This window comes from Novosphingobium sp. BL-S-21, from assembly GCF_055521655.1.
This window is the reverse complement of record NZ_CM145495.1, coordinates 954,216-1,011,886: the sequence shown is the minus strand read 5'-3', so window position 1 is coordinate 1,011,886 and position 57,671 is coordinate 954,216. Positions and strand designations below refer to the sequence as shown.

Below are 57,671 nucleotides of genomic sequence, written 5' to 3'. Positions count from 1 at the left end.
CCTGCTCTTCGGCGGTGTCTACAGCCCGTCCTGGGCGCGCGGCGGCATTGCCCGCAATCTCAGCCTCGAAGTCAATTACTACGACATCAAGGTGAGCAACGCGATTTCGGCCATCAACCCGCAAGTCACCCTGTCGCGCTGCGCCGAACTGGGCGATCCCAGCGCCTGCGCCAATGTGGTGCGCACGCCCAGCGGCATCATCTCGCGCGTGGTCGGCCTGCTCCAGAACATCGGCAGCATTCGCACGCAGGGTATCGACGTCAGCCTGAACTACACCTCGCCGGATACCGGCGCGGGCACGTTCGGCCTGTCGTTCAACGCCAACCGACTGCTCAAGTATACCGAGACGTTCCCCACGGCGGACGGTTCGGCCACGATCAGCTACAAGGGCACTACGCGCGGTTTCCCGGATCAGTCCTATCCCAAGTTCAAGGGCACCGGCATCCTCTCGTGGTCCATCGCCGGCATCGATGCCTCCTTCACCGGCCGCTACATCGACAGCGTGACCGAGAGCGACGGCCACAAGATGAACAGCCGGTTCTACGGCGACGTCCAGCTTGGCTATACGCCCAGCTTCATGGACAGCGCCTTCACCTTCACGCTGGGCGTGGTCAACGTGTTCAACACCGATCCGCCGCCGTGCAACACTTGCACGGGCCCGAACTACGATCCCACCACCTATGACGTGCCCGGCCAGTTCGGCTACTTGCGCATTTCGGTGAAGATGTAAGCACGGATCCGGGCGCCGGTGCCAGATGCACCGGCGCTTGGTGCCTATTGCCCGCGAAGCGACATTGCAGCAGCGGAAACTGACCCCCGGCCCTGATGCGCTGGCCGCAAAATGCAAGCCGCTCCCACTTCAGCCCGCGGGATGGCGCCCGTGCATCTCGGCGGTCACCACGGCCGCCGCCGCGCATAACCGCTGCGCGCAGACTTCGATCTTGCGCCGATCGAGGTCGGTCGGCAGCCCCGTCACCACCAGCTGGAATGCCACCGTTGCCTCCGGCGAGAACACCGGGGCAGCTATGTAGCTGACGCCTGCCCCCTCCGCCCGCGCGAGGTCGACCAGCTGGATCTCGTCCGCCGAGAGCTGCCCGATCAGTTCGTGCACCCGCGTCCAATAGGCATCGTCGCGGACCTGATCGCTGGCCGTCACCAAGACCTGGCGACTGGCTGCGGCGCCCGGGCCATTCGCGCAGACGGCATAACCGCGCTCACGGATCAGCGGCAACGCATCGCACAAATGATCGAGCACGGAAGCCGCCATGAAAGGCCGAGCCTTGCCAATGTAGCCGTCGATCAGCGTCTGGTCGCCCCAGGCGACGTGGCACAGCCCGACCGGAGGCATGAGCGGGCGCCGTTCTCCCACGCGCGTGAGCCCAAGGTGGGATTGCGGCCTGCCTTCCTTGACCAGCACCACGATCTCTTCGTCCGCAAGGCAATTCGCGCTGCATTGCATATCCAGCTCGGCCGCGAGCCGCGCCAACTCTCGCCGCGCGATCTCGATGCCCTGGTGGCCGGCAATGGCGGCCTGGCCGATGGCGACGAGCGATAGGCCGAGCGAATAGGTGCGGTGCTTCTCATGGCGCGAGAGAAACTGCCCAGCGGCCATCGTCGTCAGCAGGCGATGCGCCGATCCATTGCTGAGCCCGACGTGCCGGGCGATCTCTGCCAGGGTGAAACGCTCGGTCGGATGGGCACCCAGGAATTTGAGGACATCCATGACGCGCGTGGTGGGATTCGACGGATCGGACAATGAGACGGCTCCAACCATCGCCAAGGCGGCGTTGACTTGGGTGACACCCTGACACATCATTCCAGCATTATCCAGTGTCGTTCCAATATTGGAATAACGGGAGATGTCCATGAGCAAGGTTTCCGAGAACGTCGCTTTTGCCCAGAGCGCCGTCGGGGCGGAATATCCGTCGATCCCGGCCATGCGTCAGCGCGAACTCGACATCGCGGGCAAAGTGGTGGTCATAACCGGCGCCAGCCGGGGGATGGGTAAGCAAGCGGCGCTCGACTTCGCGCGGCGCGGCGCCAGGGTCGTGCTCGCCGCAAGGACCGTTAAAACGGATGCCTCGCTGCCCGGCACGATCGGCGAGACGCTTGCGGCCATCGAGGCCGCCGGCGGCGAGGCTATCGCGGTCGCGACGGACCTTGCCGAAGAGGCCGATCTGCGCGCGCTGATCGATGCGGCCATGGCGCGCTTCGGCGGCGTCGACATATTGGTCAACAATGCCGCTGCCACCACCGGCGACATCTGGGGCAAGCCCTTTCTCGACCTCACGCGCGAGGAATGGCTCTACCAGTTCGCAGTCAACGTCCACGCCCCCTTCACGCTGACGCAGCTGGTGGTTCCCATCATGGAAGCCCGCGGCGGCGGACGCATCATCAACTTGTCCACGGGCAGCGGCGAAGTCTTTCGTCAGCCGGAAGAGCTGCCCAAGCTCGGCGCCGTCGGCGGCTTCAGCCTGGCCGTGCCGGGATACTATTCCAGCAAGCGCGCGCTCGACCGCTTCGGCAACGCCATGGCGCCCGAGCTGCACGCCCGCAACATCGCCATTATCGGCCTTCATCCGGGCCTTGTCGCCACCGAACTGGTCGCCATTCGCGTCAAGGAGCGCGGGCTGGATGACAGCGTGGCCGTGCCCATGACGGTGCCTGCGCGCATGATGGTCTACTTCGCGGCCTGCGAAAATCCATGGGAATATACTGGTCGCCTGTTCTGGGCAGAGCGTGAACTGGAAGGACTGGGCATCCCGCTCGCCTGAACAGCCTGAGAAAACGGGCCTAGGCAATATGCCCCAGAACGAACTTCACGCGCTCAGCAATCGATGACAGGGGCAGCGTGACAAGAGCATAGCCCAGCGCCGAGTAGGTCTCCATCATGACATGAAAGGTCGCCTCGGCCTCGGCCAGCGTCTGCTTGCGTTCCTCGTCCTGCCGGAAAATCGCGGGCCATGGCGGGGCCACGAAGACTTTGGGGGCATATCGCCGCAGTTCGGCCGCGCGCATTGCGGGCGCCGGAACGGGCAAGCCGCAAAGTCTCAGGTAGCCGATCACGTCGGGGATGCCGCGATCGAAGAGCACGGTGCCGGGACTGGCTGCAGCTTCACGGTGCGAGCGCATTTCCCAGTTGAGCATCAATGCCGCGAAAGCCGCACGATCCGCCCAGGGGAGAGCTTCGCCGCCGATATCGACCTGGTCCTGGATAATGGCTCTGCCCGCCTCCGGCATGTGCCGGAACCCCTCGGCGGCCAGGGCCTGGATCAGGCTGGTCTTGCCCGAGCCAGGACCGCCGGTGATGACATGGAGATGATCGGTCATGTGTTCGATGTTCCGTTCGAGATCGGATAGGGGGATAGCGCAAGCGGCGGTCTGCCGACACCGCCGCGGCCCTCAGAATGATCCCCCGCTGTTCGAAATCCGGCCTTGCGCAAGGCGTTGCTCCCCCTGCTGGCTCCGTCCTAGAACTCCCCCCTTCGATGTTTGCTGATGGACCGCTGCCCATGACGATCTTCACCGGCCTCTCCGCCTTTCCGCTCACCCCTGCCGACGAAAACGGTATCGTCGATACCGATGCTCTGGGCTTGCTGGTGGACCGGCTGGCGAGTGCGGGCGTCGATTCCATCGGCGTGCTGGGCAGCACAGGCACTTACGCCTATCTCGACCGCGACCAGAGAAACCGCGCCGCCGTCGCAGCGGTGGAAGCAGCCGGCGGCCGCGTGCCTGTCGTAGTCGGCGTGGGCGCCTTGCGCACCTCCTGGACCTGCGAACTGGCCGCCGCGGCCGAACGGGCCGGAGCGAGCGGGCTACTGCTGGCGCCCATGTCCTATGCCAAGCTGACCGAACGGGAAGTGGCGGATCATTTCAAGGCCGCCGCGGGCAGCACCGCCCTGCCGCTTTGCATCTACAACAATCCAGGCACGACCAATTTCAACTTCTCCCACGGGCTGATCGCCGCGCTGTCTCACGTCGACGGGATCGCCGCCGTGAAAATGCCGCCACTGGAAAGCGGGGACTACGCAGGCGAGATCGCCGAGCTTCGCGCCTCGGCGCCGGAGGATTTTCGGATCGGCTACAGCGGAGACTGGTGCGCCGCGCCGGCTTTCCTGGCTGGTGCGGATGCCTGGCACAGCGTGATTGCCGGCATCCTCCCCGCCCCCGCGCTTCGACTGGCGCGGGCCGCCCGCAATGGCGACCAGGCCGAAACCGCCCGCCTGCAAGCGGCCTTCGCGCCGATGTGGTCCCTGTTCCAGCAGCATGGCAGCCTGAGGCTCATCTACGGGATAGCCGAAATGCTGGGACTTCCGGCGGGCAGGCAGCCGCTCCCCTTGCAGGCCTTCACCGGCGCAAACCGCGTCGATGGACTGGAAGAGGCCATGGAGCGCATGACTTCGATCTGAGGCCCAGCCTCGACAGCCGATGCCGAGGCAGGCTCCCGCTCACGTCCGAATGTGGTTCCACACGCTGGAAATGACCACGGACCCCTCCCCTACCGAGGATGCGACGCGCTTCACCGATCTCGCCCGAACGTCGCCTACCGCAAATATGCCCGGACAGGAGGTGGCGTAAGGCGAGCTTCCGCCAACGCTCTCGCCCGTCTGCACGAAACCGCAGTTGTCGAGAGTGATGAGGTCCGCCAGCCACTCCGTGTTCGGCGCGGCGCCGACCATGATGAACAGCGCGCAAGCGGGATGCTCGCGGGTGCCCTGCGCGTCGCGGATGGTCACGGATTCCAGCTTCCCATCCCCGTGAACCGCCACGACTTCGCACTGGTAGTCGATCGAGACAGCGGGGTCGGCCTGGAGCCGACTGGACAGGTAGTTGGACATGGATGCCGCCAGCGTGCCGCCCCGCACCACCACGTTCACATGGGCCGAGGACCGGCTGAGGAACATCGCCGCCTGCCCCGCCGAGTTGCCGCCGCCGATCACCACGGTCGGTGCATTCCGGCAGAAACGCGCCTCGTTCTCGGTGGCGGCGTAGTAGACGCCCTTGCCCTCCAGTTCCGCCAGGCCATCGATGGGCAAGCGGCGGTACTGGACACCCGTGGCGACGACGACGGCTCCGGCCCGCACCCGCTGGCCGTTGTCGAACGTGGCGCAGAACTGCTTGTCCTCCAGCCGGTCCAGCTTCACGACACGCCGCGGCATGGCGAAGCGCGTCCCGAACTTCATCGCCTGAACCTCGCCGCGCCACACGAGATCGGCGCCGGAAATGCCGGTGGGAAAGCCCATGTAGTTCTCGATGCGACTGGAGGTTCCGGCCTGACCGCCGATGGCCGTATCTTCCACCACCAGTGCCCGCAGGCCTTCGGCTCCGGCATAGACACCGGCCGCAACGCCGGCAGGCCCGCCGCCGACGATGACGACATCGAATTCCTCGTCGTCCACCAGTTCCCGATTGAGGCCCAGCAGGCGCGCCACTTTGTCCGGCGTGGGGTCCGCCACGACATTGTTGCGCCCGAAAATGACGGCGGGGGTGTCGTCCGAAACGGAGCAGCTTGTGGCGACGAGCCGGGCATCCTCGCTGCCCAGCGCGTAGCTGGTGTAAGGAAAGCGATTGCGGCTGGCGAATTCGGCGATCCGGCGGATAGACGCGTCTTCGTCCTCCCCGATGAGTACCAGCATCCCGTCACCGGCATCGAGCTGCCGCCGCCGCCGCGCGGCGAGCACGGTGATGATGATGTCGGACATTTCCGGAATTTCCGACATCAGCCGCAACATCACCGGCCTCGGCACCTCGATGACCTTCGTGTCGCTGACCGTCCGCATCGGCAGGGACCAGCTGCCGCCGTCCAGGAAGGACATCTCCCCCATGAACTGTGTCGGCCCGAGCGTCGATGGAACGTGCCGCTCCCGGGTGAACGGGTTCACGACCTCAATCTCCCCTTCCTCGACATAGACGAACCGGTCGACCGGATCGCCCGTATCGACGATGAGCGTGCCCGCGGCATATTCCACCTCGGATCCGGCATCGCGAAGGGCGGCGACGTGAGAGGCTGCCAGGGGCACCCGCTGCATCTCGCGAAGATCTCTGCCTATGGTTTCCAGGACGTGTCTCCAGCTTCACGGATCGGGCGTGCTCGCTAGTCCCTGACATGCGGCTTCCCGCAATCCTTGGCAACCTTCGGGCGACGATCCGATCCCTGGCCATGCCGGCCGCCGCCCACGCGGCTCTCATGACCGCCTCGGGCGACCGGACGCCTTGCACAGCAGGCGGGGCCGACTAAGTTGGCCCGGACGTGCCGCGCTGTAGAGCGCCCTGCCAGCTTCGGCCCCCTCGGCCGCCAACCGGAGAAGATCATGGACCTCACTGGACGCGAACTGAGATCGACGATCGAGGACGGCAGGCTCACCCTGTCGCTTGAGGACGTTCGCATCGACGAGCCGGCCGACGACGAGATCGTCGTGCGCGTGGAGGCCGCACCGATCAATCCGAGCGATCTCGGCCTGCTCCTCGGCCCGGCGGATGTCTCCACCATGGAAAAGCTCGAAGGCGATCGCCCGCGTCTGCGTTTCGCCATTCCGGAGAGCCGCATGTCCGCCGTATCCGGCCGGCTTGGCCAGTCGATGTCCGTCGGCAACGAAGGGGCCGGCATCGTCGTCGCAGCGGGCGGCGGCGCGGCGGCGCTGAAGGGCAAGCGGGTCGGCATGATCGGCGGCGGCATGTTCGCCGACTATCGCCGCATCAAGGCCAGCGACGTGATCCCCCTGCCCGATGGCGCGACTTCGGCCCAGGGCGCCTCGATGTTCGTCAACCCGCTGACGGCCCTGGGCTTCGTCGAAACGGCTAGGCGCGAAGGGCACAAGGCCATCGTTCATACCGCAGCGGCCTCTAACCTGGGGCAGATGCTGCAGAAGATCTGCCTCGACGACGGCATCCCCTTGGTCAATATCGTCCGCTCCGAGCAGCAGGCCGACATTCTGCGCAAGATCGGCGCCAAGCACATCGTCAACAGCCAGGACGAGGACTTCGGCGCCCGGCTGGCCGAGGCCGTCGAGCAGACCGGCGCCACCGTCGCTTTCGATGCCATCGGCGGCGGCACGCTTCCCGGCACGATCCTCCAGGCCATGGAACGGGCTTCGTTGAAGCGGATGACGGAATACAGCCGTTACGGCTCCATGGAGTTCAAGCAGCTCTATATCTACGGCGCCCTGGACCCCTCCCCCACGGTGCTGAACCGCCTTGCCTTCGGGTTCCAGTGGGGCCTCTCGGGCTGGCTGCTCTTCCCCTTCCTCCAGAAAGCCGGCCCCGAAGTGGCGATGAAGCTGCGCAGCCGCGTGGTGGCGGAACTCGATACGACGTTCGCCAGCCATTATTCCCGCGTCATCGGCCTGGCCCAGGCGCTCGATCCCGACGTGCTGCGCGTCTACGAGCGCAAGGCGACGGGCGAGAAGTTCCTGATCGATCCGAGCCTCGGCTGAAGCCTGTCGGCATGGCGGTCAGCGGGCGCCGAACAGCGGCAAGGCCGCTTCCTCTTCCTCGGGCTTGTCGAAGTTCGACACGGTAACGCCCACCAGACGTATGCCCTTGTCGGTCGGGAGGACGGAGCGGATCAGCGCGAGGCTCGCCTCGCGCAAGTCCTCATTGCGGCGGACGACGCCGGGCTGGGTGCGGCTGCGCGTGATGAGCTGGAAATCGCCGTACTTGACCTTGACCGTCACCGTGCGCCCGAAGGCCTGCGCCCGCTCGCACCAGGCCCAGACATCGTCAGCCTGACCGAGCACACCGGCCTCGATCTCGGCGTCGAGCGTGAGATCCCGGTCGAACGTGGTTTCCGAGCCGGAGGACTTGCGCTCACGATCCGGATTGACCGGCCGCTCGTCTATGCCCCGCGCGATGCGGAAGTACCATTCGGCCGAGCTTCCGAAATGCCGCTGCAGGAATTCCAGCGACTTGCCGCGCAAGTCTGCGCCCGTTTCGATGCCCAGCCGCTCCATCTTGGCCGCCGTGACCGGCCCCACGCCGTGGAAGCGCTTCACTGGCAGCGTCTCCACCCAGTCTGCCCCCATGTCTGGCGTCACGGCGAACTGCCCGTTCGGCTTGCGTTGGTCCGACGCCAGCTTGGCGAGAAACTTGTTGTAGGAAATGCCCGCCGAAGCGGTCAGGCCGGTTTCCTCCAGGATGCGCGCGCGGATCTCCTTTGCGGTCTTCCACGCGGTGGGAAGGCCGCGGCGATTGGCGGTGACATCGAGATAAGCCTCATCGAGCGAGAGCGGCTGGACGAGATCGGTATAGTCAGAAAAGATCGCGTGGATCTGCCGCGACACGGCCTTGTAGACGTCGAACCGCGGCGGCACGAACAGCAGGTCCGGGCAGCGGCGCAGCGCCGTGACCGATGGCAGCGCAGAGCGCACGCCGAACTTGCGCGCCTCATAACTGGCCGCCGCCACCACGCCCCGCGCAGCAGCATGGCCGACCGCCACGGGCTTTCCCCGCAGTGCAGGATCGTCCCGCTGCTCGACCGACGCAAAGAATGCGTCCATGTCGACGTGAATGATCTTCCTGTCCGCAGCATCCGGCATATGGGCGGCCTAGCACTGCGCGAACAAAATGTGAACACATGACGTGCGTGGACTGTTCGATCCGTCGGATTTCCGGCACGGCTGCCTTTTCGGCGGCAAGCGAAAGGCGCAGGCAATACCTATCTCGCGGACTATCTCGGGAACATCGATGCCCCGTTGGAGCCGACCATGACGATCCTTGACGCGCGCGCCATTACACGCACGATCGACTGCCGGTTCGATGCGGCCTATGCCTTCGCATCCCCGCCTGAAAACTTTCCGGAATGGGCCTCCGGCATGTCATCCTCGCTGCACCGGGACGGCGAGCGCTGGCTGGCCGAAACGCCCGCGGGCACGGCCACCGTGCGGTTCAGCCCGCCCAATGCTTTCGGCGTGCTCGATCACTGGGTATCCCTGCCCGGCAAGCCGGAAATCTACATACCCCTGCGCCTCGTCGCCAATGGCGAGGGGACCGAAGTTGTCTTCCTCCTGTTTCGTCAGCCCGGCATGTCCGACGAGGACTTCTTTGCGGACGCCGCCACGGTGACGAAGGATCTCGAGGCGCTCAAACGCCTGCTGGAGGCGGAAAGCGCCGAATGACGAGATCGACCGGAACGGTGATAATGTAACGCATCCGGCCAGGCAGGGGACGACAAGGATGACATCGAAAGATCAAGCGGTGAGCGAGAACCAGGCACTGCCCGTCATCGTCACTGAGCGGCTGACCTTGCGCGGGCGGACGCCTGACGATGCCGAAGCCCTGTTCCCGGCGATGTCCGATCCGGGGATCATGACATGGTGGTCCCGAGCGCCTTTTGCCGACCCGCGCGAACTGCGCGAGGATTTCGGGTTGGAGAAAGCCGGATCGTGGCGAACCTGGGCGATCCTGGAAACTGGAAGCCGCCATGCCATCGGCTTCGTCTCGGCCGGGAGCAAACGGCAAGGTGTCAGCGAGGTCGGCTATCTCCTCTCGCGGGAGGCGCAGGGCCGCGGGATCGGCCGCGAGGCCGTCGCCGCAGTGATCGGACAGCTTTTCGCGGAGGGCCAGCGGCGCGTTTTCGCCGATACCGACCCCGACAATCGCGGTTCGATTGCTCTGCTGGAAAGCCTGGGCTTCCGGCTGGAAGGTCATCTGCGCGGCGAATGGCACACTCACATCGGCATTCGCGATTCGCTGATCTTTGGCCTGCTCGCCTCGGAATGGGGCGGCTGAACGGAGCGGATAGCCCAGCCCTATCCGTTCAGCAGCTGATCGCCGATCGATGCGTCGAAATGGGCGGTCATGGCCGCAGCCGCCGCGTCCGGATCACGGTCGGCAATGGTCTGGGCGATGCGGCGGTGGAGACTGAGGATCGCCGCCTTCTCTTCCTCGGTCCGCCGGGTATCCCAGGCGCGCGGCACGGCGAACTCCATCTGCGGCTCGAAAGAGCGGACGATCTGGCTGAACAGGAAATTGCCCGAGGCGGCCGCGATCACCTGGTGGAAGGCAGTATCGAAGGCCGTGATCTGTGCCATGTTGCCATCGGCGCGGGCCATGGATTCCGAGAGAGCGAGGATCTGCTCGGCCTGAAGGTCGCTGCGTTTCTCGGCCGCCAGCGCGGCGATGCGGACTTCGACGGTGCGGCGCACGTCCCATACTTCGGCCACGCTGATCTGCGATGTCGCCACGGCATGGTCCAGCGAGGTGCCGATCACCGAGCCGTCGATCGCACCGACGCGGGGACGTCGGCCATTGCCCACGTCGATCAGGCGCAGGGCAGCCAGTGCCCCGAAAGCCTCGCGCATGACGGCGCGACTGACACCGAGATCGGCAGCGAACTGCCCCTCACCCGGCAGGGTATCGCCCACCTTGAGGTCGTTCGAACGAATATGGCCGCGCACGGCTTGAACAGCCTGCTCCACCAGCGAGCCGCCGCCCTCCGCCATTCGCCCTTCCAGCGTCCTTGTCGTCACGCGGCCAGTCTCCCTGCGCGGTAGTAAGTGGGCGCCTGCCCGAACTTGCGGGCGAAGGCGCGGGTGAAACTGGCATTGTTGAGATAGCCGCAGCGATAGCCGATGGAAGAGACCGGCAGATCGGTGGACAGCAGCATCTGTCCCGCCCGGCGCAGCCGTTGATCGGCAAGGGCGTCGGCCACGCTGCAATCGAACATCTCGCGGAAACCGCGGGTGAGCTTGGCGCGGTTGAGACCCGCTGCGCGGGCGATCATGTCGAGCGTCAACTTTTCCGCCCAGCGTTCCTCGATGATGCGGCGCGCGGCCAGAAGCCGGCGGGTATCGGCGCTGGAAATCACGCGGTCCTGGCTGACGGGCACGAGATCGCCCTGCCCCTGAGCGCGCAGGATATCGCAAAGCAGTTCGATGCTCTTGGCCAGACGATAAGGCGTGCGCGCCATTTCCGGCAGGTCGCAATCGCGAATGGCCAGGGCTATGGCCCGCAAGTCTGCCGGGAGGTGATGGAGCGCACCGTCGGCGGGCAGCGAGGCCGCGCCCAGGATCCGCTCGCAAGCGGCGCGTGCTACCAGCAGGATCACCCGCTCCTGCCGCTCGGCGTCCAGAGACGGGCAATCGGGGGCCGCCACGTAGCGCAAGGTCGCTGCTATGCCCGCAGAGCCAAACGTGACCACGAAAGCGACCGGCGCGGCTGGGGGCGATAGCGCATCGAGCGGCAGCACGGGGCCTGCTCCAACCAGACTGACCATTTCCGGCGACACTTCGATCGCAGCCATTGGGGATTCGTTTTCCATCGCCCCTCCTCTCCTCCTGGCAGGATAACCTATCTGACAGCTTCTGCAAGAGCTATCAGATAGGTTCCAAAGTCGCGGAAAGCGGCGCCCGGCGCATGGCCTGGAGGAACGCCAGGACCGAGACGGCGCCTACGATAGCGCCGACAATCGCCAGCCCCTGCCCCAGATGCGCCTCGCCGCCGAGCAGGCCGCTGACCCAGGCCACCAGCGAAGGTGCCACGCCGAAGCCGACCAGCCCGGCCAGCGCGATGAAGGCGCCGATGGACAATCCGCGCAGTTCGTTAGGGATCAGCACGGTGAGAGCCACCGAAGTTATCAGCCCGGTGACCGTACCGCAGAACATCAGCAGGCCTACCGCAGCGGCGAACAGCGGCACGCTCGGGGCAATGGGAAACAGTGCCGCCGGTACGCCTGCCGCGGCCGCCAGAACCGCGCCGATCAGCAAACCGCCCCGGCGCCCGGTCTTCTGGCCAAGATCCGCCGCAAGCCCGCCGAGGATCGATCCCACCAGCCCGGCCGAAAAGATCAGCGCGCCCATCCATCCGGCGAAGGCCTCAGGCGCCAGGCCATAGCTGCGCGACAGGACCGGCGAGGCCCAGATGCTGGCGGCCGCATCGGCCATGACCACGCTCACTTGCCCGATGAACAGCGGGATCAGGAACGCCCGCCTGGCCCAGAGTTCGTGGACGACGACCGCGAACGGCGCATGGATGCTCGCCTCCACTTCGTGGCGCTCGGGTTCCCGCAAGGCAAGCAGCGGCAGGATCAGGCACACGCTGATCGCGGCCAGCAGGACATGGGTTCCGCGCCATGGGGAAAGGCCGTGCATGAAGGGAAGCGGCGCGTGGATCATGGCGCCCAGCAGCCATCCCGCCAGCGCGAAAGCGCCTGCCTGGCCCAGGCACTTGCCCAGGGTCACGACCAGCATCGCCCGCCCCCGCTGCTCGGGCGCGCAGAGGTCGGCGGTCAGCGAGAGCGCGGCCGTCAGCGCGCCAGTCGTGCCGATGCCCGCCATCATCCGCGCCAGGAACAGCACCGGCAGGTTCTGCGCGAAAGCGGTCAAGAGCGTGCCCACGGTCCAGACCAGCCCCAGCAGAAGCAGCAGTCGAACCCGGTTGCGGCGGTCGACGAGAATGCCGATCGGGATCGAGAAGACCACCAGCGGTACCGCTGCCGAAACGCCCTGGACAAGGCCCAAGGCATAGTCGCTCAGCCCCATTTCCGCCTTGGCGCCTTCCTGCACCATGCTGAAAGAACCCATCATCGTGAAGCCGCCGGCCATGGCGAGCGCCAGGATCAGCAGCGGCATCAGCCGGTGGCGGAAGGAGGGAACCGAACGCGGCGCTTCGAGAGTGAGGCTGGTCATGTCTTGCGATCCCGAAAGGTCACCCGGCCGCCTGGGGGGTACCAAAGGCGACCGGGCGGTTCCGCCCGACCCGGCGGAACCTGGCTCAGGCGTTTTCACTCGGAAAACGCGAAAATCTTGCCCGGATTGAACAGGTCCTGCGGATCGAGCGCCCGCTTGATGAGACGCATCATCTCCACCGCCTCGCCCAGTTCGGCAACGAGCCAGTCCTGCTTGCCAAGGCCGATGCCGTGCTCCCCGGTGCAGGTGCCGTCCATCGCCAGCGCGCGCTCTACCAGGCGGGCGTTAATCGCCTCCACTTCCTCCATCTCCGCGGGAGCATCGGGGTCCATCGAGAAGACGACATGGAAATTGCCGTCGCCCACATGCCCCAGGATCGTGCCCGGAACGCTGGATCCTTCCAGGTCGCGCTTGGTCTCGGTTATGCATTCGGCAAGGCGGCTGATCGGCACGCAGACGTCGGTCGCCCAGCCCACGGCCCCGGGGCGCAAATTGACGGCCGCGTAATAGGCCTCGTGCCTTGCCTTCCAGAGCTTCGAGCGCTCTTCCGGCAGGTTAGACCAGCGGAAGGCGCTGCCACCGTTCATGTCGGCGATCTCGCGCACGGTTTCCACCTGCTCCTCGACATAGCGGCTTGAGCCGTGGAATTCGAAGAACAGCGTGGTCAGTTCCGGGTAGTCGAGCTTCGACCAGCGGTTGACCGCCTTCATCTGCAAATCGTCCAGGATCTCGACACGCGCCAGCGGCACGCCGAGCTGGATCGACTGCACCACGGTATCCACCGCGCCTTCCAGCGTCTCGAAACTGCATACGGCCGAGGAAATCGCTTCGGGAATGGCGTGAAGGCGCAAGGTCACTTCGGTGATGATGCCCAAGGTGCCTTCGCTGCCGATCATCAAGCGAGTGAGATCGTAGCCCGCCGCCGACTTGCGCGCCCGGCGTGAGGTGCGGATGTCGCGGCCGTCCGGCGTAACGACCCGCAGCGACAGGATCGCCTCACGCATGGTGCCATATCGCACGGCGTTGGTGCCCGATGCCCGCGTTGCCGCCATGCCGCCGATGGTGGCATTGGCGCCCGGATCGATGGGAAAGAACAGCCCCTGGTCGCGCAAGTGTTCGTTGAGCTGCTCGCGCCGAACGCCGGCCTGGACGGTACAGTCGAAATCCTCGGCATTGACTGCAAGGATCGCATCCATCTGGCTGAGATCGACGGTGACGCCGCCCCTTACCGGCAGGGCATTGCCCTCGATGGACGTGCCCGCGCCATAGGCCACGATAGGCACGCCGGCCGCCACGCAGAGCCTTACCAGTTCGACCACGTCCTCGGTCGAACGGGCGAAGACCACGGCGTCCGGCAGCGCGGGCTCGAAATGGGCCTCGCTCTGGCCATGCTGGCTGCGGATCGCCTCGCCTGTCGCCAGACGTTCCCCGAAGACTGAGTGAAGGCTATCAAGGAAGCCCTCCGGCAGGGGCTTGCGGGGCGGTTGGGGGGGAGACGCGCCCATCGGATCAGAACCGGAAGCTTGCGCGCACGCCGTAGCGTCGCAGGTCGCCGATGATGCCCAGGTCCGATGCCGGCAGGCCCGCCAGCGCCAGAGTGGTCTTTTCGATGTAGGAGTCGAAATACTTCTTGTTGAACAAGTTGTTGCCGAACACGGAAAGCTCGATCCCGTTTTCCATCCGATAGGTGATGGAGCCATTGAACAGGACGTAGCTTTTCAGGATCGTGGGCGTCGTCTGGTTCAGGCTGGCGGCGGAGCGGCTGCCTTTGCCATTGACGCTGGCATTGAAGGTCAGGCTGTCCGCGCCGATCGGCACGACGTAATCGCTGGAGAGGTTGAACATCCAGTCCGGCTGGAAGGTCAGCCGGTCGGTCGCCAGCGTACGGCCGGTAACCTCGGTATATTGCGAGGAGTCGGTCAGGCGCGCATGCATGTAGGTGGCGCCGCCCGAGAGCGTCCATTGCTCCACCGGCCGATAGCTGAACTCCAGTTCCGCGCCGTAGCTTTCGACATCGCCCGAATTGAGATCGACGGTGACAAGGCCGCCGGTCGAGGACGGAGCGATGGAATTGAGGCCAATGTAGTCGCTGTAATCGTTGTAGAAGAGATCGCCCGAAAGGGTGAAGCTGCGGTCGGCCGAAAAGTACTTGGTGCCCACTTCGTAAGTCCAGGCGGAGTCGCCCTTGTACTTGCGGACGGGCGCGGTCACCGCATTGAACCCGCCGCCGCGATAGCCGCGTGCGACCGAGGCGTACGTCATCAGTTCGGGCGTCCAGTGGCGCGTGACCGAAAGGCGCGGTTCGACCTGGTCGGACTTGAGGCCGACACTGCCCGCGGCGCCCGCGTTGATCGCGCCGCTCGCCGAGCGGTCCTCATGGTCGTAACGCAGACCCAGCGCCACTTCCCAGTCGGGATTGGGCTTCCAGAACACCGTACCGAACGCGGCATACGTGTCGGCCTTGGTCCGGTTGCTGTTGTTGTTGGTGAGATTGAAGGGAACGATCAGCGTCGCCTGGTTGGAGCGCGTATCCTCGCGGCTGTAGAACAGGCCAAACAGGGTGGAGAGCTGGTCGCTGAGCTTGGTGTCGAAGCGCAGCTCCACCGTCTTGGTGCGCAGGCTGTCGCTGGAGGCCTGGCGCACGATGTTGAGCGGGCCGAAGTCACCGTCGGTATCGGGCGCGCTGCTGTTGCGCGCGTCGTAGGCGGCCTGGAGCGTCACGGTGGTGGCGATGGCCTCGATCGGCGTCTCGACCTTGGCATTGACGCCGCGATACTTGTAGGTCGTGGTACCCAAGGTGTTGAACTGGTTGCTGCGCGAATAGTCGGTAGGGCCGGTGACGCGGGCGTAGGGGACATTGGTGCCCTTCACCCAGTCGTAGTAGCCGTTGACCACCAGCGTCAGGTCTTCGGTGGGCGTCGCGCGGATCGTGGCGCTGACCGAGTCCGTATTGAACTTGTTCGACTTGCCGCCGATCGTGGTGTTGTTGATGAACCCGTCCTGCTGGCGGTGCGAGGCACCGACGCGAACCGCCAGCTTGTCCGTAACGATCGGCGCCGAGACCGAGCCTGAAACCAGCCACGAATCGTCCGGCCCGGCATAGCTGGCCTGTCCGCGCGCCTCGAACTCGTTGCCGGGCTGGCGGGTGATGACATTGATCGCGCCGCCCAGCGTGTTCTTGCCGTAAAGCGTGCCTTGCGGGCCGCGCAGCACTTCGATCCGCTCGACGTCGAGCAGCGGATTGTTGAGGTAAGCGGTATTGGGGCGGTAGATGCCGTCCACGAACAGCCCGACACCAGGCTGGACCGACTGGACAAGCGTTACGCCGACGCCGCGGATCGAAACGAAGGCGCGGCCGGCACCGTCGCTGCTGATATTGAGACCGGGCGTCAGCACCGCTGCCTCGCGCACGGAGTTGATGTTGCGCTTGGCCAGCGTGTCTCCCGAGACGGCCGTGACCGCGACGGGTACGTCGAGCAGGGTCTCGGTGCGCTTGCGTGCGGTGACGACGATTTCGGGAGCGGCGCTATCGGCCGAAGCGGCCGGTGCGCGCTCCTGCTGCGCGATAGCCGGCGATGCGGCCAGAGCTAGACACGATGCGCCGACAGACAGGCAAACCCTGAGATTCATAGATCCTCCCTCGCTACCGCCTGCCGAGGTCCATGCCTGGCAAGTCGGCCAATTCAACCTATAAGACAGGTCTAACCTATCTGAAAGGTCCTTGGGGAGTCATTTCGAGTTTGCCGATCGGCGCAATGTGTTGACCGATCGGCATCGGCGGGGAGACGGTGGGCGCCTGCAGGCCTGTTTTCCCGCATGAAAAATGCCGATAAAACAAGTCATCCTGAAACGGATCCAGGATGACGTCGTGAGTGGAAGATGGCTGGTGCTCTTACGGCTACCAGCAGGTGTAGCCCCCATCGGCCAGCACGATGCTGCCGGTCATCAGGCTGGCCGCATCGGAAGCGAGGAAAGCGACGACAGAGGCGACTTCCTCCACTTCACCGAGACGGGCCATCGGCGTGGAGTCGATCCAGCGGCGATACATCTCGCCCTGCTTGTCGGCGAACTCGTTGAGCGGCGTGCGGATGTATGTGGGCGCCACGGCATTCACCCTGACGCCCCGGTCCGCCCACTCGGCGGCAAGGCTGCGCGTGAGCTGATGGACGGCCGCCTTCGAGGCGTTGTAATAGCTCTGACCCTGCGGCCGATTGACGATGAAGCCGCTCATCGACCCGACATTGACCACGCTGCCACGCCCGGCCGCGAGCATGTGCCGGCCGAAAGCGCGGGCGCACCAGAAGGTGCCGTTGAGATTGACATCGATGACGTTGAGCCAGTGCTCGTCCTCGACCGTTTCGGCCGCCGTCTCGCTGCGCGCAATGCCGGCATTGTTCACCAGGATATCGATCGCACCCAGTTCATCGGCGACCTGGGTCACCCGGGCGGAGTGAGTCACGTCCATGACACGGCCCTCGCAGACATAGCCCTTTTCCCGCATGGTCCCGCGGGCGCTCTCGATGGCGGCCTCGGACAAGTCGGCGATCACCACCTCGGCGCCCATCTCGGCCAGCGCCTCGACGCAGGCGAGCCCTATGCCGCTGGCGCCCCCGGTGACGAGCGCGCGGCGCCCGTCCAGTTTCAAGCGTTCAAGATACATGGCAAGTCCTCAGGGAAGGAAGGGGGCGATCGGGAACGGCGGTTCCTCGACAGCTTCGCCGCGTTCCAGCTGGAACACGGCGCGATGCTCTCGGGTGAATTCGCGCCAAGGCAGGCTGCCGTCGCGGGCGAAATCCACCCAGATGCGGTGGACGCGGTTTGCCAGTTCCTGCGGAGGATTTTCCCCGCAAAGACCGTCGGGACCGGTCGTCGTGGCCAGGGAGTCGAACACGAAGGGCAGTTCCATGGCGTGGGCGGCGCCCAACCCGCCGAACAGCGGGGAGCGCCACTCGAACTCGTACATATGCGTTCGGCCCTGGTGTTCCTCGGCAAATCGGCGCGCCGGCCAGCGGAAGACCAGATCGTTCGCCGCATCTGTGAAGGCATGGCCCGGCTTCACCCCGCGGCGGCCCATGCCGTAAGCCTTGAGCAGCTTGCGCGCATGCGGATGGACGCGGTGGAACACGTACGTTGCCAGGAGCCTGCCGATCTTCTCACGCAGCCCGCTCGGCACGAAGTAGAGGTTCATCTCCTCGGCATTGGTACCGATCAGCAGGTCTATTTCCGCGCCGGTGCCGGCCTTCAGCGCATCGAGCGGTTTCAACGGCAGGACATCGTCGCCATGGACCGGAACGAAGCGGCTGATGCCGAACACCGGTTCGTGCCCTTCGGCGTCGCGCAAGTCGAGCCGGGTGGTGGGCAGGCTGACTTTCTCCACCGCGTCCAGCAACGTCTCGCCGGGCTCGACACTGCGATAGCCTTCCGCATCCGGGGAAATGCGCAGGAGCTTGGCCAGCTTGCGGACGAGCCGCTGCGCCACCGCGATGTCGCGGGTCATGCGGCCGTGCCCGCTCTGAACGATGGCCCGGCGGAAAAGGCCCTTGGCGAGCGGCGAGGCCACAAGATCGGCGATCGCCATGGCGCCCGCGGATTCCCCGAAGACCGTGACATTGCCCGGATCGCCGCCGAACGAGACGGCATTGCACCGCACCCATTCGAGCGCGAAAAGCATGTCGCGCAGACCGAGATTGGTGGGCACGCCCGGAATGGGCAGGAAACCATCGACACCCAGGCGGTAGTTAATCGAAATGAAGACGATACCGTCCCGCGCGAAGCTGCTGCCGTCCTGGACCGGCGCGTCCTTGCTGCCGATCACGAAGCCGCCGCCATGGATGAACACCATGACCGGTATTCTCCGGCCGTCCTCGGCCTGGCCATCGCCGGGCGCGAATACGTCCAGCGTCAGGTATTCATCGCCGTGCCGCCAGCCCTCGCCGACAAGCGCCGCAGCGTCGAGGCCAGGCACCCCCTTGACGCGCTGCGGGGCGTTCGGTCCGGGTTGGAGAGCGTCACGCACTCCGTCCCATGGCGCCGGATCGCGCGGGATTGCAAACCGGGCCGCGCCGACCGGTGCCGCCGCATAAGGCACGCCCCTGAACCGCGCGACGCCTCCGTCCACGATGCCGCGTATCGCTCCCGCTGTTGTCCGGACGATCACCCTTGCCTTCTCCCTGCCATTTCTCGGCTTTTCAACGCGAGAATAGCGGCTTGGGGGCCTCCTCCCACCTGCTTTTACTATGCAGATCGGCGCAATTCGATTGCCTTCCGGCCGAGGAACGCCGCCGGGCGGTCAGAAATAGATGTCGATGTAGTCGGTCAACGCGTCGCACCATTCGAATTCCCGCAGCCGGTAATAGCTGCGGTTCTGAGTGATGGCGAAGTGCCAAGACTTGTCCTGCGAGCATGAGCGGCCGGGATCCGGCGTGTTCGTAATGCTGATGCGGCCCTGGAAGGTGAAGTAATCGGCGCCGATCTCGGTTATCGTGCCGTCCAGCACCAGCCTGCCCGGCCCGCCCGCTTCCGCCTGAGTGCCATGCAGCTTCCACACATCGCCCTCGCGCCGGACATCGGCGCTGCCGCGTCGATCCCAGTCGATCCATTGCAGGGTCAAACCCTTGTTCGCCAGAAGCCGTGCCGCCCCTCGCTGGTCGAGGATGCGGGTCGCCTCGCCCTGGCTGACGGCGCGCGGCGGCGCCTCGTCCGCCTGCGCTGCGGGACCGCTGGCCGCCAGCAGGATGAGCGGCATGAGAATGTGCAGTGCAGTGGCTTTCATCGCCTTGGTTGCCTTCTTCGCTGCCGGATGTGGTCGATCGCCGGGCAGGATAGGCGGGGTTCGCCGCTCTTTCCAGTGGCTTGCGGGAAATACCGGGTCGAGGCCGGCTCCTCCCGGCGGCTATGCGGGGACCTGTTCAATCTGACAGTCACGCTCAGAAAATCAGCCATTAGTCTCGTGCGCAAAGCAGCGCCCGCATCGAACGAGTCTCGGCAGGACCGGGTTGAGGCAGGGCCGCTCGCCAAAAAAATCGACACGGGAAAATCGAAGCAAAAGGGAGACAAAGGATGGGCGAAGTCCCCGAATGGGACCTGGAAGCTGACGTCGTGGTGCTCGGATCCGGCGGCGCGGCCATGACGGCGGCGATCTCCGCACACGATTTTGGCGCGAAGGATGTCGTCATCCTGGAGAAGACCGGAATGGTCGGCGGCACCACGGCCATGTCCGGAGGCATGCTCTGGATCCCGGGCAACCATCACCAGGTCGAGGCCGGTATCGCGGAATCCGACGAAGACGTGGTGGCCTACCTCGATGCCCTGGCTCCGGGCGCGCTCGATCCCGATACGCTGGGCGCCTTCATGGAATGCGGGCCGGAAATGATCCGCTATCTGGCAGACAGGACGCCGGTGCGCTTCCATGCCTACGCCGATTTTCCCGACTATCAGCCCTATATGCCAGGCGCGAAACCCGAAGGCGGGCGCTCGCTGGACAACGATGCCTTTTCCTTCGAAAGACTCGGCAAATGGGCAACGCGGGTCAATCCCACGAAGATGGCCTATCCCGTCCGCGGCAGCCTCATGGAAGCGATCAACGGGACGCTGGATGAAGCCACACTCGCGGAGCGCGAGGCGGGCGACTACCGGGGGCTGGGCCAAGCGCTGGCCGGATCGCTGTTCCGGGCCGTGCTGGACCGCGACATTCCCGTCCAGTTCGAAAAGCGCGCCCGCAAACTGGTGAAGGACGGCGACCGCGTGGTCGGCGTCGTGGCGGAAGACGCCAATGGCCGCGATTTCCGCGTGCGCGCGCGCCGCGGGGTGGTGATCGCCACCGGCGGTTTCGAATGGAACGAGACACTGGTGAAGACCTTCCTGCGCGGTCCGCTGACCGGCCCGGTCAGCGTCCCGGAAAACGAGGGCGACGGCCTGCTCATGGCGATCGAGGCCGGCGCGCAGCTTGGCAACATGCAGCATGCCTTCTGGCAGCAAAGCGTGCTCGAATTCGAGCCGCAGCACCGCGCGGCCAAGCCAAACTACCTGCTCGGCTCCGACGAACGCGCCCGTCCCGGCGCCATCCTCGTCAACCGCGCCGGCAAGCGCTTCGTCAACGAGGCCGCCAATTACAACGCCATGGGCAAGGCACTGCACGCCTTCGATGCAGGCACTCACGCCTATGCCAACCTGCCTTACTGGCTGATCGTCGACCAGCGCTACCGCGAAAAGTACCAGACCTTCAACACGCCGCCGGGCGGCCCTACCCCGTCGTTCATGATGAAGGCTGACACGCTGGAGGAACTGGCGGAACAGGCAGGCATCGATGCCAAGGGGCTGACTGCCACCGTTGCTCGTTTCAACGACATGGTGCGCAAGGGGCACGACGACGACTTCAACCGCGGAGACAACACTTACGACAATTTCTATATGTGGGGCGATGCCGAATTCGACCCGCCTTACCGGACGCTGGGCGTGATCGATCGGGGGCCCTATTATGCCGTCAAGATGGAGTCCGGTGCGCTCGGGACTGCCGGCGGCCCCAAGACCAATGCCGATGCCCAGGTACTGGACTGGAGCGGCCATCCGATCCCCGGCCTCTACGCTGCAGGCAATGCCATGGCGGCCGTGCTGGGCGAGGCCTATGGCGGTGCGGGCGGGACTTTGGGACCGGGGATGACTTTCGGCTATATCGCCGGGCGCCATCTCGGCACGTATATTCCCAATCACTGACGCGGGACGGACGGACCGGCGCAACCTTTCCCAGCGCCGGTTCCCTCAGCGAAAGCGCTGGAACAGGCGCTCGCTGCCCAGTGCCGCCTGGGCATGTTCGGCCATGCCGCGCTCCGCGGCCGGCGCATCCCCCAGTCTGATCGCGGCAATTACCGCCAGGTGATCGCGGTGCGCCGAATGGAGGTGGGCGAATTCGTCGGCCGGCTCGTTTTCCAGCGCGAGCGCAACAGCCGAAGCGAACGGCAAATGGTCGTTCCGCTCCAGCGCCTGGCCGATCGAAGGGTTGCCGCTGGCCTCCACCAGCAGGTTGTGGAATGCCAGATTGTAGTCGTGGAAACGATCGACATCGCCCTGGGCTAGAGTGCCTTTCGCGAAGATCGCCTCTCCCTCGGCAAGGCAGGCCGCAAAGCGTGCGTCTTCGGCCGGGGTCAGTCCGCGCACCGCGAGCCGCCGCGCCGCCAGGCCCTCCAGCACGCCGCGAACCTCGATCGCGCCGTGAATGTCGGCCGCGGAAATGGAGCGCGCCGCATAGCCACGCGCCCCGAGTTTTTCGACCAGCCCCTCGGCCTCCAGCGCGCGCAGCGCCGTGCGCACCGGCATGCGCGAGACGCCGAGGGCCTCTGCGGTGGCGATCTCGGCGATCCGCTCGCCGGGACGAAAACTGCCTTCCGCGATCATCCGCCGCAACGAGATGATGACGTGCTGGCCGGGCTTCAACCGGCGACCGCCTTGCGCTTGGGCATTCCGTTCATCGTCCATGGCCTGCTTTCGTCGGCACGAGGCGAACTGTCAAACCCCGCCGGCTTCCTCCCGCGCCGGCTCGGCGGGCAGATCGCCCGCGCTCGCCGCCCCGTTCGGCTCCGGGTTCTCGGCGGCGATGGCCCGGTCGATCATCATGCGCGATCGCACGCCGCCGGCATCGATGTTGAGCTTCAGCAAGCGCCGTTCCGGCCAGCGCAGCAGGTTCGCCTGCTGTTGCTCCAGCATGTCGAGGTCTTCCGAGAAGATCTTGCCCTGGCCTTCGCGAATGGTGTCCGTAAGCGCTGCATCATCGACGGCAAAGCGGCGCGCCATGCCCCAGAAGTAGTGATGGCTGGTCTCGGTTTCGGGCGTGATGAAATCCACGACGATGCTGGAGGCCTTGGCCGCTTCCGGCGCGTCGTAGCCGCCCTGGCCCTCAAGCGCCACGCCCACTTCGATCATGACATGGCTGGGCAGCGAGAAGCGGCAGACCTGCCAGCGGTCGACCGTGGCATCCTCGCTGAGCCCGGCGCCGCGCAGCGCCATGCGCCAGAACGGCGGGGCCTTGATCCCTTCCATGAACCGGCTGGTGACCACTTCATTCTCGTCGGCCCGCGTGCGGACCGGCGCCTCGTCGATTTCCTTCTGGCCGATGCTGGCGGCATGGACATACGTCTCGTGCGTCAGGTCCATCAGATTGTCGATCATCAGGCGGTAGTCGCAGGCGATGTGGTAATAGCCGCCGCCATAAGCCCAATCGTCGCTTTCCGCCCATTCCAGTTGGTGCAGCCGCGCAGGATCGGCGGCCTCGGGATCGCCCGGCCAGACCCAGATGAAGCCGAAACGCTCTATCACGGCGAAACGGCGGCCGGCCGGGAAACCACCGACCTTCTGGCCGGGCATTTCCGCAGCCTTGCCAAGGCAGTCCATCACCAGCCCGTGATAGCCGCAGACCAGCCGCCCCTCGCGCATGAAACCGAGCGAAAGCGGTGCACCCCGGTGAGGGCAGAAATCTTCCAGCGCCGTGGGGACGCCATCCGGCCCGCGAAAGAACACCATGCGCTCTCCGCAGATCGTTCGGCCGAGCGGGCGGTCTTCGATCTCATCGGGTGTGCAGGCGACGTACCACGCGTCTTTCGGCCAAATCCGGCCCTGCCCTGCTTGCATTGCGCTGCCCATACATCCGCTCCTGTGAATCGTTATTGGATCCAATAATGGATTTATTGGATCCAATGTCAAGGAACGGATCGCGGCAGGCGCGGGAAGATTTTCAGAACTTCATGGAAAAGGGATCACGCCGGTCGCCCGAAAAATCGATGAACACGTTCCTGGTCTGCTGGAATTCCTGGATCCCCGCCTCGCCTCTCACCCGGCCGAAACCGGAGTCCTTCATTCCGCCGAAGGGCGCCTGCGGCGCGGCCACGCGGTAGGTATTCACCCATAGCACGCCAGACTGCACGGCACGCATCATGCGCAGGCAGCGATTGATGTCCTGCGACCAGACCCCGCTCGCCAGCCCATAGGGCGTATCATTGGCGATGGAGACGGCTTCCTCCTCCTCGTCGAAGGGGATGATCGACAGCACCGGGCCGAAGATTTCCTCGGCGGCCACCTTCATGTCGTTGCGCACGTCGGCAAAGATGGTGGGCTCGATGAAGAAGCCCTTCTCCAGCCCCGGCCCCTCGGCCCGGCCGCCGCCGGCGACAAGGCGGGCGCCGTCGCCCCTGGCCGCTGCGATGAAGGAGAGGATCTTGTCGAACTGCGGCTCGTTGGCCGCCGTGCCCATCTCTGTTTCGGGCAAACGCGGGTCACCCATGCGGATCTGCGCCGCCCGCGCGGCAAGGCCTTCGACCATGCGCTCGTAAATGCCGCGCTGCACCAGGAGACGCGATCCGGCGATGCAGGTCTGCCCGGTCGCGCCGAAAATGCCCGCGAGCGCGCCGATCAGGGCGCGGTCGAAATCGGCATCGTCGAACACAATGTTGGGGCTTTTGCCGCCCAGTTCCATCGTCACCGGCTTGAGGTTCCCGCCCGCCACCGCCGCGATCTTGCGGCCGACGCCCGGACTGCCGGTGAAGCTCACCTTGTCGACCAGCCTGCTGCCCGTCAGCGCCGCGCCCACTTCGCCCGCGCCGGTAACGACCTGCACCACGCCTGCCGGAAAGCCTGCCTTCTCGCACAGCTTCATCATTTCCAGCGTGGTGGTGGAGGCATGTTCGCTGGGCTTGAGGATCACGCAGTTACCCGCGGCCAGGGCGGCCGGCAGCGTGTTCGTCAGGATCGCCACGGGAGAGTTCCACGCCGTCACGCAGGCCACGACACCGTAAGGCACGCGTATGGCGAAATCGAGCGTGTCCTTCTGGTCCAGCGGAACGACATCGCCGTGCATCTTGTCGGCCCAGCCCGCATAGTACCGGAAGATCCGCGCGGCATAGCCCATCTGGTTGTGGGTCTCGCGAATGACCTTGCCGTTGTCGGTGGTTTCCAGCAACGCCATCCGGTCGGCATCGGCGTCGAGCAGGTCCGCCACGCGGTTGAGCAGCTTCGCCCGTTCGCCCGGCGTGGTCTTGCTCCAGACGCTATCGAAAGCCCGCCGCGCCGCGGCAATGGCGGCCTCGACGTCCTCGGCCGTGGCGACGGCGATATGGGCGTGGATCGACTGGTCGTAGGGATTGATGGCGGGTAGCGTGCCTCCATCGGCAGCCGCGCGCCACTGGCCGTCGATATGGAGCTGGTACGTCTCGGTCATCGTCTTCTCCCGGTCAGGCGGTGCGCACGGTGGCGATCATGTTCTTCGCCTCGCCCTGCTGGGTCCAGAATTCGCCGCCCTGGTCCGTCACGTTGCCGCAGACGTGCAGGGGAATGCCGTCGAAGGCGGGTTGCTGCCCGCGGAAATCGAAGCCGGTGACGGGCCGGCCAAGTCCCTTGCCCGCCAGTCGGATCAGGAGCGCCGCCTGCAGCGGACCGTGGACGACCAGCGCGGGATAGCTTTCCTCGCCCATCGCATAGGGCCGGTCGTAGTGGATACGGTGGCCGTTCATGGTGAGCGCGGAATAACGGAACAGCAGCACCGGATCTGGCGCGACCGTTTCGGCCCAGGCCGCATCCGGCACGGGCACCGCGACCGGCAGCGGCAGGAGGCCGGGCGCGGGATCGCGGTAGACCAGATCCTGCTCCTCGCTGACGGCGATGCCGCCTCCGGCATCCAGTTCGTGGCGGACGGTGACGAAGACGAGCGTGCCGCTTTTCCCGACCTTTTCAGTGACGGCCGTGATCGTCGAAGTACGCGTGACGGTTTCGCCCAGGTGAAGCGGCTGGAGGAACGTCAGGCGTCCCCCCGCCCACATCCGGCGCGGCAGCGGCACGGGCGGCAGGAAGCCCCCCTTGGCCGGATGGCCGTCCGTGCCCAGTGCGGCCGGCGGCTTCACGTCCCAGAAGTGCAGCCAGTGATCGAGCAAGGGCAGCGCATCGCCCGCCGTCAGTGCGCCCGCGCCGCCCAGCGCCACGTCGAGCGCATTGCTGCGGGCGGGATCGAGCACATCGGTCGCGGTCTGGCTGCGGCCAACCCAGTCTTCGTAGACGCTCAAGCGGTAACTCCCATGCGTTGGTGCAGCAGCGGCAGGCCAGGGCGCGGCCAATCGACCGCGATCAGCAGGCCGCGGCCGGAAACGGTGATCCAGGCGGTCTTCATGGCGGGGCCGCCGAAGCAGATATTGGTGCAGTAGGGCTCCGGCCCCTGCCAATATTCCAGTTTCTCCCCTTCGGGTGAAAATACGCTGATGCCGCCGGTCACCAGTGTCGCGACGCAGATGTTGCCATTGGCCTCCAGCGCCATGGAATCGAAGCGCTGATAGCCGGTCGCCTGGCCGTGCAGGATCCCGCCATTGGGGGAAGGCCATGCCTGTTTCGACACTTCGCCGCGCCCGGAGATCGGCCAGCGCCAGAGGCGGCCGGTCTCGGTCTCCGAAACATAGAGCGTGCGCTCGTCGGGCGAGAGCCCGGCGCCGTTGGGCGTCACCATCGGGAATATCGCCTGCCAGATCCACGAACCGTCCGCCGCCGCGTGATAGACGGCGCCGCTATCCATGACGCGGCCGTAAGTCTTGCCGTGGTCGGTGAACCACATGTCGCCATTCGCGTCGAAGACGATGTCGTTGGGGCCGTTGATCGGCACGCCGTCGCAATGGGTGTAGAGCGTCGTGACCTCGCCGGTCTCCAGATCGACCCGCTGGATCGATCCCCCCGCATAATCGTGCGCGCGGCCGTGGGGCCGCATATAGCCACGGGTGTCGAAGATATCCTCGGTCAGCCAGTGAAAGCCGCCGTTGTTGGCGACGTAGCAGGCGCCGTCCGGGCCGATCGCCGCGCCGTTGGGACCGCCGCCCAGCTCGGCCACGACCTGCTTGCGCGCATCCGGCCAGACCCGGATCAACCGCCCGCCCTTGATCTCGACGACCAGCACCGAGCCGTCGTCCATTGCGATGGGGCCTTCGGGGAACAACAGTCCCTCCGTGACCACGCGGTAGTCCAGCTTGCGTTCCTGCATCGGGCTCTCTCCCATCCGGCCGCCGCTATCTGCGGTCGACCACCTCGATCACGCCGGGGAAGTAACTCTCCCCAAGGCCCTGGTCGATTGCCGCCTGGTAGTATTCGGCGGCCAGGCGCGGCAGCCGGGGCTCGACGCCCATCTCCTCGGCCAGTTCGATCGTGTAGCCCAGGTCCTTGAGCGTATAGGCCATCGGAAAGGCCTTTGCCGGAAAGGCCCGCGGGACCATCGCCTTGAGCCCGTGGTTTCGCAGCGCGAAGCTGTCTCCCGAACCGAGCGAGACCGCCTCCACCAGTTTGGCGGGCGCTACTCCCGCCCGCTCTGCCACCACGAACATTTCCGCCAATGCGGCCACTTGCTCGAACAACAGGGTATTGTTGATGAGCTTGACCACCTGCCCGCAGCCCACCGCGCCGCAATGCGTGACGTCGGAGCCCATGTAGCGCAGCAGCGGCTCGATCCGCGCGAAAAGTTCCGGATCGGCGCCAACCATGATGGAGAGCGTACCGTCGATGGCCGCCTGCCGCGTGCGCGCCACCGGCGCGTCCGCGAAAGCGATGCCCTTTGCAGCCAGCAAGTCCGCAACGTCGCGCGCTTCGGCCACGGCCGTGGTGGACAGGTCTATCACCACCGTCCCGGGCGCGGCATGGGCCGCGATTTCCGCGCAGACCGCCCGCACCTGCTTGCCACCGGGGAGCGAGAGGAACACGACCGAGGCCGCGCGCGCCACTTCCGCCACCGAAGCGGCGCCCCGCGCGCCGCCATCGACTTGCGCCCGCAGCGCCTCGGCATTCATGTCGAAGGCATGGAGCGGCGCGCCGTGCTTCTTCACCGCATTCGCGCACATACCGCTGCCCATGACGCCAAGGCCGATGAAGCCCAGGCTTGCTGTCTCGCTCATGTCCATCCTCATCCCGCGATCAGTGGATCACTTCGGCCGCCTCGAGCGCGAGACGCTCGGCCCGCCCCATGCCCAGGATCTCGCCGTAAACGTAGTCTTCGTGCTCCCCCAGCCGAGGGGTTCCGCGCAGGATACCGATGTCCTCCCCCTTGGAAAGGCGCAAGGGCACGCCGACTGCCGCGCGCAGCGTACCATCCGGCTCCGCCACCGAAACGATCGCTCCGCGCTGCCGCAAGTGCGCGTCCGCGGCGATTTCGGGCGTGGTCCAGGAGGCATGGGCGGCAACGCCGGCGTGCTGAAGCTGCTCGGCCGCCGCGTTCGCCTCGACACCGGCGCTCCAGTGCGAGACCATTGTGTCCAGCGTTTCGCGGTGCCGAATGCGCGAGGCGCCGTCCGCAAAGCGGGGGTCCGCAGCAAGGTCCGGTCGTTTCATCACCCCGCAAAGCGCAGCCCAGGCCGCATCGTCCTCCACGGCAACTGCCAGCCAGCGGTCCTCGCCGGCAGCGGGATAGACGCCGTGCGGCGCCATGCGGGGATGGGCATTGCCGATCCGCGCCGTTGCGCCGCCTGCCGCCGCCAGCAGGAGCAGATCGCCGACCAGCGAAGCGGCGACTTCGCGTGCGGCAACGTCGACGTGAACGCCCTGCCCGCTCGCGCGGCGGCGATGCAGCGCTGCCATCAGCGCGACTGCCGCATTCATGCCGACCGTATGGTCCATAACGTGGCGGATCTCCACCGGGGGCCCATCCGCGTAACCCGTCAGTTCGCCAAGGCCGCCCCAGGCGCCGAACAGCGGCGCATAACCCGCAAAGTGCGAATCCGGGCCGCTCTGCCCCGAGGACGAGACCGACAGCATCACGATATCCTCGCGCACCGCGCAAAGGTCGGCATAGCCAAGCCCGAGCCGGTCCATCACGCCGGGGCGAAAGCTCTCGGAGGCGACATCACTGGCCGCGACGATGCGCTTGGCCAGGGCGACGCCCTCGGCCTTCTTGAGGTTGATGCGGACGGACAGCTTGTTCGAAGCCACCTGGTCGAACGTCGCCGGCCCTTCGCGGCCGTAGACCGGGTGCGGCTTGCGAAAAGCGTCGAGGCGCATGGCGCTCTCGATCTTGATGACTTCGGCGCCAAGCTGCGAAAGCAGGTGCGTGCAGAAGGGACCGGCATTGTGCACGGTGAAGTCGGCGATGCGGATGCCCTGCAGCGGCCTCATGGCGTCACTTCCAGCATCTCGGCCAAAGCAGGCGGCCCGCTTCGCAGCGAAAGCGCCGCGCCGCCAAAATGGAACGGCGAAACAAGGACATCGAGCAGGCCCGCGCCTCCCATGTCAATCGACTGGAACAGGCCGCGATGCGCTTCCTGTTCGCCCGAGAGGATTTCCGCGGGCGACTTGTAGCGCGCCAGGGGCACGCCGAGCTTCTGTCCCTCGGCGACGATGTCGTCCACGCGCCGCACGCTGGCCCATTCGCGGATATGCCGGTTGATCTCCGGCCCGCGGCGCCCGCGCTCGATACTGCTCGCCAGGGCAGGGTCCGTCGCCCAATCGGGGCTGCCGAGCAGCCGCACCAGGCCATCCCACTGCCGTTGCTCAAGGGTCAACAGTTCGAGGTGACCATCGGCGCAGGGGATCACCCCGCCGTAGCGGAAGCTGCGCTCCACCCGGTGCTCCACCGAACCGTCGCCAAGGCGTTGGATGGCGAAAGCGCCCACCGCCAGCATCGCGTCCTGGCTGGATATATCGACGGCCTGCCCGCCCGCCTCCGGCCGCGCCCAAAGCGCCGAAAGCGCGCCGAGAGCCGCGGCGATGCCGCCCTGCATCTCCCCGAAGTGACCGCCGATCTTGAGCGGCGCACGGCCGGGAAACATTTCGACCGCAAGCCCGTTCGGCAGCAGGTTGCCCTCGCCGCCCGCGTGCTGGACGATCAGGTCGGCGCCCTTCCAGCCAGCCTTGTCGCCTTGCGCGCCGAAGGGCAGCACCGAGACATGCAGCAGGCGGGGAAACCGCGCAGCAATGCCCGCCTCGTCGAGAGCCACCGCCGCGCGCTCGCCCGGCGGCGTATCGTCGAAGAAGATGTCCGCTTCGGCCAGGTGCCGGTCCAGAGCCTCGCGTCCCGATGAAGACGCAAGATCGATCACCGCGCTGTCCATGCCCGCCGCCAGATAGGCGAAGAGCGCGCTCACCTCGGTCTCTTCGCCGGATGGTCCGGGGAGGAAGGGTGGCTCCCGGCGCAGCGGCGATCCGCCCGCCGGTTCCACCAGCAGGACGCGCGCGCCCATGGTTGCCAGCAGCCGTGCGGCATAGGCCGACGCCACGCCCTGGGCGATGGCGACGATCCTTATGCCTGCCAGCGGCGCCTGATCTTCCTGCCCCGCCATTGCCCGTGCCTCAGCGCACGACCGGCAGTTCGAGATCGAGACCCGAACCGTCTACGAAGACCTTGGTATTGGGATCGAGCGATGGCAGCACCACCGTCGCCAGGCCAGGCGTGGTCAGTTCGCCGCGCTGGTTCTCGCCCTTGATCTCGATATCGACCAGGGCATAGCCGTCCTTGATATATTTGCGCGTCACGGTGCCGCGTGCCCAGGTGCAGTCGCCCATCGTATTGAAGCGGCTCATGCGCGTCTTGATGCGCTTGAGGAAGCCGGCGTCGCCCATCCAGTTGGTGACCATCGACGCCATCCAGGACGAACGCTGCGGGCCGTAATCGTAGACGCCGGGGACGCCCACTTCCTTGGCAGTGGACTCGCGGTGGTGGCCGATGCCGGTATATTCGATGCCGCCGCCCGCCTCGGGATTGCGGAAGAAGTGGCCGGGATGCTTCACCGCGTTCTTGAAGATCACGCCGTGGGTGTGGCCGCGACCGCAGCCGACCAGGAAGCCCATCGTGTCCATCAGGCTGAGCGGGCCGCGCACGATCTCGGGAAGCTGCTCGCCTTCCTGAACTTCCTCCCAGTAGCGCACATTGCCGCCGCGGATGCTCTTTTCCTCGTCGAGGATCGCGTTGTCGATCCGGTCAAACTCTTCCGGCGTATACTCGTGTGTCTTGATGTCCGCGTATTTGCCCGCATCGCGCGCCGCCTTGCGCTCGTGCCGGGTGCAAGTGCCCAGCGCCTTGGCGACGAGTTCGCCGCGCTGGTTGAAATAGGTCGCCTCGACATATTGCAGCACGAGCGTCCCGGAGAACTGGCTCTCCTTCACTTCGACACCGACCACGCGCTCGATCGCGCTGATACGGTCACCGGGGCGAATGTGGCGGAACAGTTCCCAGTCGTTGCCGGCGTAGAAGCCGTGGACGCCGGGCAGACCCCAGCGGGTGCGGCCGACCCAGCCGAAGGCCATCGGGAAATTCGGGTGCGCCAGCATCGAACCGTGGCGCGTCAGGCGGCCACTCTCCAGATCGCGGTAAAGCGGGTTGAGGTCACCGATGCCGTTGCCGAAGTTGCGGATCGTGTCTTCCGTGGCGTCCTGCAGATAAGGCCCCTCCGGGCGCAACTGCATGCCGATCATGTTTTCGGCCGCCTTGATCGCCTCGGGGGTGATTTTGCCTTCCGCCGGCGCGCCGCCGACTTCCTTTTCCTTCAACTCCACCGTCATCGCTGGGCTCCCTATCGCGGCAAGCGCATTCGCTGCCGGCTGCATTTGATGGATAATGCATTATCCAGGAGCACATCGTGAGTCCACGTCAGCCAAGGCGGCTGCGAGCATGATCGCTGGAGCGTTAGAGGCCTATTTCCGCAATTCTATGGATGTTCGGCCGGTCCGGCGGCCGTTATTCCGCCCAGTTGAAGGCAGTGCTGGGCACGATGCGGGCGTAACGGCCAAGGCAGGCCAGGGCGTGAGCGTGTTCATCCATTGTCGCGCCAGCGCAGCAGTCTTCCAGGATCACCACCTCGTAATCCCGATCATGAGCCTCGCGCGCGCCCGAATGCACCACACCATTGGTGGAGACGCCGCAGAGCACCAGTCGTTCGATCCGATGCGCCCGCAATATCGCCTCGAGCGAGGTCGCGTAGAAGGGGCTGACACGGTGCTTCACGATATCGAAGTCGCCCTCGCGCGGCGCCAAAGCCTCGTGGACTTCCGTGCCCCAGGTGCCAAGCTTGAAGATGCCGTTCTGACGGGCACCGGAAAAGATCGGCGAGTTTTCAGGCGCTTCCCGGTAGTCTGCCGAGAACCCGATCCGGACGTAACCCACCTGTGCCCCTGCGCTTCGCGCCGCCGCCAAAGCAGCTGCAGTATTGGGCAGAACCTTGCGCTCCGCCACCTGAACGCCGTAGCTCCCGGCGCTGAAACCGTCTTCGGCGACGAGATCGTTCAACATGTCCATGACGAGGAAGAGCGTTTTCATGGGACGTGGAACTCCTGCCTGAGGATGATGGGATAGAGCGGGCGGACCTCAGCCCGCCACCGACCGGCGCAATTCGTTGAAGCCGGCCTCGATGTGCTGGCGGGTTGCCAGCATGGCCGTGGCGGTGTCCCCGGCGATAAGCGCAGCCAGCAGTTCGTCATGCTCCTCGGCCGCGCGGCTGACGCGGCCCTTGAGGCGATTGATCAGATCGAAGGGATAGCGTGCCCAGAGGATCTGCACGAAATGCAAGGTCTGCGGCATTCGGGCAATTTCGAACATACGATGATGAAAACGATAGTTGGCCGCCCGCACCGCCTCGTTCTCGCCGGCTTCGAACGCCGCGGCGAACTTGTCCGCCAGCACCTTCAATTCGGCGATATCCTCGCTCGTCACGCATGCCACCGCGCCGCGAACCAGTTGCGTTTCCAGAAGAATGCGCAGCGCCAGCACTTCACTGGAAGCCTCGATATCGAACGGGGCCACGGTCGCGCCGCGGTAATTGTCGCCCAGGACGTACCCTTCGGCCGCGAGCAGTTTGAGCGCTTCGCGGACCGGCGTGATGCTGGTGTTCAGCATCGTGGCGATTTCCTGCTGCTTGAGCCTAGCCCCGCGCGGAAAACGGCCGGAGATGATGCCTTCACGCAAGAAATCGGCGACTTGCTCCTCTTTCGTGCGATAATGCATCATCTTGTCCGTCATCCTTTGTCCCGTACCGGCGCCCAGGCGAAATCGCCGGTCTGATAAGCCTTGGCAGCGCCCGATGACAATAGGTTCTCCACCTCCGCCGCCCCGTACCCGAGTTCCTCCAGAAGCGTGGTGGTATGTTCGCCGATCTCGGGCGGCGGGAGATTGGACGCAACTTGCGGCTGACCCGGAAATTCAGGGACCTCGAAATCCAACCCGCGGAAATCCAGCGATCGAAGCTTGCCGGGCTGCCGCGCCTGCGGCGCATCCAGGACGCGCTCCAGCGGCATGACTTCGTTGAAACCGATGCCCGCGTTGCGCAGCCGAGCGGATATGTCCTCGAAATCGAAACCGGCCACTGCCGCCTGTACGGCAGCCTCCACCACATCCCGCGCCTTCTTGCGATCGCGCAGCCTGGCATAGTCGGGATTGCCGTCTTCCGGCATGTCCAATGCGCGGGTCAGCTTCGCCCAATGCGCGTCGGTCAGGATCAACAGATAGACCCAGCGCGCGTCCGCCGTGAGATAGGCGCCATAACCCGGCATCGAGAACTCGCCGCCACCCTCCTTTTCAAGGCGGCCCAGAAGCTGCGTTTTCAACTGCATTCCGGCCAGGTCGCGGGCGGCCAGATGAAGGCCCGTCTCGTAGAGTCCGATCTCGATCCGGCGCGCAGCTTCCGGCGCTTCGGGATCGAGCAGCGCGCCCAGCACGCGGATGACGGCGTAAGTTCCCGCGAACTGGTCGTGGTAGGACGGCCCGAAACGCGTGGGCCGCTGGTCCACCCGGTGATCGTCCATCGCCCCTGTCGCCGCTTCGGCAATCGGGTTCGTCATGAGGTCGTCCGCCTGTGGGCCATGGGCATAGCCCTTGATGTGGACGTGGATCCCCCTGGGATTCTCCGCGAGGAAATTGTCCGCGGTGACACCCAGCTTGCGGGCGGCCGAAGGCGCCAGATTGTGGATCACGACATCGGCGCTCGCGGCCAGCCTGCGGAAGACGTCCTTGCCTGCCTCCGTGGTCAGGTCGAGACAGATCGCCCGCTTGGAATGGCTGTAAGCGATGATCGTGCCCGACGGTCCGCCGCGAACCAGCGACCGCGTGGTATCGCCTGCGGGCGGCTCGATCTTGATGACTTCGGCGCCCATCTGCGACAGGATATGCGTGGCAAAAGGGGCCGCGATCATGGTCCCAAGTTCCAGGACGCGCTTGCCGGCAAGAGGCATGAAAGATGTGCTCATGGGCAATCGTCTATAGATAATGCATTTTACATCAAGGTGAGGCAGGCCCGTTCGTTGCGTTTGAAATCCCGGCACTGCCGATATCGCCACAGCGGACCGCGTGGACGGCTATGGCGCCGTTTCGCGCGCGGATTTTCGGCAGTCGCGCCTCTGTCCATCGTCGATGGCTTGATGGCAAGTGCAGCGCCAATATGATCGAACCTGCATTCTCGCGCTGGTTTGGCATCAATTTCAGATGTTCGTTCCTCATATCGCCGGGCTGATACGCGGTCGCTTGATGCATCCTGCACGATGAGCGAAACCCTTACCGATAATGCCGGTGGTCTGAGCCGTGTGCACAGTCATCCGGGCGAACTGGTACGGGTTTCGGAGAGGGAAGATGCCGGCATACCTTCAGGAACTCCGCGCCCAGTGGCGCCCCTTGCTGGCGGCCGTCATCGGCCTCAGTTCGGGCTATTCGATCACCAGCTATATCACCAGCATTATGGCCCCGCACCTGCTGCGCGAATTCGGCTGGTCCAAGGCCGAGTTCGCTGCGGTCGGCAGTCTCACGCTCGTCTGCGTGCTGGTGTTCCCGTTCATCGGGCGCCTTACCGACGTTGTGGGCGTGAGGCGCACGGCATTCGTCGGCGTGATCGCCTGCCCGATCGGCTATGGACTGCTGAGCCGCATGAACGGCGACATCCGCGTCTATATCGCCCTGTTCGTGGCGATGGGCCTCATCTGCATCACGACCACGGCCACCGTCTATAGCCGGGTGGTGGTGCAACATGTCGTCCATGCCCGGGGCGTGGCGCTGGCGATTGTGGCGTCGGGACCGGCCGCGATGGGCGTGCTGGCCGCGCCGCTGCTCAACCAGTATGTGGAAGCGCAGGGCTGGCGGGCCGGCTATGTCCTGGTCGCCGTGGTCTCCGCGCTGCTTGGCGGACTGGCGCTGGTGCTGATGCCTTCGGAAAAGCGTGGCGGCGGGGCCGGGGTCACGCGCCGCGCCGCGCGTGAGGACTATCCGGCCATATTCCGCAACCGGGCGTTCTGGGTGCTGGCAGGCGCCATGCTGCTCTGCAATCTCCCGCAGATCATCGCGCTCACGCAATTGAACCTCATGCTGCTAGACAAGGGTGTCGGCGCGGGCGGCATTGCCGTCATGATCTCCGCCTTTGCGAGCGGCACGCTTGCCGGGCGCTTCGCCTGCGGCCTGGCGCTGGACCGGCTCCCCGCGCACCTCGTGGCCTTCGCAGCCATGGCGCTTTCGTCCGTGGGCCTGTTCGTGATGGCATCCCCGCTTTCATCGACGGCCATCGTGGCTCTTGGCGTCGTGCTGATCGGCCTGACCATCGGGGCCGAAGGCGACCTTATCAGCTATCTTGTTGCGCGCGCCTTCGGGGTGCAGGTCTACAGCACGGTCATGGGCATGATGACGGCCATCATCGCCGGCGCCGCTTCCACGGGTGCGATCATACTCAGCCTGACCTTGCGTGGCGGGGGCAGTTTCGGGCCCTTCCTGACGTTCTGCGGCGTAGCGGTCCTGGCGGGCGCGATCCTGCTGCTGTTCATGCCGAACAGGCCGCCGGGCGAACCGGTTCCGGCCTGACGAACGCAGCAGCCCGCTCCTGCGGCGCGGCGCGCATGGCTTTCCCGCCCTGCCCCAGCCTTACGCGGAAATACCCGGCGGAGGCTGCCATCATCGCCAGGCAAGCAGCGGACGAGGCATAGGCGAGCCAGATGAAGAAGTGCAGCCAGTCCAGCGACACGCCCGGGACGTTGCGCAGCAGCGTGAGTGCGACGCTGCCCCCATAGCCCGAGGCATCGGCCACGTAGATCAGAAACCCCGCTGTCCCCGCCCTTCTGCTGGCCGCGACCAGCCGGTCGAACAGCATGGCGTTGAAAGGCGCGTAACCCAGGTAGAGCCCCAGACCGGAAAGGATCATCCACGGCAGGGGCGCGATCCACGAGAGCTGGAACGCCAGGGTGGAAAGTCCGATCAGCAGCGCGCCGGCCATGACGATGACATGTACCGCCATCAGGGCCCGGCGGTTGTCCCGCACCATCACGAGGCTGCCGAGGATCGTCAGCGTCACCACCGCGATCGGCAACTCGCTGGCGGTGAAGACCTCGGAAACGCCCGCATAGCCCAGTTCGCTCCAGATCTCGGCAGCGAAGTTGTCGCGCAAGTCTCGCAGTGCGGTGAAAAGGACGTAGGCGAGCACCAGAAAGGCCACGCCGGGGCCGTAATCGCGCAGAAATTCGCGGCGCGCAGCGGCGGCCATCGGGGGGCGGGCCATGCGTTCGGCCTGTTCTTGCGGACTGGGCGGCGGCATTTGGGACAGGCCAACGACCGCGACGAGCAGCAGCGGAAAGAACACCAGTCCCGTCGCCGCGGGCATCCAGAACTCGCTGATGTCCATGGCTGTCATCAGCCAGAGGCCGACCGACTTGACCACGCCGGACGAGACGATGAAGCTGGCGCAAAGGATGGATGCCAGCACTTCGCTGGTGCGCCGTCCTTCGACATAGCCGAAGACCAGGCCCCAGATCATGCCCAGCGGCAAGCCGTTGAGGAACAGCGCCAGCACTTTCCACGAGAGCGGCAGCACCGCGAACAGCACCAGCGCTACCCACGAAAACGCCACGAGGCCGACGATGGCGCCGGCACGGCGGGTCGCCGCCATCTCGGACACCACCTTCACCCCGATGAACTTGGAGAGCGCGTATCCGGCCACTTGCGCGATTACGAGCGCGACCTTGAAGTCCACCACGCCCTCCCAGCCCGGCACGTCCGCATATGTCGCGGCGGTAAAGGGCCTGCGGAAGGCATACATGGAGAAATAGGCCGCGAAACTGGCCAGTCCCCCGTAGAGCGCCAGCATCCAAGAAGGCCCCCGGGCCAGTGCCTGGCCCAGCGAGGGCCGCGTCTTCATGGCTGCGTCCGGCCCGCTCCAGGCCGACATTCGCTCCGCCGCCAGCGTGTTCATGCGGCGTGCCCGATCAAGCCCGATATCGCGCCGAAGTGTTCCGGAATGCCGCAGCATGGGCGCGCCGAAGATGCCCGAAGCTTCGCCCTTTTCCGACATTCGGCAACAATTCCGGGCATCCTGCGACCTCCTAGCGAGAAAGCACCGGTTGCGGCACCTGCGACTCGCTCGCCAATGGCGACGGCTGCCCCCATGCCTGCGCCGCACGTCACCACGGTGACATGCCGCAAGGTCTCTGCTGCCGAGAGGTGATGGACGCCGCGGCGGACGCGCTGTTCGAACGGCTTATTCCAAGGGCGTGAAGGGATCGCTGGTCGTAGCCTGGCCAACCTCATCGAGCCGTCCGGCAAGGCGGCGCTGCCAGAGGCTGCCCTGCGCGGCCGTGACGGTGACATCGTACCAGCCGCGCGTTTCGCGCAAGGACAGGCGGGCATGGCCGCCCTTCAGCGCCGCTTCCTTGCGCTCTCCCTTCAGGCCGAGTGACAGGATCTGCAGACCGGCCGCTTTCGGCGCATCGGACCGCAAGGACAGGCTCGCCCCGCCAAGCCGCCACGTCAGGTCCGGCGATGGATCGTCGCGGTGACCCACGAAGTGACGGTGGAAGCCGTTCGGCCCCAGCACCCAGAGATCGTAGCCCCCCGATGCGCTCCAGCCCCAGCGACCGTTCAATGCCTCGCCAGCGCTCACGGTGTAGCGGCGAGGTGGAGCCGAAAGCGCGTGCCGATCGTAGACGTGGAAAACGGCGCCCGCGCCCTCGGCCGAGAAGTGCAGGAGGATGCCGCTTTCGTCCAGCCGGTCAGACACTTCCAGCCGGTAAGGCAAAGCGCGCGAGGGCCTGAGACCCGGCTCCTGCCAGAGCATCTCGTCCGTCGGCGGCGCGACCGGATCGGGCTGGCGTCCCACGGCCGCGGCGCGCAATGCGTCCGTACCGGGGTTCGGTAGGGGCCCGACCGGGTCCCGATCTGCCGCCGTGAAGTCGAAAGCGGAAGTCAGATCACCGCACACGGCACGGCGCCAGGGCGAAATGTTCGCCTCGTGAATGCTGAAGCGCGTCTCCAGGAAACGGATCACCGAAGTATGGTCGAACACTTGCGAGTTGACCCAGCCGCCACGGCTCCACGGCGAAACGACATACATAGGTACGCGCGGGCCAAGGCCATAAGGACGCCCCCGGAGTTCCGGCAAGTCGATCTTCGCCTCGCCGGGGGCGGAGCGCTCATGATATTCACCGGCGAGGTCCACGCTGGAGGCGCCCAGCACTGTCCCGTCTGACAGACGCGAAGGCGGCGCGGGAGGCGGCGCATGATCGAAGAACCCGTCGTTCTCGTCGAACATCACGAGCAGGACCGTGCGCGCCCAGACGCGCGGATTGGCGGTCAGGGCATCGAGCACCCGCGACGTATAGACCGCGCCCTGTGCCGGGCTGGAGGGGCCGGGATGCTCGCTGCTGCGCGCATCCGCGACGATCCAGCTCACTTGCGGCAATTGGCCTGCCATCACGTCGGACCGCAGCCGGTCGAGCGCCTGGGTGGTGAGGGATCGTTCTTTCAGGGCCGGATCGCCCTTGCCCCGGTGCGCCTCGCGATAGGCGCGGAAGCCGACCAGAGGATTGTCGGTGAAGTTGTCCGCCATGTCCTGGTAGATGCGCCAGTCGATCCCCGCCGCCTGGAGGCGCTCGGGCACGGTGGTCCAGAGATAGTCGTCGGCCGCACCGCCCTTTTCCGGAAATTCATCGTGCGAATTGCCGATGGCAGGGCCGCCCGCCCGCCCCTGCGGGTCGTTGGTGCCGCTCCAGAGGAACAGGCGGTTGGTATTGGTGCCGGTCTGGATCGCGCAGTGATAGGCGTCACAGATGGTGAAGGTTTCCGCCAGCGCGAACTGGAAGGGAATGTCGGCGCGGCGATAGTGGCCCATGGCGCGCTGGTGCTTCGCCTCCGGCCAGTTGCCCATGCGGCCCTCGTTCCAGGCGGCTTGGGCATCTGGCCAGGTGTGCGGCGTGCTCTCCACCCGCATGAGATCGAATTCGCGCCGGGTGTCGAGATGGAAAGGCGCAACCATCCTTGCGCCGCCGGCGGCATGACGGTCCTGCTGCTGCCAGACCTTGCGTTCGCCGCCCATGCCCCTCGCAGCGCCCGTCGCCGTGCCCGTTCCTGCACCGGAATCCGGCGCGGCCAGCGGGATCGGCAGGCGGTCGGCAAAGCCGCGCACGCCGCGCAAGGTGCCGAAATAATGATCGAAGCTGCGGTTCTCCTGCATCAGGATCACCACATGCTCCACATCCGCGATCGTTCCGCTGCGCACGTCGGGCGCGATGGCCGCCGCGCGGGCGATGGACGCCGGAAGACCTGCCAGCATGGCGGTTCCGGCAAGAAGCGATCGGCGGGAGAGATCGGCCATCGAGTATCCTCAGGGAGAACCGGGAGCATGGGGCTTTGCAGCCGCCACACTCCCGGTCTGCAATTTCAGTTCAGAAGTCGAACGTCAGCGATGCGGTTACCGTGCGCGGTGCGCCGAGGAAAGCCGCGCCGCCGCCGCCGCCGCCCAGATAGCGCTTGTCGGTGATGTTGGTCGCCTGGAGCGTCACCGCCATGCCGCGCAGCTTGTCCGAGAAGTCGGCAAGGTCAACCCCGATATAGCCGCCCAGCAGCGTGTAGGACTGCGCCACTTCGCCGCCCACGGTATCGATGAAGCGATCGCCGACGAACTTGGTCGAGAGACCGGCCTTGAAGAAGTCCCGCTTGTAGTCGGCCGAGAGCACCCACATGTTGCGCGGCGAGCTTTCGACCTGAACGCCCGGCGTGATGCCGACGTCCGCATCCTGCTCGGCATTGCCGGTGCCGATGTAGACGGCGTGGTTGTAGCTGTAGCTGCCCGAAAGCATCAGGCCCATCGGCAGGCGATAGGCCAGCGCCGCCTCCACGCCGCGGCTGCGCACGCCGCCGACGTTGAGATAGACGCTTTCCTGCTGCTCCAGATAGTCGATGCCGGTGACCAGGTTGGAGGAGATCGAGACGATGTGGTTGTCGAACTTGATGTCGTAAGCGGTGATCGAGGCCTGGACGCGCGGCGTGCTGTAGCGGGCGCCCACTTCGATGCTGTCGGCCGTTTCCGGCTTGATGCGATCGATCACTTCCTGCGATTCGCCCAGAACGCCGTTGCTGATGGCCGAGAAGTTCTGCGCATAGCCCGCGAAGATTTCCAACCCGTCGATCGGTGCCTTCCAGGTCAGGCCCGCCGAGATCAGCGGATCGGAATGCGAGGTGATGCCGGTGCTGACCTGATCATCGAACAGCTCGGCCCGCGTCTGCTTCAGGAAGTATTGCTTGATGCCGAAAGCCGCCGTGAGGTTGCCGTAAGTCACGGCGTCCTGCGCGTAATAGACGAATTCGTTAGTGTCGTAGTCGGTGCTGAACTGGACCCAGTAGGGCGTCGTGTCATAGGCCAGGCCGAGCAGCGGGTTCTTTACACGGTGCCAGTCGCGAACCTGGTTGGCATTGACGTTCTCGTACCAGGCGCCCGCGCGCAGGGTATTGGTGATCGCGCCGAAATCATGGGTCCAATCGGCGTCAGCGGTGAAGCCGATGCGGTCGTTTTCGTAATGGGTGTGGCGGTAGGACATCGCGCCGGTGGCATCGGCGGCATAGCAGCTCGGCGAATACTGGGCCGGGATGCCGGCCGTGCCGGTGCAACCTGCGATCATGGTCGCCGCAGCGCCGGTGGGCGTGAGGAAATAGACCTGGCCAAGCGCGCTGCCGCCGATCACGGTGGAGCCGCCCGCATATTCGCTCTCGGTCGCCCCGGCGCCATCTGCGGTCACATCCACGAGATAGGGCGGAAGCCAGTCACCGCGGCCGCGCATCCGGTGGTAGTAACCGGTCAGCGAGAGCTTCACTTCGCCCAGGTCGACCTTTCCGCGCAGATAGCCGAACAGGTTCTTGCGCAGTGCACGCGAACCGGCGCGGTAGTTCTGGTCGATATAGGGAATGCCGGTCCAGTTGTCGGTATAGACGTCGTGGTCGGGATCGGCCTCGAACTGCGCCAGCGAGACGGAGCCGAATTCGGATTCGTCGGCATCGTCGTAGGACAGGAAGCCGGTCAGATTGACGTTGGAGAGCGTGCTGGTGATCTTGGCGCTCAGGTGGTCGCGGCTGGTCTTGCCGGCGCCGCCGATCCAGTCGTGCGCCTTGGAGTGCGAGGCGCTGATATAGGCGCGGGTATCGGGTGCGAATTCACCGGTATCGACGCGGGCATAGAACTTCTGCGCGCCATAATCGCCCGCTGCGCCCGAAAGGCGAACGCGGAAGTCGTTCTCGGGATCGGAGGTCACGTAGTTGAGCGTACCGCCGAGCGCTTCGTTGGAGCGCGAAGAAATGTCGGCGGTGCCCTGCGACACTTCTACCGTCCGCAAGTCCAGAACGTCGATGTAGCGGTTCGCCTTGGAGCCGCCGCCATAGCCCGAGCCGCCGTTGGGCAGGCCGTCGATGGTGGTGCCGATCTGCGTGAAGCCACGGATGGAGATGGAAGTCGCCCAGTCCGACGAACCGAAAGCATCGCCTTCCGAAACGAAAACGCCGGGCAGCTCGTTGATGACATCGTTCACGCTGGTCAATGCCGACTGGCGCGCGATCATCTCGGGAGTGACGCGGGTATTGGCGAAGTGCACGGCCTCGCCGGTGACGACGATGTCCTCGTTCGACGCCGTGTCACCGCTGTTGGGCGCTTCCGCGGTCGGCGCTGCCGCCGCATCCTCGGCGTGCGCCTGCGTCGTTGCCGCAGCGATCGCGAGGATCGCCGTTCCGATCATCCATGTCTTCATTTCTGCTTCCCCTGAAGATGCCGCACCCTGGCCTCGGCCATTCAGCCGTTGACGGCGAGCTAGGCGCCTCCGATTACAGGTCTGTGACATTTTGTGGCTTTGCTGGATTAAATCCACATAGACCGCCATGATACGGGCAAGAACCCACTTGCCCTCACAAGCACAAACAAGCATGGTCGGCAGGCACGTTCGTCAGGGGGAAACTGCATGATACAGGCCGACCGCATTTCCGCGATCCTGGCCGCGTTGGACGAGCGAGGGTCCTGTTCGATCTCCGAGCTGGCCCTGCGCTTCGACGTCTCCGAGGAGACGATCCGCCGCGACGTGCGGCAGCTTGAGGCGAACGGTTTGGTGATCAAGGTGCACGGCGGCGTCACCCTGCCCGCGCCGCGACTGGAAGCGCCCTATCGCAAACGCCTTCGCGAGCAGCTTGAGGCCAAGCGCTCGATCGCCCGCCACGCCGCGGGCCTGGTGCAGGACGGGATGACGGTGTTCATCGATTCCGGCACCACTTCCTTCTGGGTGGCGCAGGAACTGGGGCATCGGAAAGGGCTCACCCTGGTGACCAACAGCGTCGAAGTGGCGGCGGACGTGCTGGGCCGTTCCGACCACCGCGTCTTCCTGGCGGGCGGCATGCTCAATGCCGACTACCGCGCGGCTTTCGATGCCGACGCGGTCCGCATGGTCCGCGGTTTCCTGCCGGACATCGCCATCTTCTCCATGGGCGCCATCGACGCGCACCATGGCTTTCTCGATTTCGATCCGGACGAAGCCGCGTTCAAGCGGGCCCTTCTGGACCGCGCGCGGCGCATCGTCGTCGTGGCCGACCACGCCAAGTTCTCACGGGTGGGCACCGTCCATGTCGCGGACTTCGGCCAGATCCATGACCTCGTGACGGATCTGCCGCCCCCGCCGCCGCTCATCGACGCTGCAAGAGACGGCGGGACCGCGATCCACCTCAGCGAACCGGACCTCCAGGGCGGCTGACGGCGCGGCGATCAGGAACTGCGCAGTGGAATCACGGCCAGGCTGTCGGAAGAGGTAAGGAACAGGACCTTGCCGCCCTTCCCTATCGCGCAATTGGCGATCGCCTTGCCCGTCTCGATCACGCCGAGCAGCCGCGCGTCAGCCGTGCAGACGTGGACGCCGCCCGGCCCTGTCGCGAAGACGTGCCCGGAGGCGCCGACCTTGATCCCGTCGGGCAGCCCCGGCCGGCCGGCATCATGCTGCGCGCGCATGTCGAGGAACTGGCGGCTTTCACCGGTCATTCCGTCCGGGCCGAGTGGATAGGCCAGCACTTCGGGACGGGTCTCGTCCGACAGTGACAGATAGAGTGTCCGCTCATCCGGCGAGAGCGCGACGCCGTTGGGGCGGCGATGGCTGCGGTCCAGCAGGTCCACCCGGCCGTCCGGCGATAGACGATACAACCCGCACCACGCCACTTCGCGCTGCGGCGAATCGTCGCCTTCCGCCAGGCCATACGTCGGGTCGGTGAAATAGATCGCGCCGGACCTGGCGACGCAAAGATCGTTGGGGCTGTTGAAACGCTTGCCGTCGAAACGGTCGGCCAGCTTTTCCCGCTGGCGCGTGGCGAGGTCGATCCGCACGATCGCCCGCGAGCCGCTGTCCGCCGCAATCAACCGCCCTCGCGCATCCAGCGCCAACCCGTTGAACCCCGGCTCCCGGATCGCGGCAGGCACCGGCGTCTGCAGTCCCGAGGGACGCAGGAATATCTCGACGCCCTTTGCCGCCGTCCAGCGGTGGACTGTATTGCTTGGCGGATCGCCGAAGAGCAGGCAGTTGCTGCCGGGAACCCAGACCGGGCCTTCCGCCCAGCGAAATCCTTCGGCAAGGCGCGTCACCGAAGCGCCGGGCGCGACGATCCTGTCGAGCGCCGGATCGAGGCGGCGCACAGTGCCGATCGCCGGCGCCTTGGCCTCGGCGCCCACCGCGTCGAGCAGCGGCACGGCGGCGAGGCCGGCCAGCATCATCCGGCGATCGATCATGCCTTCAGCTCGACGATGCGGCGCTCCGCCGCCGATCGATAGATCGCCTCTATTATACGCATGTCCGCAAGTCCTTCTTCGCCCGCGACGATGGGGGCGCCGCCGGTCAGCACGCATTCGGCGAGGTGATCGAGCTGCCCGGCGAACTGGTTGCGCGCGGGCGGCGGCAGCGTCCTCGGCGCAGTGACACCGTCCTTGCGGATCGTCATCGCCTGTCCGGTGTAGGGCGTGGCCGGCTCCATCGCGATCCACCCCTGGGTGCCATGCACGCGGTAGGCATTGTGCGAAGAACTGTAGCTGGAGATGCAGTTCGCCTGCACGCCCGAGGGGAAGCGGAGCACGAAGCTGACGCGGTCCTCCACGGTGCGGAAACGCGGATCGGCGCGGTCGGTCGATTCCACCGCGCTCACTTCCACCGGCTCCTCGCCGGTGAGGTAGCGGGCGGCGTTGAGGCTGTAGATGCCGATGTCCATCATCGAGCCGCCACCGGAAAGCGCCTTGTCCAGCCGCCATTGATCGGGCTGAATGGGAAAGCCGTGCTCCGCCGTGACGAGCCGCGTCGGACCGACATGACCGCCCCGCGCCAATTCGATCGCCAGGCGGTTGTAGGGCTCGAACCGCGAGCGATAGCCGATCATCAGCTTCTTCCCGGCCTTGCGACAGGCCGCGATCATCGCCTGGCATTCCGCCACCGAGGTGGCCATGGGCTTTTCGCAAAGGACATGCTTGCCCGCCTGAGCGGCGCGGATGGTGTATTCGGCATGGAGACTATTGGGCAGGACCACATAGACCGCGTCGATATCCGGGTTGTCGCGAATGCGGTCGAACTCGGCATAGTTGTAGCGATGCGTCCTGGGGATGCCGTATTGCGCGCCGTACTGCTCCAGCTTGGACGGCGTGCCGCTGACCAGCGCAACCAGCCGCGACTGTTCGCAATTGGCGAAGTTCGGCAGGATCTGCCGGGTGGCGTAGTAGCCCAGGCCGACGACGGCATAGCCGATCTTGCGCGGCGCCGCGAAGGCCTGCGCAGAAAACCCCGCAGCGACTCCCGCCGCCGCCAGTCCCGCGCCCATTCCCAGAACCTCGCGCCGCGAACCTGTCGTCATCGTCCTGTCCCCACGTTGCCGTTCCTGCCCCACGACGGATGCGCGATCACGCGCGCGCCAGACGTCCCGCCGCGATGGCGACCTGCGTTCGGTTGCGCACGTTCAGCTTGCGCATGAGCGCCGTCATGTGGACCTTCACCGTCGCCTCGGCCATGCCGAGTTCATAGGCGATCTGTTTGTTCAAAAGCCCCGAACGCACGCAGCGCAGCACTTTAAGCTGGGTCGGCGTGAAATGGAGCGGTTCGGCCGGAGCCTCCCGCGCGGCAACATCCTGACTGACGGGAACCGTGCACAGATCTGCAACCAGGTGCATCTCTTTCTCTCCCCTAATTGACTCGGTTCTTGAGGTACCGCGCATGCCCGCTGAGAGCCTGCCGCACCGGAGTTCGTTGAGCCTAGTGATAATGGAATCAGTCTGACAGGTTCAAGAGAAATCTTACCTCTCACACTAAATTGTCTAGAATATGCCGATCTTCCAGCTATAACCTGTCCAACAGGTTTGGGTGGTATTGCCAACCCGATCACAAAGCAAAGACTAGGGAGAGGCGAGGGATGACCCTGTCATTTCGTCGAGCGCGGGCGTGTGGCCCATGGAAGAATGTCCGGTTCCCCGCAGCAGCATCGACCGCATCGGAATCGCAGGCATCATGACGCCGGAAGACATCAGGCTCGTCCTGTCCGCCATCGTCGGCATTGCGCTGTCGATTGCGCTCATCGTCCGCGGGCGACTGCATCCTTTCGTAGGACTGCTGTGCGGCGCCTTCACCGTCGGCGTGCTGGCCGGCATACCGCTGGATGAAACGGCAAAGGCCGTGGAGAAGGGTGCCGGCTCGATCCTGGGTGGCACCGGTCTGGTGGTCGCCCTGGGTCTCGGGCTTGGCGCCATGCTGCAGCTGTCGAACGGCGCGGCCGGGCTGGCGCGAGCCGCGCTCGGCGTGTCGGGCGTCAAGGGCGCGCCCTGGGCCAGCCTCTTCACCGCACTGCTGATCGGGCTGCCGCTGTTCTTCGAGACCGGACTGGTGCTGCTGCTGCCGATCGTCGCCTCTGCCGCGGCGGCACTGCCCAAGGGCCAGGACGATGACGCTTCCAAGCTGCGGCTGATGCTGCCGGCACTGGCGGGTCTCTCGGTCGTCCATGCCCTCGTGCCGCCGCACCCCGGACCGCTGCTCGCCGTGAATGCCCTTGGCGCCAACCTCGGCCTCACGCTGGCTTACGGTCTGCTGGTGGGCATTCCCACCGCGATCATCGCCGGCCCGGTGCTCGCCCGCTTCACCGCGCCCGGCGTCAAACTCAGCCCGCCGCTGCTCGCGCCCGAGACGATCGACGTGGCGACGCCCTCGGTCGGCCGCACCCTTACCGCGGTCCTGCTGCCGGTGGTGCTGATCGCCGCGGGACAGGCCGTCGCCATCGCTCCGCCAGCGGTCGCCGCGAAGCTGGCATGGCTCGGCTGGGTGAGCGATCCCGTCATCGCCCTGCTCATCGCCAATCTCGTTGCCCTGCCCCTGCTGTTCGGAGGCCGCCTCGGCGAGCGCCGCATTCAGGACGCGATCTGGCTCGAGGCCATGGCGCCCGCGGGCGGCATCCTCCTGGCCATCGGCGCCGGCGGTGCGCTCAAGCAGGTCCTCGTCACCGCCGGTCTTTCGGACATGCTGGTGCGTCTGGCGGGCGGCGGGGCGATCTCGCCCTTGCTGCTGGCCTGGGGCGTCTCGGTCTGCATCCGCCTCGCCACCGGCTCGGCCACCGTGGCGACGATCACCACGGCCGGCGTCATGGAAGGACTGGTCGCCAGCTCGGGCGTAGAGCCCGAATGGATGGTACTGGCCATCGGCGCGGGCTCGCTGTTCTTCTCGCACGTCAACGATCCGGGCTTCTGGCTGGTGAAGAGCTACCTCGGCACGGACATGCCAGGAACGTTCCGCACATGGTCGATCATGGAAACCGTGGTCGCCGTGGTCGGACTGCTGCTGGTGCTTGCGGCCAGCAGCATCATCTAACAAAGGACCATCCCGATAACCGGCCCGCATTGGCGAGCCGCCGACTGCAAACGATGATGGACAAACAGGAAACTCGATGAACCAGACGCGGCTTTCCGATCAGGCCTATGCGGGCATCGTCGAGATCATCAAGTCCAGGAACCTCGGGGTCGGCTCACGCCTGCCGTCCGAGGCGGGCCTGGCAGAGATGTTCGGCGTATCGCGCGCCATCGTGCGCGAGGCCCTGGTGCGGCTGGCCTCGGACGGCATCACCGAGGCGCGGCGCGGCGCAGGCTCCTTCGTCAAGAGCCGCCCTTCCGAGCGCCTCGCCGCCTTCATGCCGATGGCAGAGCTTCCCGCTACCCTGGGCAGCTACGAAGTACGGTTCGTTCTGGAAGCGGAGGCCGCCCGCCTGGCCGCGACCCGGCGTACATCGGTGGAAATGGTCCACGTCGAGGACGGCATGGAATTGCTGCGCAGCGCCCTGCTGTCCAACGCGCCCGCCCATGCCGAAGACATGGAGCTGCATCGCCGCATCGCGGCCGCCACCGGGAACCCGGCGTTCCTGGTCGCTTTCGATGCGCTCTGGTCCGATGTCGAGAAGATCATGCGCGCCGGCGTGGACATCTCCCGTTCGCGCCCGCGCGAAGTGATCGCCACCATGCTGCGCGAACACGAAGTCATCGTCGAGGCCATTCGCGCACAGGATGCCGAAGGGGCCGCCCTGGCGATGCGCTGGCACCTCTGGGAGGGGCGCCGCCGCCTGATGCCCTGAACCTGAGAAAGGCCCCACAGGCCTTGCCAGGCGGCGTGGGGGCGTGTGCCGCCAGGCGATGTGGGGGTGTGTGCCGCCAGGCGGCGTGGGGACTGCGCCGAAGGCCTGGAGGTTCAGCCGCCGCGAAGCATGCGAAGCACGGAATCGCGCAGGATTTCCGGCGGCTGTTCGCTGGGGAGCACCACGGCCTGCTCGCGGTCCAGCGGCGCTTCGAGCGTGGCGAGCTGGCTGTCCAGCAGGCTGGCAGGCATGTAATGCCCCGGCCGGTTCTCCAGCCGCGTAAAGAGATCGTCGCGGCTCGCTTCCAGCAGCACGAAGCGGGCGCCCGCCTCGATGGCCGCACGCAAGCGGTCGCGGTAGACCAGACGCAAGGCCGAGCATGCCACGATCACCCGGCCATTCTCGCAAACCGCCTCGTCCGCCGCCCGGCCCAGGCGGTCAAGCCAGGGCCAGCGGTCTTCGTCGGTCAGGGCATGTCCGGCGCGCATCTTCGCCACTGCTTCCGGCGAGTGATAGGCATCGCCTTCCAGAAAGGCGCAATCGAGCGCCTCGGCCAGCAATGCGCCGAGTGTGGACTTGCCACAACCGCTGACGCCCATGACGATGATCGCGCCGCGAGGAAAGGCGCTTCCTGAGGATTTTGGCAAAACGGGGTCCTTGCAGCCCGGGCGATGCCGCAAAGCGCACCGCGATGATGGGCGACCTATAGAAGCGCGGCGACCGACCTGGGAACTACGACCTTTGTCGCAAGTGCCAAGTCCGCCCTTCCGCATTAGCAACAGGCGAAGATAAACCGACAGGGAGGCGGGAAATGATCGGACGCGGCGGAATAACGGCGGCCTTGCTGGCGGCCAGCGCGCTCGTTCCCGCGAGCGGCGCGGCCGCTGCCGTTCCTGAGAGCGGGACATCCGTATTTCCTGTCGCCCCGGCCGAACCGCGCGCGGTGACCGTGAAAGCCGCCGGAGACGGCCGCACCGATGACACGGCCGCCATCCAGCAGGCGTTCGATAAGGCGCGCGACTCCAGCGGACACGGCATCGTTTTCCTGCCTTCCGGCCGCTACCGGATCACCCGCACGCTGGTGGTTCCGGCAGGAGTGCGGGTCTACGGCGTCGGGCAGGAGCGCCCCACCATCTTCCTGGCCCCGCGCACGCCCGGCTTCCAGAAGGGCGTATCGACCATGATCGTCTTCGCCGGAGACGATCAATACGCGGTCGGCCAGGTGCCCGTCCCCGTGCCCACCGTGGTTCCGCGCGACAAGACCGTGCGCGACGCCAATTCCGGCACGTTCTATTCGGCCATGAGCAATCTCGATATCGAGATCGGCGAAGGCAACCAGGCCGCCGCGGGGGTGCGCTTCCGCATGGCGCAGCACGCCTTCCTCAGCCACATGGACTTCCGCCTCGGGTCGGCCTTCGCGGGCGTCTACCAGGCCGGCAACGTGATCGAGAACGTGCGCTTCCACGGCGGCCGCTACGGCATCGTCACCGAGAAGACCTCTCCTGCCTGGCAGTTCACGCTGATCGATTCCAGCTTCGACGGCCAGCGCGATGCCGCCATCCGCGAACACGAAGTTGGCCTCACCATGGTCAATGTGCTGATCCGCGACACGCCGGTGGGAATCGAGGTCGACCGCGGCTACGGCGATTCGCTCTGGGGCAAGGACGTCCGGTTCGAGAATGTCAGCCGCGCGGGCGTCGTCATCTCCAACGAGAACAACGTCTTCACCCAGATCGGCTTCGAGAATGCCCTTGCCAGCGACACGCCGGTCTTCGCCCGTTTCCGGGACAGCGGCCGGTCGGTCGCCGGCAAGGGCAAGGCCTACAAGGTCTCCGACTTTTCCTATGGCCTCGCCGTGCCCTCGCTCGGAAGCGACGGCGATTACGCGACGAAGGCGGATATGGAGGCCCTCCCCGCCCTGCCCGCCGCGCGCAAGCCTGCCATCCGCGACTTGCCCCCGATGTCGGAATGGGTCGACGTGCACAGCCTGGGCGTCATGGGCGATGGCCGCACCGACGATACCGCCGCCCTCCAGCGCGCCATCGACGCCAATCGCGTGCTCTACCTTCCGGCCGGGTTCTACAAGGTCACCAACCGCCTGACCCTGCGGCCGGACAGCGTGCTCATCGGGCTTCATCCGGCGCTGACCCAGCTCTACATTCCGGACGGCAATCCGGCTCATGCCGGGCTCGGCGCAGTCCTCCCCATCCTCGAAAGCCCGCGCGGCGGAGACAACGTGCTCTCCGGGATCGGCCTGTTCACCGGCCGCATCAACCCGCGCGCGAGCGCCCTGCTCTGGCGCTCAGGCGAGAACAGCCTTGTCGAGGACGTGAAGATCATGGGCGGCGGCGGCACGCCCACGGCCGATGGCAAGCCCCTTGGCTCGCTCGGCGCACGCAGCGGCGATCCGGTTGCCGATGGACGCTGGGATGCCCAGTACCCCAGCATCTGGGTGACCGACGGCGGGGGCGGCACTTTCGCTGACGTGTGGAGCCCGAACACGTTCGCGCAGGCGGGCTTCATGGTGACGAACACCAGCACCCCCGGCCACGTCTACGAGATGTCGGTCGAGCATCACGCCCGCAACGAGATCGTGCTCGACAAAGTGGAGAACTGGGAGTTCCTGGCGCCCCAGACCGAGCAGGAAGTGGGCGACGGGCCGAACGCCGTCTCGCTGGAAATCCGCAACTCGCGCAATCTCCTCTTCGCCAACTACCACGCCTACCGCGTGACGCGCAGCTACCACCCGGCCCGCAGCGCCGCCAAGCTGTTCAACTCGGGCGAGATCCGTTTCCGCAACGTCCACGTCAATGCCGAAAGCGGCTACGCGACCTGCGACGACGAGGGCTGCGGCACCTTCCTGCGCGCCAGCAAGTATCCCTTCGACAATGCGATCGAAGATGTGTCCAGCGGAAGCCTGGTGCGCGAGCGCGAATTCGCCAGCCTCGACATCGGCGCGCCGGGCAAGGCTGCCGGTACGCCCGCGCAGCCTTCCGCGATCCCCGTGGAGAAGCTGGCGGAAGGGTTCTGGTCGATCTCGGGCGCGGCCGCGGATGCCAGGGGTTCGCTCTATTTCATCGACCGCCGCTTCCAGCGCATCCATCGCTGGACTGCGGACAAAGGCCTTGAAGTGGTGCGCGACAACGCGCTCGACCCCGTAAACCTGGCCGTCGATGCCTCGGGCCAGTTGCTGGTCCTGTCCTCGCTCGGCCCGAAGGGAGGCGTCTACGCCTTTGATCCCGATGGCCCGAAAGACGCGATGACCGTGATCGCGCCGACGCCGGTACGCGGCAAATCCGCGGCCCGCACGTTGCTCCCCGTCAACTGGTGGATCAATGGCGAATTCCGCGACCAGATCGATCCGAAGACCTACCAGTTCACCACCCTGGCCGAGATGTTCGCGCAGGATGCCGGGTCTGCCAAGGCCATGGAATATGTCTCGCCCGACGGCAGCCTGGCGCTGCCTGCCTTCCGCGTCTGGCAGCAGGGGCCGGAAGACCACGTCGGCTGGCGTTGGTCGCACAGCCTCGATGCCAACGGCCTGATCGGCGGTAAGCCGGGCGAGCGGGTCTTCGTCACCAACGGTTCGCAGAACATGACTTACAGCGCCACGATCGGCAGCGGCGGCGCTCTGCAGGGCCTCAAGCCCTTCGCCGGTCGCGGCGGCGAGAGCGTGGCGGTAGACCGGCAGGGCCGCGTCTTCGTCGCGAACGGGCAAGTCTACATCTACACGCCGGACGGCAAGGAACAGGCGCGCATCGACGTACCGGACCGGCCGCTCCAGATCCTGTTCGGCGGAGCGGACGGCGGCACGCTGTTCATCCTGACACACCACGCACTTTACGCCGCACGGCCATGAACGAGGCAGCGATGAACGGAACAGGCATGAACGGAACAGGCCCGAAAGCCGATCGGCCCGAACATGGTCTGCAAAATGCGTCATCAGAAAAAGGGAGGGTCGTCTTGGGAGAGACGGCCCGGAAGTAAAAGGGGAAGGACGATGAAAATGAGGACAGCAATCCATCGACAGCGCGCCGGGGCCAGCCTCGTTGCGCTCGTTGCCGTAGCCCTCGCCGGCACGGCGCAGGCCCAGGAGCAGACGCAGGACGCGCCGGAAACGGCCGCACAGGCTCCTGCTCAGACCACGCCCACAGGCGCCGCAGCCACTGACCGTCAGGCCGCGGAAATCGTGGTCACCGGTTCGCGCATCACCACCAGCGGGTTCAACGCGCCGACGCCCACGACCGTCATCGGCGAAGAACAGATCACTGCCAACGCCCAGCCGAACATCTTTACCACGATCGCGCAGTTGCCCTCGCTCCAGGGCTCGACCGGCGCGTCGACGGGTACCTTCAGCACGTCGAGCGGCCAGCAGGGCCTCAGCTCGTTCTCGCTGCGCGGCCTGCAGCCGATCCGCACGCTGACCCTGCTTGACGGGCAGCGCGTCGTCGGCGCGAACGTGACCGGCGTGCCCGATATCAGCATGTTCCCTCAGCTTCTCGTCAAGCGCGTGGACGTGGTGACAGGCGGCGCCTCCGCTTCCTATGGCTCGGACGCGGTCGGCGGCGTCGTCAACTTCATCACCGACACCCGGTTCGAAGGCTTCAAGGGCAACATCCTTGGCAGCATCACCAAGTACGGCGACGATGAGACCGCGCTCGTCCAGGCGGCATGGGGCAAGTCGTTCCTCGACGACCGCCTCCATGTGGTCGTCAGCGGCGAGTACGACCACGAAGGCGGCGTCGGCGCCGGAGACTTCGGCACCGACCTTGCGGGCAGCCGCGACTGGTATCGCGCGACCACGCTGATGAACACCGGCCAGACCAACAACGGCCTGCCGCAGTTCAACTATCGCGACTTTGCGCAGCCCTACCAATATGCCCGCTACGGCCTCATCAACAACGGCCCTCTCCAGGGCATTGCCTTCGATGCCAACGGCACGCCCTACAACTTCAACTACGGGTCGAACGGCCAGCCGCTCGGCAATGGCCAGGTCAGCAACTGCTATCGCGGCAACAGCTTCTGCGAAGGCGGCGATCTTTCCGGGGCACCGGGCTCGGGCGCCTCGCTCAAGTCCGCGCTGGAGCGCATCAACGGCTATGGCCGCATCGGCTACGACTTCGCCGAGAACAACGAAGCCTACGTCACCGTCAACATCGCCCAGGTGAAGACCCACAATCAGCCCAGCCCCGGCTACAACCGTCCTTCGCTGACGGTGCAATGCGCCAATCCGTTCCTGCCGCAGCTGGTGCGCGATCGCTGCACCGCCGCGGGTATCACGAGCTTCGGATTCGGCACCAGCAACGGCTCGTTCCCCGATCCGCGCGTCGACACCGACCGCAAGCAGTACCGCTTCGTCGGCGGTCTCAAGGGCGCGTTCGACGCGGTGGGAACCTCGTGGAACTATGACGCCTACTATGAGCACGGCATCACCATCTCGGACATCAGGGTTCGCGACATCGTGCTGCAGAACCGCTACGTGGCGGCGACCAATGCGACCACGCTGAACGGCGCCATCGTCTGCGCCGATCCAGTGGCGCGCGCCAACGGGTGCCAGCCGATCAACATCTTCGGCAACTTCGCGCCTTCCGACGCCGCGCTCGCCTATGTCGCCCCGCACGAGAACGGGCCGTTCCAGCACACCAAGCTGACCCAGGACGTCCTCAGCGCGAACTTTTCCGGCAATCCCTTCGATTCCTGGGCAGGCCCGGTCTCGGTGGCGTTCGGCGGCGAATACCGACGCGAGTTCTACCGCGTGAACGCCGACCCCTATGGTGCGGGCGTCTCCGACATCAGCCCGAACAGCGCCGACTATCCGGCCGATCCGCTGCTCAACTCCACGCTCGGCAGCAACTGGGCGGCAGGCAACTACAAGAACGGCAGCGGCAAGTACGACGTCTACGAAGGCTATGTCGAAGTCGACCTGCCCCTGCTCAACAGCGACTCGATCGGCCGCGCCAACCTCAACGGCGCGGCGCGTGCCACGCATTACAGCACTTCCGGCACCGTCTGGACCTGGAAAGTCGGCGGCACCTGGGACACCCCGCTCGACGGCATCCGCCTGCGCGCGGTCACCTCGCGCGACGTCCGCGCGCCGAACCTCTCCGAACTGTTCGCCGCGCCGACGGTTACCACGGTACCGAACTTCAACGACCCGTTCCGCAACCAGGCGGTACAGATCTTCCAGAACACCATCGGCAATCCCAACCTGAAGCCGGAAGTGGCGCGCAACACCGAACTGGGCATCGTGCTGTCGCGCCCCTCGTGGCTGCCGGGCCTCAGCCTCTCGTTCGACTACTATCGCATCAAGCTCGACGGCGTGGTCTCCACCCTGTCGGCCGACCAGATCGTGCGCTTCTGCTTCGAGGGTAATCAGGCCTTCTGCGGCGGCTTCCAGCTGGATGGTCCGCAGGGCACCAACTTCGTCAACGTCCAGCCGTTCAACCTCGCCTCCTGGAAGACCAGTGGTTTCGATATCGAGGCCAGCTACCAGTGGCAGCAGCCGCTGGGCCTGCCCGGCAGCTTCACCGTCCGCGCGCTGGCCACGCATATCCAGAAGTTCATCGTCAGCGCCGGCATCGCGGGGGTCGATCCGGTCGACCAGGCGGGCAACAACGCCGGTGCCACGCCCGACTGGAAGTGGCTGGCAGTGCAGACCTACGACAGCGACCGCTTCAGCCTGACCCTGCAGGAACGCTGGATCAGCGATGGCACGTTCGGCAACCAGTACGTCGTGTGCCAGTCGTCCTGCCCGGTTTCGACCGGCAACCATCCGACCATCGACTACAACACCATGAAGGGCGCCTTCTACGTGGACGTCGGCGCGACGATCAAGTTCGGCGACAACCTGCAACTCTACGGCAAGATCGACAACCTGTTCGACAAGGATCCCGTCGCCTCGCCGCAGACCAACACCGGGCTCGACGTGAACCCGGCCCTCTACGACACCCTGGGGCGGATCTACCGCGCCGGCATCCGCTTCAATTTCTGAAGCTTTCGTCGTCCCGGGTCGCCCCCGGGACGACGACAGGATACACGTGCCTTGAAACCCGGAGAGAATTGACATGAAACGTGGACCGATCGGCGCCTCGACGGCCCTGCTGGCCTCCCTTGTAGCGATCCAGCCCGCCTACGCCTCGCCCTCGGTCTACACCGCAGCTCCCGATGAACCCGGTGCCTTCACCGTATCCGGCAAGGCCGATGGCCGCGCCGATGATACGGCCGCGATCCAGCAGGCCATCGACGCCGCCGCCGAAAAGGCCGGCGGCGGCATCGTGTTCTTGCCCGCCGGCACCTACCGCATCAGCCGTACCATCTTCCTCTGGCCCGGCGTGCGCATCTTCGGCATCGGCGAAAAGCGGCCGACGATCGTGCTCGGTCCGCGCACGCCCGGCTTCCAGAAGGGCGTGGGCCACATGGTGATGTTTGCTGGAGGACGCCGCGAGCGGGACCCCAAGGATGCTCGCCCCGTCGCCTTCGCGCCGCCCGGCAGCGTGCCCTTCAACAAGGACATTCCGGACGCCAACCCCGGCACGTTCTACTCCGCGCTCGGCAATATCGACTTCCGCATCATGGACGGCAATCCGGCCGCCACCGCCATCCGCTTCCACTCCGCCCAGCACAGCTTCGTCAGCCATGTCGATTTCGACATCGGCTCCGGCCTCGCGGGGCTCTATCACGTCGCCAACGAGGCCGAAGACCTGCACTTCCGCGGTGGCCGCTACGGCATCCTGGCGGAGAAGCCCTCCCCCGCCTGGCCCTTCGCCCTGGTGGACGCCACCTTCGAAGGCCAGCGCGATGCGGCGATCCGCGAGCACGAAGCGGGCCTGACCCTGCTCAACGTCTCCATCCGCGACACGCCGGTGGGCATCGAGATCGACAGCGGCTACGGCGACTGGCTCTGGGGCCAGGATGTCCGCTTCGAGAATGTCTCCAAGGCCGGCGTGCTCATTTCCAACGAGAACAACGTCTATACCCAGATCGGCTTCCAGAACGCGGTGGCCACGCATACCCCGGTCTTCGCGCGCTTCCGCGAAAGCGGAAAGACGGTCGCGGGCAAGGGAGAGACCTACAAGGTTTCCTCATTCACTCACGGGCTGACGCTGCCGGCCTTCGGGCAGATGGGCGCCTATCGCACCCAAGTCGATGCCGAGCCGCTCTCCGCCCTGCCCGCGCCGTCCGCCCCCGCCATCCGCGCGCTGCCGCCGGTTTCCGACTGGGTGAACGCCCGCAGTCTCGGTGCGAAGGGAGACAATCAGAGCGACGACACCGCCGCGCTTCAGAAAGCCATCGACACGCACCGCGTGGTCTATCTGCCTTCCGGCTTCTACAAGGTCAGCGACACCCTGCGGCTGCGGCCCGATACCGTGCTGCTGGGCCTTCATCCCAGCCTGACGCAGATCGTCCTGCCGGACGGCTCTCCCGGCTACGCCGGCGTCGGCGCGCCGAAGGCGCTGGTGGAGAGCGCCTCGGGCGGAGACGCCATCGTCGCCGGCATCGGCCTCAATGCCAACGGCAACAACCCGCGCGCCGCCGCCCTGCTGTGGAAGGCGGGGGCACGCTCGATGGTGAACGACGTGAAATTCCAGGGCGGCCACGGCACCAACCGCTTCGACGGCACGCGGATGGATCCCTACAACAACAACGCGACGGCCGATCCCGATGCCGCGCGTCGCTGGGACGGCCAGTACGCCAGCCTCTGGGTGACCCAGGGCGGCGGCGGCACTTTCGCCAATATCTGGAGCCCCAGCACTTTCGCGCACCCCGGCATCCTGATTTCCGACACGGCCACGCCCGGCCGCCTGATCCAGGCCTCGGTGGAGCACCACGTCCGCACCGAGATCGGGCTCAACCGCGTCTCGAACTGGGAACTGCTGGCTCCACAGACCGAAGGCGAGGCCGGCGAAAGCGGCGATGCGGTGGCGCTGGAAATACGCAACTCCAGCAATATCCTGGTCGCCAATCTCCACGCCTACCGCGTCACCCGCACGCGCAAGGCGGCCCCGGCCGCCATCACGCTCTACAATTCGCAGGACATCCGTTTCCGCAACGTCCACGTCAATGCCGAAAGCGGCGTCGGGACTTGCGACGAGAACGGCTGCGCCACGTTCCTTCGCCTCACCAAGTTCCCCTTCGAGAATGCCTTGCGCGACGTGACGCACGGGCTGGACGTGCGCGAACGCGAATTCGCGGTGCTGGACGTCAAGGCCGCCCCCCAGCCCGTCGCACCCGTCACTTTCGAAGGCGCCCGCATCGAGAAGCTGGCAGACGGATTCCACTCCATCGGCGGAGGCGCCGTGGACGCGCAAGGCAAGCTCTATTTCATCGACCGCCAGTTCCAGCGGATCTGGAGCTGGTCGGACAGTGGCAAACTGGAAATCGTGCGCGATGCCGCGCTCGATCCGGTGAACCTGACGGTCGACCGCTCGGGCAACCTGCTTGTGCTGTCCTCGTTCGGGCGCAACGGCACCGTCTACAGCCTCAAGCCGGGTTCGCCCGATACTGAGCTGACAGTGATCGCGCCCCGACCGGCGGGCAAGTCGGGCAATGCTGCCACGGTGCTGCCGGTCAACTGGTGGATCAACGGCGAGTTCAAGGATCAGATCGATCCGAAAACTTACGCTTTCACCACGCTTGCCGAGATGTTCACGCGCAACATGGCGCTGCCCAAGGCCGAGGAATATGCCTCGCCCGATGGCAGCGTCGTCCTTCCCGCCTGGCGCGTGTTCGCCCAGGGTCCGGCCGATCACCGGGGCCTGCGCTTCTCGGACTCGCTGGACAGCTACGGCTTCATCCAGGGCAAGCCCGGCGCGCGCGTGTTCCTGACCAACGCCTCGGAAAACCGCACGTATAGCGGCGTGGTCGGCGCGGAAGGCGCCGTCACCGGGCTCAAGCCTTTTGCCGAGCGCGGCGGAGAAGGCGTTGCCAGCGATGCGCAGGGCCGGGTCTACGTGGCCAACGGGCAAGTCTTCGTCTACTCGCCCGAGGGACAGGAGGTTGGACGGATCGACGTGCCCGAGCGGCCGCTGCAACTGGTGTTCGGCGGCGAGGACGGCAAGACGCTCTACATCCTGACGCACCACGCCCTCTATGCCGCGCGGACCGGCCGGTGACGCGCCTGATCCGGGCGCTGCTGCTCCTGCTCGCGCTCGCCTGCCCGGCGAGCGCATGGGCAGAAGCGCAGTACCGACTGCTCGTCCTCGCGATCCCGAACAAGTACCATTACGAAT

The 57,671-nt window shown here is 65.9% G+C and carries 46 protein-coding genes (2 of these 46 cut by a window edge); 15 read left to right on the top strand and 31 right to left on the bottom strand.

The window, feature by feature from the left end; genetic code table 11:
• Positions 1–730: the final stretch of a TonB-dependent receptor domain-containing protein gene (locus ACZ1J6_RS03930; protein ID WP_431569032.1), read on the top strand. 2,024 nt of this gene lie to the left of the window's left edge; 730 of the gene's 2,754 nt are visible here — the last part of the coding sequence; the start codon falls outside the window, past its left edge; its stop codon occupies positions 728–730.
• A 129-nt stretch (positions 731–859) separates the two neighbouring features.
• Here the strand turns inward: ACZ1J6_RS03930 and ACZ1J6_RS03925 are convergent, their stop codons facing one another.
• Complete coding sequence (locus ACZ1J6_RS03925) at positions 860–1,867, bottom strand: IclR family transcriptional regulator (protein ID WP_431569033.1); 1,008 nt, start codon at positions 1,865–1,867, stop codon at positions 860–862.
• Between ACZ1J6_RS03925 and ACZ1J6_RS03920 the strand changes: the two genes are divergently transcribed.
• On the top strand, positions 1,866–2,774 hold the full coding sequence (locus tag ACZ1J6_RS03920) for an SDR family NAD(P)-dependent oxidoreductase (RefSeq protein ID WP_431569034.1): 909 nt from the start codon (positions 1,866–1,868) through the stop codon (positions 2,772–2,774). The two genes, ACZ1J6_RS03925 and ACZ1J6_RS03920, sit on opposite strands and share 2 nt — an antisense overlap.
• 19 nt (positions 2,775–2,793) lie before the next feature.
• Here the strand turns inward: ACZ1J6_RS03920 and ACZ1J6_RS03915 are convergent, their stop codons facing one another.
• Positions 2,794–3,330, bottom strand: coding sequence for an AAA family ATPase (locus ACZ1J6_RS03915; protein ID WP_431569035.1), 537 nt, complete (start codon positions 3,328–3,330; stop codon positions 2,794–2,796).
• 182 nt (positions 3,331–3,512) lie between these two features.
• On the opposite strand from ACZ1J6_RS03915, the gene ACZ1J6_RS03910 reads away from it, so the two are divergent.
• Positions 3,513–4,409, top strand: a complete 897-nt coding sequence (locus ACZ1J6_RS03910) for a dihydrodipicolinate synthase family protein (protein ID WP_431569036.1) — start codon at positions 3,513–3,515, stop codon at positions 4,407–4,409.
• Between the two features lie 39 nt (positions 4,410–4,448).
• Here the strand turns inward: ACZ1J6_RS03910 and ACZ1J6_RS03905 are convergent, their stop codons facing one another.
• Positions 4,449–6,059 carry an FAD-dependent oxidoreductase gene (locus tag ACZ1J6_RS03905; RefSeq protein WP_431569118.1) on the bottom strand — a complete coding sequence of 537 codons (1,611 nt, stop codon included), beginning with the start codon at positions 6,057–6,059 and terminating at the stop codon, positions 4,449–4,451.
• Between the two features lie 252 nt (positions 6,060–6,311).
• Here ACZ1J6_RS03905 and ACZ1J6_RS03900 point away from each other — a divergent pair, with 252 nt between their 5' ends.
• Positions 6,312–7,433, top strand: a complete 1,122-nt coding sequence (locus ACZ1J6_RS03900) for a zinc-binding dehydrogenase (RefSeq protein WP_431569037.1) — start codon at positions 6,312–6,314, stop codon at positions 7,431–7,433.
• Positions 7,434–7,451: 18 nt separating this feature from the next.
• Here ACZ1J6_RS03900 and dinB read toward each other — a convergent pair whose 3' ends face one another.
• Positions 7,452–8,534: a DNA polymerase IV gene (gene dinB / locus ACZ1J6_RS03895; RefSeq protein WP_431569038.1), complete on the bottom strand. Its 1,083-nt coding sequence runs from the start codon at positions 8,532–8,534 to the stop codon at positions 7,452–7,454.
• 168 nt (positions 8,535–8,702) lie between these two features.
• On the opposite strand from dinB, the gene ACZ1J6_RS03890 reads away from it, so the two are divergent.
• Together ACZ1J6_RS03890 and ACZ1J6_RS03885 are read left to right on the top strand one after the other, a co-directional pair.
• Positions 8,703–9,113: an SRPBCC family protein gene (locus ACZ1J6_RS03890; RefSeq protein WP_431569039.1), complete on the top strand. Its 411-nt coding sequence runs from the start codon at positions 8,703–8,705 to the stop codon at positions 9,111–9,113.
• Positions 9,114–9,171: 58 nt separating this feature from the next.
• Positions 9,172–9,726: a GNAT family N-acetyltransferase gene (locus ACZ1J6_RS03885; RefSeq protein WP_431569040.1), complete on the top strand. Its 555-nt coding sequence runs from the start codon at positions 9,172–9,174 to the stop codon at positions 9,724–9,726.
• 20 nt (positions 9,727–9,746) lie between these two features.
• On the opposite strand, the gene ACZ1J6_RS03880 is transcribed toward ACZ1J6_RS03885, so the two are convergent.
• The 8 genes from ACZ1J6_RS03880 to ACZ1J6_RS03845 all read right to left on the bottom strand — a co-directional run bounded on the left by ACZ1J6_RS03880 (position 9,747) and on the right by ACZ1J6_RS03845 (position 19,395).
• Complete coding sequence (locus tag ACZ1J6_RS03880) at positions 9,747–10,466, bottom strand: FadR/GntR family transcriptional regulator (RefSeq protein WP_314466236.1); 720 nt, start codon at positions 10,464–10,466, stop codon at positions 9,747–9,749.
• Positions 10,463–11,239, bottom strand: coding sequence for a helix-turn-helix domain-containing protein (locus ACZ1J6_RS03875; protein ID WP_431569041.1), 777 nt, complete (start codon positions 11,237–11,239; stop codon positions 10,463–10,465). The genes ACZ1J6_RS03880 and ACZ1J6_RS03875 overlap by 4 nt, the downstream gene beginning before the upstream one ends.
• Before the next feature lie 73 nt (positions 11,240–11,312).
• Positions 11,313–12,623 carry an MFS transporter gene (locus ACZ1J6_RS03870; protein ID WP_431569042.1) on the bottom strand — a complete coding sequence of 437 codons (1,311 nt, stop codon included), beginning with the start codon at positions 12,621–12,623 and terminating at the stop codon, positions 11,313–11,315.
• Between the two features lie 95 nt (positions 12,624–12,718).
• Positions 12,719–14,128 (bottom strand): FAD-binding oxidoreductase, encoded by a 1,410-nt coding sequence (locus tag ACZ1J6_RS03865; RefSeq protein WP_431569043.1) that lies wholly within the window; start codon positions 14,126–14,128, stop codon positions 12,719–12,721.
• Positions 14,129–14,132: 4 nt separating this feature from the next.
• Positions 14,133–16,253, bottom strand: a complete 2,121-nt coding sequence (locus ACZ1J6_RS03860) for a TonB-dependent receptor (RefSeq protein ID WP_431569044.1) — start codon at positions 16,251–16,253, stop codon at positions 14,133–14,135.
• Between the two features lie 268 nt (positions 16,254–16,521).
• A complete protein-coding gene (locus ACZ1J6_RS03855; RefSeq protein ID WP_431569045.1) occupies positions 16,522–17,283 on the bottom strand; it encodes an SDR family NAD(P)-dependent oxidoreductase in 762 nt (253 codons plus the stop codon).
• Between the two features lie 9 nt (positions 17,284–17,292).
• Positions 17,293–18,780: a carboxylesterase/lipase family protein gene (locus ACZ1J6_RS03850; RefSeq protein WP_431569046.1), complete on the bottom strand. Its 1,488-nt coding sequence runs from the start codon at positions 18,778–18,780 to the stop codon at positions 17,293–17,295.
• A 132-nt stretch (positions 18,781–18,912) separates the two neighbouring features.
• Entirely contained in the window at positions 18,913–19,395 is a 483-nt protein-coding gene (locus tag ACZ1J6_RS03845; protein WP_431569047.1) for a hypothetical protein, read from the bottom strand.
• A 287-nt stretch (positions 19,396–19,682) separates the two neighbouring features.
• Here ACZ1J6_RS03845 and ACZ1J6_RS03840 point away from each other — a divergent pair, with 287 nt between their 5' ends.
• Entirely contained in the window at positions 19,683–21,335 is a 1,653-nt protein-coding gene (locus tag ACZ1J6_RS03840) for an FAD-binding protein (protein ID WP_431569048.1), read from the top strand.
• A 45-nt stretch (positions 21,336–21,380) separates the two neighbouring features.
• On the opposite strand, the gene ACZ1J6_RS03835 is transcribed toward ACZ1J6_RS03840, so the two are convergent.
• The 12 genes from ACZ1J6_RS03835 to ACZ1J6_RS03780 all read right to left on the bottom strand — a co-directional run bounded on the left by ACZ1J6_RS03835 (position 21,381) and on the right by ACZ1J6_RS03780 (position 33,794).
• Positions 21,381–22,094, bottom strand: coding sequence for a GntR family transcriptional regulator (locus tag ACZ1J6_RS03835; RefSeq protein ID WP_431569049.1), 714 nt, complete (start codon positions 22,092–22,094; stop codon positions 21,381–21,383).
• Between the two features lie 30 nt (positions 22,095–22,124).
• Positions 22,125–23,255: a Rieske 2Fe-2S domain-containing protein gene (locus ACZ1J6_RS03830; RefSeq protein ID WP_431569050.1), complete on the bottom strand. Its 1,131-nt coding sequence runs from the start codon at positions 23,253–23,255 to the stop codon at positions 22,125–22,127.
• 91 nt (positions 23,256–23,346) lie between these two features.
• Positions 23,347–24,825: an aldehyde dehydrogenase gene (locus ACZ1J6_RS03825; RefSeq protein ID WP_431569051.1), complete on the bottom strand. Its 1,479-nt coding sequence runs from the start codon at positions 24,823–24,825 to the stop codon at positions 23,347–23,349.
• Positions 24,826–24,838: 13 nt separating this feature from the next.
• Entirely contained in the window at positions 24,839–25,663 is an 825-nt protein-coding gene (locus ACZ1J6_RS03820) for an HTD2 family dehydratase (protein ID WP_431569052.1), read from the bottom strand.
• Positions 25,660–26,622: an SMP-30/gluconolactonase/LRE family protein gene (locus tag ACZ1J6_RS03815; protein WP_465127423.1), complete on the bottom strand. Its 963-nt coding sequence runs from the start codon at positions 26,620–26,622 to the stop codon at positions 25,660–25,662. The genes ACZ1J6_RS03820 and ACZ1J6_RS03815 overlap by 4 nt, the downstream gene beginning before the upstream one ends.
• Positions 26,623–26,647: 25 nt before the next feature.
• Positions 26,648–27,523 carry an NAD(P)-dependent oxidoreductase gene (locus ACZ1J6_RS03810; protein ID WP_431569054.1) on the bottom strand — a complete coding sequence of 292 codons (876 nt, stop codon included), beginning with the start codon at positions 27,521–27,523 and terminating at the stop codon, positions 26,648–26,650.
• Between the two features lie 19 nt (positions 27,524–27,542).
• A complete protein-coding gene (locus ACZ1J6_RS03805) occupies positions 27,543–28,736 on the bottom strand; it encodes a CaiB/BaiF CoA transferase family protein (RefSeq protein WP_431569055.1) in 1,194 nt (397 codons plus the stop codon).
• The gene (locus ACZ1J6_RS03800; protein WP_431569056.1) at positions 28,733–29,899 is read right to left on the bottom strand and encodes a CoA transferase; all 1,167 of its coding nucleotides are present in this window, start codon (positions 29,897–29,899) and stop codon (positions 28,733–28,735) included. The genes ACZ1J6_RS03805 and ACZ1J6_RS03800 overlap by 4 nt, the downstream gene beginning before the upstream one ends.
• A 10-nt stretch (positions 29,900–29,909) precedes the next feature.
• A complete protein-coding gene (locus ACZ1J6_RS03795) occupies positions 29,910–31,118 on the bottom strand; it encodes an FAS1-like dehydratase domain-containing protein (protein ID WP_132265517.1) in 1,209 nt (402 codons plus the stop codon).
• A gap of 175 nt (positions 31,119–31,293) precedes the next feature.
• Entirely contained in the window at positions 31,294–31,872 is a 579-nt protein-coding gene (locus tag ACZ1J6_RS03790) for a cysteine hydrolase family protein (RefSeq protein ID WP_431569057.1), read from the bottom strand.
• Between the two features lie 48 nt (positions 31,873–31,920).
• Complete coding sequence (locus ACZ1J6_RS03785; RefSeq protein WP_207912925.1) at positions 31,921–32,571, bottom strand: GntR family transcriptional regulator; 651 nt, start codon at positions 32,569–32,571, stop codon at positions 31,921–31,923.
• Positions 32,568–33,794 (bottom strand): CaiB/BaiF CoA transferase family protein, encoded by a 1,227-nt coding sequence (locus tag ACZ1J6_RS03780; RefSeq protein WP_431569058.1) that lies wholly within the window; start codon positions 33,792–33,794, stop codon positions 32,568–32,570. Before ACZ1J6_RS03780 ends, ACZ1J6_RS03785 begins: the two co-directional genes overlap by 4 nt.
• A gap of 379 nt (positions 33,795–34,173) precedes the next feature.
• Between ACZ1J6_RS03780 and ACZ1J6_RS03775 the strand changes: the two genes are divergently transcribed.
• Positions 34,174–35,385 (top strand): MFS transporter, encoded by a 1,212-nt coding sequence (locus tag ACZ1J6_RS03775; RefSeq protein ID WP_431569059.1) that lies wholly within the window; start codon positions 34,174–34,176, stop codon positions 35,383–35,385.
• Here ACZ1J6_RS03775 and ACZ1J6_RS03770 read toward each other — a convergent pair.
• The 3 genes from ACZ1J6_RS03770 to ACZ1J6_RS03760 form a co-directional block, all read right to left on the bottom strand.
• Entirely contained in the window at positions 35,345–36,865 is a 1,521-nt protein-coding gene (locus ACZ1J6_RS03770; RefSeq protein WP_465127422.1) for a DUF5690 family protein, read from the bottom strand. The two genes, ACZ1J6_RS03775 and ACZ1J6_RS03770, sit on opposite strands and share 41 nt — an antisense overlap.
• A gap of 186 nt (positions 36,866–37,051) precedes the next feature.
• Positions 37,052–39,163, bottom strand: coding sequence for a phosphocholine-specific phospholipase C (locus ACZ1J6_RS03765; protein WP_431569061.1), 2,112 nt, complete (start codon positions 39,161–39,163; stop codon positions 37,052–37,054).
• A gap of 70 nt (positions 39,164–39,233) precedes the next feature.
• A complete protein-coding gene (locus ACZ1J6_RS03760; protein WP_431569062.1) occupies positions 39,234–41,582 on the bottom strand; it encodes a TonB-dependent receptor domain-containing protein in 2,349 nt (782 codons plus the stop codon).
• A gap of 207 nt (positions 41,583–41,789) precedes the next feature.
• On the opposite strand from ACZ1J6_RS03760, the gene ACZ1J6_RS03755 reads away from it, so the two are divergent.
• Positions 41,790–42,569: a DeoR/GlpR family DNA-binding transcription regulator gene (locus ACZ1J6_RS03755; RefSeq protein ID WP_431569063.1), complete on the top strand. Its 780-nt coding sequence runs from the start codon at positions 41,790–41,792 to the stop codon at positions 42,567–42,569.
• 11 nt (positions 42,570–42,580) lie between these two features.
• Here the strand turns inward: ACZ1J6_RS03755 and ACZ1J6_RS03750 are convergent, their stop codons facing one another.
• From ACZ1J6_RS03750 to ACZ1J6_RS03740, 3 genes are read right to left on the bottom strand one after another with little or no spacing between them, the layout of a single operon-like run.
• Entirely contained in the window at positions 42,581–43,588 is a 1,008-nt protein-coding gene (locus ACZ1J6_RS03750; RefSeq protein ID WP_431569064.1) for an SMP-30/gluconolactonase/LRE family protein, read from the bottom strand.
• Entirely contained in the window at positions 43,585–44,694 is a 1,110-nt protein-coding gene (locus ACZ1J6_RS03745) for a Gfo/Idh/MocA family protein (RefSeq protein WP_132265503.1), read from the bottom strand. The genes ACZ1J6_RS03750 and ACZ1J6_RS03745 overlap by 4 nt, the downstream gene beginning before the upstream one ends.
• Positions 44,695–44,740: 46 nt before the next feature.
• Complete coding sequence (locus tag ACZ1J6_RS03740; protein WP_132265502.1) at positions 44,741–45,007, bottom strand: helix-turn-helix domain-containing protein; 267 nt, start codon at positions 45,005–45,007, stop codon at positions 44,741–44,743.
• Positions 45,008–45,341: 334 nt separating this feature from the next.
• Here ACZ1J6_RS03740 and ACZ1J6_RS03735 point away from each other — a divergent pair, with 334 nt between their 5' ends.
• Complete coding sequence (locus tag ACZ1J6_RS03735) at positions 45,342–46,688, top strand: GntP family permease (RefSeq protein ID WP_132266164.1); 1,347 nt, start codon at positions 45,342–45,344, stop codon at positions 46,686–46,688.
• Positions 46,689–46,764: 76 nt separating this feature from the next.
• Positions 46,765–47,442 carry a FadR/GntR family transcriptional regulator gene (locus ACZ1J6_RS03730; protein ID WP_431569065.1) on the top strand — a complete coding sequence of 226 codons (678 nt, stop codon included), beginning with the start codon at positions 46,765–46,767 and terminating at the stop codon, positions 47,440–47,442.
• A 113-nt stretch (positions 47,443–47,555) separates the two neighbouring features.
• Here ACZ1J6_RS03730 and ACZ1J6_RS03725 read toward each other — a convergent pair whose 3' ends face one another.
• Positions 47,556–48,041: a gluconokinase gene (locus ACZ1J6_RS03725; protein WP_314466179.1), complete on the bottom strand. Its 486-nt coding sequence runs from the start codon at positions 48,039–48,041 to the stop codon at positions 47,556–47,558.
• 212 nt (positions 48,042–48,253) lie between these two features.
• Here ACZ1J6_RS03725 and ACZ1J6_RS03720 point away from each other — a divergent pair, with 212 nt between their 5' ends.
• The 4 genes from ACZ1J6_RS03720 to ACZ1J6_RS03705 all read left to right on the top strand — a co-directional run.
• Positions 48,254–51,301: a glycosyl hydrolase family 28-related protein gene (locus ACZ1J6_RS03720; protein ID WP_431569066.1), complete on the top strand. Its 3,048-nt coding sequence runs from the start codon at positions 48,254–48,256 to the stop codon at positions 51,299–51,301.
• 141 nt (positions 51,302–51,442) lie between these two features.
• Positions 51,443–54,433: a TonB-dependent receptor plug domain-containing protein gene (locus ACZ1J6_RS03715; protein ID WP_431569067.1), complete on the top strand. Its 2,991-nt coding sequence runs from the start codon at positions 51,443–51,445 to the stop codon at positions 54,431–54,433.
• Positions 54,434–54,506: 73 nt separating this feature from the next.
• Positions 54,507–57,554, top strand: a complete 3,048-nt coding sequence (locus tag ACZ1J6_RS03710) for a glycosyl hydrolase family 28-related protein (protein ID WP_431569068.1) — start codon at positions 54,507–54,509, stop codon at positions 57,552–57,554.
• Positions 57,551–57,671, top strand: the 5' portion of a protein-coding gene (locus tag ACZ1J6_RS03705) for a ThuA domain-containing protein (protein WP_431569069.1). It continues 644 nt past the right edge of the window; the window shows 121 of its 765 coding nt (coding positions 1–121); the start codon lies at positions 57,551–57,553; the stop codon falls past the right edge of the window. Before ACZ1J6_RS03710 ends, ACZ1J6_RS03705 begins: the two co-directional genes overlap by 4 nt.

Coding starts and splice junctions, on each gene's coding strand:
- ACZ1J6_RS03815 (WP_465127423.1), bottom strand. CDS start 26,622: ATGCAGGAACGCAAGCTGGACTACCGCGTGGTCACGGAGGGACTGTTG.
- ACZ1J6_RS03920 (WP_431569034.1), top strand. CDS start 1,866: ATGAGCAAGGTTTCCGAGAACGTCGCTTTTGCCCAGAGCGCCGTCGGG.
- ACZ1J6_RS03710 (WP_431569068.1), top strand. CDS start 54,507: ATGAAACGTGGACCGATCGGCGCCTCGACGGCCCTGCTGGCCTCCCTT.
- ACZ1J6_RS03860 (WP_431569044.1), bottom strand. CDS start 16,253: ATGAATCTCAGGGTTTGCCTGTCTGTCGGCGCATCGTGTCTAGCTCTG.
- ACZ1J6_RS03745 (WP_132265503.1), bottom strand. CDS start 44,694: ATGACGACAGGTTCGCGGCGCGAGGTTCTGGGAATGGGCGCGGGACTG.
- ACZ1J6_RS03790 (WP_431569057.1), bottom strand. CDS start 31,872: ATGAAAACGCTCTTCCTCGTCATGGACATGTTGAACGATCTCGTCGCC.
- ACZ1J6_RS03760 (WP_431569062.1), bottom strand. CDS start 41,582: ATGAAGACATGGATGATCGGAACGGCGATCCTCGCGATCGCTGCGGCA.
- ACZ1J6_RS03840 (WP_431569048.1), top strand. CDS start 19,683: ATGGGCGAAGTCCCCGAATGGGACCTGGAAGCTGACGTCGTGGTGCTC.
- ACZ1J6_RS03740 (WP_132265502.1), bottom strand. CDS start 45,007: ATGCACCTGGTTGCAGATCTGTGCACGGTTCCCGTCAGTCAGGATGTT.
- ACZ1J6_RS03835 (WP_431569049.1), bottom strand. CDS start 22,094: ATGGACGATGAACGGAATGCCCAAGCGCAAGGCGGTCGCCGGTTGAAG.
- ACZ1J6_RS03800 (WP_431569056.1), bottom strand. CDS start 29,899: ATGGCGGGGCAGGAAGATCAGGCGCCGCTGGCAGGCATAAGGATCGTC.
- ACZ1J6_RS03855 (WP_431569045.1), bottom strand. CDS start 17,283: ATGTATCTTGAACGCTTGAAACTGGACGGGCGCCGCGCGCTCGTCACC.
- ACZ1J6_RS03715 (WP_431569067.1), top strand. CDS start 51,443: ATGAAAATGAGGACAGCAATCCATCGACAGCGCGCCGGGGCCAGCCTC.
- ACZ1J6_RS03735 (WP_132266164.1), top strand. CDS start 45,342: ATGACGCCGGAAGACATCAGGCTCGTCCTGTCCGCCATCGTCGGCATT.
- ACZ1J6_RS03910 (WP_431569036.1), top strand. CDS start 3,513: ATGACGATCTTCACCGGCCTCTCCGCCTTTCCGCTCACCCCTGCCGAC.
- ACZ1J6_RS03795 (WP_132265517.1), bottom strand. CDS start 31,118: ATGACGGTGGAGTTGAAGGAAAAGGAAGTCGGCGGCGCGCCGGCGGAA.
- dinB (WP_431569038.1), bottom strand. CDS start 8,534: ATGCCGGATGCTGCGGACAGGAAGATCATTCACGTCGACATGGACGCA.
- ACZ1J6_RS03755 (WP_431569063.1), top strand. CDS start 41,790: ATGATACAGGCCGACCGCATTTCCGCGATCCTGGCCGCGTTGGACGAG.
- ACZ1J6_RS03885 (WP_431569040.1), top strand. CDS start 9,172: ATGACATCGAAAGATCAAGCGGTGAGCGAGAACCAGGCACTGCCCGTC.
- ACZ1J6_RS03785 (WP_207912925.1), bottom strand. CDS start 32,571: ATGACGGACAAGATGATGCATTATCGCACGAAAGAGGAGCAAGTCGCC.
- ACZ1J6_RS03730 (WP_431569065.1), top strand. CDS start 46,765: ATGAACCAGACGCGGCTTTCCGATCAGGCCTATGCGGGCATCGTCGAG.
- ACZ1J6_RS03720 (WP_431569066.1), top strand. CDS start 48,254: ATGATCGGACGCGGCGGAATAACGGCGGCCTTGCTGGCGGCCAGCGCG.
- ACZ1J6_RS03890 (WP_431569039.1), top strand. CDS start 8,703: ATGACGATCCTTGACGCGCGCGCCATTACACGCACGATCGACTGCCGG.
- ACZ1J6_RS03925 (WP_431569033.1), bottom strand. CDS start 1,867: ATGGACATCTCCCGTTATTCCAATATTGGAACGACACTGGATAATGCT.
- ACZ1J6_RS03830 (WP_431569050.1), bottom strand. CDS start 23,255: ATGGGCAGCGCAATGCAAGCAGGGCAGGGCCGGATTTGGCCGAAAGAC.
- ACZ1J6_RS03810 (WP_431569054.1), bottom strand. CDS start 27,523: ATGAGCGAGACAGCAAGCCTGGGCTTCATCGGCCTTGGCGTCATGGGC.
- ACZ1J6_RS03825 (WP_431569051.1), bottom strand. CDS start 24,825: ATGACCGAGACGTACCAGCTCCATATCGACGGCCAGTGGCGCGCGGCT.
- ACZ1J6_RS03900 (WP_431569037.1), top strand. CDS start 6,312: ATGGACCTCACTGGACGCGAACTGAGATCGACGATCGAGGACGGCAGG.
- ACZ1J6_RS03915 (WP_431569035.1), bottom strand. CDS start 3,330: ATGACCGATCATCTCCATGTCATCACCGGCGGTCCTGGCTCGGGCAAG.
- ACZ1J6_RS03870 (WP_431569042.1), bottom strand. CDS start 12,623: ATGACCAGCCTCACTCTCGAAGCGCCGCGTTCGGTTCCCTCCTTCCGC.
- ACZ1J6_RS03775 (WP_431569059.1), top strand. CDS start 34,174: ATGCCGGCATACCTTCAGGAACTCCGCGCCCAGTGGCGCCCCTTGCTG.
- ACZ1J6_RS03780 (WP_431569058.1), bottom strand. CDS start 33,794: ATGAGCACATCTTTCATGCCTCTTGCCGGCAAGCGCGTCCTGGAACTT.
- ACZ1J6_RS03875 (WP_431569041.1), bottom strand. CDS start 11,239: ATGGCTGCGATCGAAGTGTCGCCGGAAATGGTCAGTCTGGTTGGAGCA.
- ACZ1J6_RS03770 (WP_465127422.1), bottom strand. CDS start 36,865: ATGTCGGAAAAGGGCGAAGCTTCGGGCATCTTCGGCGCGCCCATGCTG.
- ACZ1J6_RS03845 (WP_431569047.1), bottom strand. CDS start 19,395: ATGAAAGCCACTGCACTGCACATTCTCATGCCGCTCATCCTGCTGGCG.
- ACZ1J6_RS03805 (WP_431569055.1), bottom strand. CDS start 28,736: ATGAGGCCGCTGCAGGGCATCCGCATCGCCGACTTCACCGTGCACAAT.
- ACZ1J6_RS03765 (WP_431569061.1), bottom strand. CDS start 39,163: ATGGCCGATCTCTCCCGCCGATCGCTTCTTGCCGGAACCGCCATGCTG.
- ACZ1J6_RS03865 (WP_431569043.1), bottom strand. CDS start 14,128: ATGGGCGCGTCTCCCCCCCAACCGCCCCGCAAGCCCCTGCCGGAGGGC.
- ACZ1J6_RS03750 (WP_431569064.1), bottom strand. CDS start 43,588: ATGATCGATCGCCGGATGATGCTGGCCGGCCTCGCCGCCGTGCCGCTG.
- ACZ1J6_RS03725 (WP_314466179.1), bottom strand. CDS start 48,041: ATGGGCGTCAGCGGTTGTGGCAAGTCCACACTCGGCGCATTGCTGGCC.